Below are 57,671 nucleotides of genomic sequence, written 5' to 3' on the forward strand. Positions count from 1 at the left end.
GGCGCGCTGCCAGCCCGGCGCGCTGCCAGCCCGGCGCGCTGCCAGCCCGGCGCGCTGCCAGCCCGGCGCGCTGCCAGCCCGGCGCGCTGCCAGCCGGCCCGTCGCTCGCAGCCCCGGCCTGGGGGTCAGCCGCGCAGGCGTAGGCCGCGCGGGGTGGCCCGGAAGCCGGCGGCGGTCAGCGCGTCGCGCAGCGGCGAGGAGTGCACGGCCTCGCCGTCGGCCCGCTCGACGGACAACGCACCCAATGCCCCGGAGTGGACGGCGTCGGCGAGCGCCTTGCCGGCTGCGGCGAGCGTGTCGGTGTCGTCGCTGAAGGACAGCAGCGTCCGGCCGCCGCGTTCCACGTAGAGGACCAGGTCGCCGCCGACCTGCACCACCAGCGCACCCGCCTTGCGGCCGGCCCGGTGCCCGGTCGCCGGGGCGGCCCCGTCGCCGGAGTCGACGACGCGCTCCGGCCAGGGCAGCGCCGCGCCGTACGGGTTGGCCGGGTCGGTGGCGGCGAGCACGGTGGCTGGCGCACCCCGGCCCCGGGCACCCTCGGTCGGCTCGGCCAGTGCGCGCAACCGGTCCACCGCACCGGGCACCGCGAACTGCGCCGCGCCCAGCCCTTCGACGAAGTAACCCCGACGGGCTGCGCCGCGCTCCTCCAGTGCCGACAGCACCGGGTAGACCGCCGAGAACCCGCCGACCACCTGCTCGGCCATCACCGCACCGCGAGTGACCACCCCGTGCCGCTCCAGCAGCACGTCGGCGAGGGCGGCGGCACGCCGGGTCGGGTCGACGTCGCGCTCCGGCAGGCGCGACCAGCGACCCGCGACGGTTGGCGGGCCACCCCGAGTGGGCAGCGCCACCCGACCGGGACGCCGGTAACGGGTGCGCGGCGCGGATGGCCGCGAGCGGTGTGCACCACCGGCGCCCAGCACCGCACGCAGCGGGGCGAGCGTGTCGTTGGTGAGATGCCCAGCCCAGACCAGGTCCCAGATCACCCCGGTCAGCGCGGCGTCGTCGGTCGAGCCGACCCGGTCGGCCAGCGGCCGAAAGAACAGCGCCTGCCCGTCGTCGAGGGCGTCGAGCACCGCCTCGTGCAGCGGGGTGCGGGTCAACGCCTCGTCGGGCGGCGGGAGCAGCAGCGGTGCGGAGTCCGCGTACGCCAGGGTGACCCAGCCGTCGCCCCCGGAGATCGCCCCCGACCCCGCCCAGAGCACCTCTCCGCTTGCGCACAGCTCGTCGAGCTGGGCGGGGGAGTAGTCAGCGACCCGACCGGGCAGCACCAACCGCTCCAGAGCCGAGGCCGGCACCGCGACGCCCTGCAACTGCTCCACCGTCGCCGCGAGCGCCTCCACACCTCGGGCGGACGAGCCGACCTGCTGCCAGCGGGGCAGGAACGTGGCCAGCGCGCGAGGCGGCACCGGCTCGATCTCGCGGCGCAGCGCCGCGAGGGAGCGACGGCGCAGCATCCGCAGCACCTCGGCGTCGCACCACTGGGCACCGGCCGAATCCGGGGTGAACTCCCCGGAAACCACCCGCCCGGTGCCGCCGAGCCGGCGCAACGTCTGCTCGACGACGAACACGCCGAGCCCGAAGCGGGCCGCGCAGCTGGCAGCGGCGAACGGCCCATGGGTGCGGGCGTAACGGGCCACCAGGTCACCGAGCGGATCGGCCACCGGGGCGAGGTACGCCTCGGCCACCCCGACCGGCAGCGCGACACCGAGGGCATCGCGCAGCCGGGCGGCGTCCTCGACGCCCACCCAGCGTTGCTCGCCGGCGATCCGGACCCGCAGCACCCGGCGGGCGGCCTCCAGCTCGGTCAGCCAAGGCTCCGGCACACCCCGCTCGGTCAACTCGGCGTCGCTCAGGTCACCGAGCACCCGCAGCAGCTCGACGACGTCTTCGGCGTCGCGGGGCCGGCGCTGCTCGGTCAACCACCGCAGCTGGCGATCGGTCTCGGCTAGCACGGCCGGGTCGAGCAACTCGCGCAGGTCGACCCGGCCGAGCAACTCGCCGAGGAGCGTGGAATCCAGGGCGAGCGCGGCGGCGCGCCGCTCGGCGAGCGGGGCGTCGCCTTCGTAGAGGAACGCGCCGACATAGCCGAAGAGCAACGACCGGGCGAACGGGGACGGCGCGCTGGTCTCCACCTCGACCAGCCGTACCTTCCGACTGGCCAGGTCGCGCATCAGCCCGGCCAGCGCCGGCTGGTCGAAGACGTCCTGGAGACACTCCCGGGCGGCCTCCAGGGTGACCGGGAAGTCCGCGTACTCCCGGGCGACGTCGAGCAGCTGCGCGGCCCGTTGCCGCTGCTGCCAGAGTGGCTGGCGGCGGCGGGGGTCGCGGCGGGGCAGCAGCAATGATCGGGCGGCGCACTCCCGGAAGCGGGCGGCGAAGAGGGCAGAAGTGCCGACCGACTCCTCCACGAGCTGAGTGATCTCGTCCGGCTCGAAGACCACCACGTCGGCACCGGGTGGCTCGTCGGCGGTGTCCGGAAGTCGCACCACGATGCCGTCGTCGGAGGGCATCACCTGGGCGTCCACCCCGTACCGTTCGGCCAGCCGGCGGCCCACCGCGAGAGCCCACGGCCCGTTGACCCGGGCACCGAGGACGCTGTGCACCGCGAGTCGCCAGTCGCCCAACTCGTCGCGGAACCGCTCGACCACGATCGTGCGGTCGTCGGGCAGGGAGCGGGTGGCCTCCCGCTGCTCGCGCAGGTATGCCATCAGGTTGCCGGCGGCCCAGTCGTCCAGCCCACCGTCACGAAGCGCGGCCAGCGCCGCGTCGTCGCTCTGCCGCAGCAGGGTGCGCACCCGGGCGCCGATGGCCCGGCCCAGCTCCACCGGCCGGCCCAGCTGGTCGCCCTTCCAGAACGGCATGCGCGCGGCCTGGCCCGGGGCGGGCGAGACCAACACCCGGTCGGGAGTGATCTCCTCGATGCGCCAGGACGAGGAGCCGAGCAGGAAGACGTCGCCGACCCGGGACTCGTAGACCATCTCCTCGTCCAGCTCACCGACCCGGGCCGCCCGTTCGGCACCGGCCAGGAAGACCCCGAACAGCCCTCGGTCGGGGATGGTGCCGCCGCTGGTCACGGCGAGTCGCTGTGCGCCGGGACGGCCGGTGAGCAGGTCGGTGGCCCGGTCCCACACCAGTCGGGGGCGCAGCTCGGCGAAGGCGGTCGACGGGTAGCGGCCGGAGAGCATGTCCAACACGGCGTGCAGCGCCGAGTCGGGCAGCTCGGCGAAGGGCGCGGCCCGGCGGACCAGCACGGCCAGGTCGCCGAGCGGCCACGGCTCCAGCGCCACCATCGCAACGATCTGCTGGGCCAGCACATCCAGGGGGTTGCGCGCGTAGTGCAGCTCCTCGATCGCGCCGTCGGTCATCCGCTCGGCGACCACCGCGCAGGAGAGCAGGTCGCCGCGGTGCTTGGGGAAGACCACCCCACGGGAGACGGCACCCACCTGGTGCCCGGCCCGGCCGACCCGTTGCAGCCCGGCGGCCACGCTCGGCGGCGCCTCGATCTGCACCACCAGGTCGACCGCGCCCATGTCGATGCCCAGCTCCAGGCTGGAGGTGGCCACCACCGCCGGGAGCTGACCGGACTTGAGCGCCTCCTCGATGTGCTTGCGCCCCTCCCGGGAGACGCTGCCGTGGTGGGCGCGGGCTATCACTGGCGTCGCGCCGGTGGCCGCGCCGGACTGGGCCATCACCTCGGCCGGTGGCCGGTTGCGCACCGGACCGGCGGGGTCACCCCACCGCTGCGCGCCGGACCCGGGGCCGCCGTCGCCCGCCGGGTCGTCGCCTGCCGACAACCCCTCCGGTACGACGAAGGCGCCCTCGCCCGACGCGGAGGCCACCTCTTCGGCGGCCAACTCGTTGAGCCGGGCGCAGAGGCGCTCGGCACTGCGTCGCGAGTTGGTGAAGACGATTGTCGAGCGGTGCTGCCCGATGAGGTTGAAGACCCGCTCCTCCACGGCCGGCCAGATCGAGGCGCGGCGTGGCCCGGGGCCGCCGAGGTCGTCCTCCGGTGGCTGCTCCTGCTCGTCCAGGCGGGTCATGTCCTCCACCGGGACCTGCACGCTGACCTCGATGGTCTTCGTGCTGGCCGGCTGTACGACGTCGACCGGGCGGGCGCCGCCGAGGAACTGCGCGCAGGCGTCGATGGGTCGGACGGTGGCGGATAGGCCGATGCGCTGCGCCGGGGCGGGCAGCAACTCGTCGAGGCGTTCGAGGGAGAGGGCGAGGTGGGCGCCGCGTTTGCTGCCGGCCACCGCGTGCACCTCGTCGACGATCACCGTCTGGATGCCGCGCAGCGAATCGCGAGCTGCGGACGTGAGCAGCAGGAACAGCGACTCGGGCGTGGTGATGAGGATGTCCGGCGGGGTGCGGGCGAAGGCTCGTCGCTCGTCGGCTGGCGTGTCGCCGGTGCGCATGCCGACGGTGATGTCCGGCGGTGCGACGCCGAGCCGGGTCGCTGCCTGCCGGATCCCGGCCAGCGGGGCACGCAGGTTGCGCTCCACGTCGACGGCGAGGGCCTTGAGTGGGCTGACGTAGAGCACGCGGCACCGCTGACGGGCCTCGGCCGGTGCGGGCTCGCGGGCCAGCCGGTCGAGTGACCAGAGGAAGGCCGCGAGCGTCTTGCCGGAGCCGGTGGGCGCCACCACGAGGGCGCTGCGCCCGGCGGCGACCGAGCGCCAGGCGCCGGTCTGTGCGGCGGTGGGCGCGGCGAAGGCCGCCTCGAACCAGGCGCGGGTGGCCGGGCTGAAACCGGCGAGCACCGCGCCGGTGTCTGCGTCTGCCCCGGTCACCGGTCCATCGTGCCCCGCCGGTACGACAACCACGACCGACCTCACGACGGAATGTGCCGGACAAAAGCAAAAAGCGCCGGAAGTGCGCTTAATACGTTAAGTCTCACTTAACTGCTTGCTTCTAAGGAGCAACATAAAGTAACTTCACTGCCAACGCGAACCGGGGTGAGGGGATTTGATGGCCGGCGAGCAGCGCAACCTCGAAACGGGCACCGACGTGCTGATTCGCAAGGTTGACAGCCACCTTGCCGCGCTCCGCGGCGGCCTGCACGGCCCCGAGCTCGAGCTTGCCGAACGCCTCGCCCACTGCCTGCGGGAGCTGGTCCTGTGCACCGCCCAGGCCAGCGCAGCCGATCGCGGCCAGGTCCGCGTCGCCGTCCATTACTTCGTGCTGCGCCGCGAGAGCCGTGGCCGGTTGCTCTCGGTGCGGTCGCTGGCCGCCGCGGAGCGGGTGGTCGACCGGGTCGCGCGCCAATTGGGCCGCGTCGACCTGCTGGCCGAGCTGACACGCGACCGTCCAGCCCGAGACGACGCGCAGCCCATCAGCAACGCCCTGCTGCACTAACCCCCCCCACCCCCCCGGTTTCCCGCGTTGATCAAGAGGTTTGCGTCAGAAAGGCGGGCGCGGATGACGCAAACCTCTTGATCAACGGTCGGGGGTGGGGGGTGGGGGTGCGGGTGGGGGGTGGGGTGGGGTGGGGTGGGGGTGGGGTGAATTCCGGCAAAACCGCCCGGCGGGCAACGAACTGGCGTCTGATCGCTGCTAGGCGTCACCGCTGCACGGGCGTCGGCCACCTCGATCGGGAGCGCAGGTGCTGGTACTGCTCGTCCTCCACCTCGTGGCGGCCCTCGCTGCGCCCCTGCTCGTCCGATGGTGGGGTCCACGCGCGTGCTACCCGCTGGCGCTGGCACCGGCTGCCGCGTTCTGCTGGGCGCTGGCCCACACTTCGGCGGTCGACGGCGGCGGTGCGGTGGTCGAGACGTACCCGTGGATCCGGCAGTTGGGCCTGGACGTCGCGTTACGGCTCACCACCCTGTCCTGGCTGATGACCCTGCTGATCGGCGGCATCGGCGCGCTGGTGCTGGTCTACAGCGCCCGCTACTTCGACGCCGGATCGAATGGGCTCGGACAGTTCGCCGCGGTCCTGGTCGCCTTCGCCGGCGCGATGCTCGTCCTGGCCTTCGCGGACGACCTGCTGCTGCTCTACGTCGGTTGGGAGCTGACCACGATCTTCTCGTACCTGCTGATCGGGCACAGCACCGAGCGGCGCTCCAGTCGGTGGGCGGCGGCGCAGGCGTTGACCGTCACCACGCTCGGCGGGCTCGCCATGCTTGTCGGGTTCATCCTGCTGGGCGAGCACGCCGGCACCTACCGCTGGTCGGAGATCGCCGCCCAGCCGCTGCCCGGCGGCGGATACCTGGTGGTCGCCGTTCTGCTGATCCTGGCCGGCGCGCTGTCCAAGTCGGCGGTGCTGCCGTTCAGTTCCTGGCTGCCGGTCGCGATGGCGGCACCCACGCCGGTCAGCGCGTACCTGCACGCCGCCGCCATGGTCAAGGCCGGCGTCTACCTGGTCGGGCTGCTCGCGCCGGTGCTCGCCACGGTCGGCCCGTGGCGGCCGGTGGTGCAGATCGCCGGCGTGGCGACCATGCTGCTCGGCGGCTGGGCCGCGCTGCGGCAGACCGATCTGAAGCTGCTGCTGGCGTACGGGACGGTCAGTCAGCTCGGCCTGCTGTTCGCGGTGACCGGGTCGGGCACCCCGGACGCCGCCCTGGCCGGCACCGCGATGCTGCTGGCGCACGCCCTGTTCAAGGCGGCGTTGTTCCTGGTCGTCGGCATCATCGATCACGGGGCAGGCACCCGTGACCTGCATGAGTTGTCCGGGCTGCGGCACTGGTCCCGGCCTCTGTTCGTGGTCGCGGTGGTCGCGGCGGCGTCGATGGCAGGGGTGCCGCCGTTTGTCGGCTTCGTGTCCAAGGAAGCGGTGTTCGGGGCGTTCACCGACCAGCCGGTGCTCCTGACCGGGCTGGTCGCGGGGACGGTGCTCACCGTCGCGTACAGCGCCCGCTTCCTCTGGGGCGCGTTCGCCGACCGGCCGGGCGTGGCACCGGCCCAGCCGGGCCCGATCGCCGCGTCGCTGCTGATCCCGCCGGCGGTGCTCGCCGGGATCGGTCTGCTCGCCGGCCCGGCTGCGAGTGTGTTGGACCGCCTGCTGCGCCCGTACGCCGATCTGCTCGGCGGGGTCGACGCGCATCTGGCCCTCTGGTCCGGACCAACCCCGGCGCTTGGCCTGTCCGTGCTGGCGCTTGCCGGAGGCGGCCTGCTCTTCGCCGTGCGCGGGCCGCTCGCCCCGGTGCTGGCCCGGCTCCGTTCGCCGGTGGGCGGCAACCAGGGGTACGAGTGGGTCGTGGGCCGGTTCGACCGGCTGGCCGTCGAGGTCACCGGAGCGACTCAACGCGGCTCCCTGCCGCAGTATCTCGGCGTCATCCTGGTCACGCTGGTGTTGGTGCCCGGCGGGGCGATGCTGTCCGCGAGTCCGTGGCGGGCCCGGATCCCGCTCTGGGACAGCCTGCTGCAACCCGTGGTCGTGTTGGTCATCGCGGTGGCCGCGGTGCTGGCGGTCGGTGCCCGCCGTCGCCTGACCGCGATGCTGCTGGTGGGGATGACCGGCTACGGCACCGCGATGCTGTTCGTCCTGCATGGAGCGCCGGACCTGGCGCTCACCCAGTTCCTGGTGGAGACCGCGACGATCGCCGTCTTCGTGCTGGTGCTGCGTCGCCTGCCGGAGCGGTTCTCGGCCCGCCCGCTGCGCCGCAGCCGGTGGGCCCGCCGGGCGCTCGGGGTGGCGGTGGGTGTGGTCGCCGCAGGGCTGGCCCTCACCGCCGCCGGTGCCCGCCGGGCACCGGACATCTCCGCCGCCTTCCCGGATCTGGCGGTGGCCCAGGGGTACGGCCGCAACGTGGTCAACGTGACCCTTGTCGACCTTCGGGCCTGGGACACCATGGGCGAGTTGGCGGTGCTGGTGGTGGCGGCGACCGGGGTAGCCAGTCTGATCTTCGAGCGGTCCCGCACGGGGCCGCGACCGCGTCGACCCGAGTCGGACGCACGGGTGGACCGCACCCGGCGGCCGGTGTGGCTGCGTGGCGGGCCGACCCTCTACGAGGAGCGCCGCTCGATCGTGTTGGAGGTGGTCATCCGACTGATCTTCCACACCGTGGTGCTGTTCTCCCTGTTCCTGCTCTTCTCCGGGCACAACGCGCCGGGCGGCGGTTTCGCCGGCGGCCTGGTCGCGGGTCTCGCCCTGGTGGTCCGCTACCTGGCCGGCGGTCGATACGAGTTGACCGAGGCGGCCCCGATCGGCGCCGGGGCGATCCTCGGCGCCGGGCTGGCCGTGTCGGTGGGCAGCGGCGTGGTGGCGCTGCTGGTCGGTGGATCGGTGCTGGAGAGCGCCAAGGTCGACAGGTCCCTGCCGCTGGTCGGCGACACCCACCTGGTCACGTCGCTCTTCTTCGACATTGGCGTGTACCTGGTCGTGATCGGGCTGGTGCTGGACATCCTGCGCAGCCTCGGGGCCGAGGTGGACCGGCACATCGAGGCATCCGGGACGGCCACGGGTGGCCTGGCCGTCGACAAAGGAGAGCGGGCATGAGCGCGAGGAGTGAGTCGGTGTTGCGAGCCCCGCAGTCGCGAACAGAAGTGGCGCCGTGAGCGCGAGGAGTGAGCCGGTGTTGCGAGCCCCGCAGTCGCGAACAGGAGTGGCGCCGTGACGGCGAGCGGCGCCGGACCGACGATGGTGCTGGTGCTGGCCGTCGCGGTGCTGGTCGGTTGCGGGGTGATCCTGCTGTTGGAGCGCAGCCTGACCCGGATCCTGCTCGGGGTGATCCTGCTTGGCAACGGGGTCAACCTGTTGATCCTGCTGGGTGGGCGGCCCGGTGGGGCACCGATCGTCGGCACCGGCCCGGTCGAGCGGATGAGTGACCCGCTCCCGCAGGCGATGGTGTTGACCGCCATCGTGATCACCTTCGGGTTGACCGCGTTCCTGCTCGCGGTGGCGTACCGGAGTTGGTATCTGACCGGCGACGACGAGGTGCCCGACGACCTGGAGGACCGGCAGATCATCCGCCGGGCCGTGCGTAACGAGGTGGGCACCGTGGACCTCGGTGGGGAGGGCCCGAACGGTGATCCGGAGCAGGTCGATCCGGAGCCCGCCCGCCGTCGGCTGCGACGGGGGGACGAGGCGTGCTGAGCACGTTGGTGCCGCTGCCGGTGGTGGTGCCGCTGCTCGGTGCGGCGCTGACCCTGCTGCTGGCCAGGCGGCCCCGGCTCCAACGGACCATCAGCGTGCTCTGCCTGAGCGGCACCCTCACCGTGGCGGTGCTGCTGCTGGTGCAGGCGTACCGGCACGGGCCGGTGGTCGTGGCCGTCGGGGCGTGGCCGGCACCGGTCGGCATCGTGCTGGTCGCCGATCAACTCGCCGCGCTGATGGTGGTGGTCTCGTCGGCGGTCACCCTGTGCGTGCTGCTGTACTCGATCGGGCAGGGCCGCAGCGAGACGAGCGAGACCACGCCGGTGGTCATCTTCCACCCGACGTACCTGGTGCTCACCGCGGGCGTCACAAACGCGTTCCTGGCTGGTGACCTGTTCAACCTCTTCGTCGGCTTCGAGATCCTGTTGGCCGCCAGCTTCGTGCTGATCACCCTGGGCGGCACGGAGACCCGGATCCGGACCGGGTCGACGTACGTGGTGGTCAGCATCCTCTCCTCGATGGTCTTCCTGGCAGCGGTGGGCCTGGTGTACGCGGCCACCGGCACGCTCAACCTGGCACAGTTGGCCCACCGTCTCGACGAGTTGCCGAACGGTGTCCGACTGGCCCTGGAGCTGATGTTGCTCCTGGCCTTTGCGATCAAGGCGGCGGTCTTTCCACTGTCGGCGTGGCTACCGGACAGCTATCCCACCGCGCCGGCCCCGGTCACCGCCGTCTTCGCGGGTCTGCTCACCAAGGTCGGCGTCTACGCGATCATCCGCACCGAGACGTTGCTGTTCCCTGGTGGACAAGCCGACGTGCTGCTGATGGTCGTCGCCGGGCTGACCATGGTGATCGGCATCCTCGGCGCGGTGGCCCAGTCCGATCTGAAGCGGCTCTTCTCGTTCACCCTGGTCAGCCACATCGGCTACATGATTTTCGGCGTGGCGTTGAGCACCGCCGCCGGGCTCTCCGGCGCGATCTTCTACGTGGTGCACCACATCACCATCCAGACCACGCTGTTCCTCGTCGCCGGCCTGGTCGAGGAGCGCGCCGGCAGCACCGACCTGCGCCGCATCGGCGGGCTGGCCCGGGTGGCGCCGCTGCTCGGTGTCCTGTTCTTCGTCCCGGCCATGAACCTCGCCGGGGTGCCGCCGTTCTCCGGTTTCCTCGGCAAGCTCGGCCTGCTCCAGGCCGGGGTGGCGGCCGGCGGGCCGCTGCCCTGGGTGCTGGTCGCGGCTGGCACGCTGACCAGCCTGCTCACCCTCTACGTGGCGTCTCGGGTGTGGAACCTCGCCTTCTGGCGAGCACCCCGGCTGGCGACGAATGCGCCGGCCGTCCGCCTGCCGAAGCTGATGGTCGGGGCCACGGTGGCCCTGGTCGCCTTCGGGTTGGCGCTGACCGTGCTGGCCGGCCCGCTCTTCGACGTCACCGCCGACGCAGCCGCCGATCTGCGGCTGCGTACCCCGTATGTCCGTGCCGTGCTGCCGGGCGGCGTGCCGTGACGGGCCCGCCCGGGACGGCCCGGGACGCTCCTGTGCCGGTGCGGTCGGGTCGCGGCCGGCTCGGGCGGCGGCGGGACCAGACGGTGGCGCTCGGGTGGCTGGTGGTGGTCTGGATCCTGCTCTGGGGCGACATCAACTGGGCCAACCTGGCCGGTGGCCTGCTGGTGGGCGGCGCGGTGTTGCTCTTCTTTCCGCTGCCGGCGGTCAGCTTCGGTGGCCGGCTCCGGCCCGGGGCGTTGCTGGTGTTCGCGGCGCGCTTCGGGGTGGAGTTGGTCAGCGCGAGCCTGCACATCGCCCGGATCGCCGTGCAGCCCGGCTACCGGCCACGCGGGGCGATCATCGCGGTCCAGTTGCGAGTGTCCACCGACCTGAACCTGGCGCTCACCGCCGAGGCCGTCTCTTTGGTGCCGGGCACGCTGATCCTTGAGGTGGACCGGGACTCCGGAACCCTCTACCTGCACGTGCTGGACACCCACCGGCCGACGGACCTGGACGTGGCCCGGGAACGCACCCTCAGCGTCGAGCGGCGAATCGTTCGTGCGGTGGGCTCCACGGCTGAACTGCGCCGCCTTGAGACCGACCAATCCGAGAGGGGAACCCGCCCGTGACGTTCCTGGCCGTCGTCCTCACCGTTCTGCTGTCGGTGACCGCGCTCCTCGCGCTGGCCCGCCTCTACCGTGGCCCGTCTCTGGTGGACCGGGTGATCGCCGCGGACATGCTGCTCGCCACCATGATCGGCGCGGTGGGCGCCGAGGCGGCGGTCAACCGCCATGCCACCACGCTTCCCGTGCTGGTGGTGCTCTCCCTGCTCGGCTTCGTGGGCTCGGTGTCGCTGGTCCGTTTCGCTGTCCGGGAGCAGCAGTGATCGCCACCATCGCGGACTGGCTTGGCGCCGGTTGCCTGGTCGCCGGCGCGCTGCTCGGCCTGGCCGCCGGGGTCGGCGTGCTGCGCTTCCCGGACGCGCTCTCCCGGATGCACGCGGCCACCAAGCCGCAGGTGCTCGGGGTGCTCCTGCTGCTGCTGGGCATCGCGTTGCGGCTGCGGTCCCCGGCGGATCTGGGCATGATCCTGCTGGTGGCGGTCTTCCAGTTGGCGACGGCGCCGGTCGCGGCCCAGATGATCGGGCGGGCCGCGTACCGCTCGGGGCGGCTCGACCGGAGCCTGCTCGACGCCGATGAGCTGGCTGAACGCGGGTCGGGTGGTGGATCGGCCGGACCGGCGTGACGACCTGGGCGACGGCGGGCGAATCGGACGATCCGCTCCTTCGGCCCACCCCCAGCGGAGTCCCAGCCAGCGCCGATAAAATAGCGGCATGATCGACTCTTCTGCCCAGGAGGGCAGCAGTAGCCAGCCGGGTCGTGCCCGGCATATCCCCGTACCGACGACCCCGGGAGCCCTGAGCGACCCGTGTTGATCGTCGTTGGTCTCCTTCTGATCATCGTTCTCACTGCCGCCACCGGTTACTTCGTGGCGCAGGAGTTCGGCTATGTCGCTGTCGACCGGGGCAAGCTGCGCCAGCTTGCCGATGACGGCGATCAGGCCGCCGCCCGGGCACTGACCGTCACCAGCCGGCTCTCCTTCATGCTCTCCGGCGCCCAACTCGGCATCACCGTCACCGCCCTGCTCGTCGGTTACGTCGCCGAGCCGTACCTCGGTGGTGGGCTCGCCGACCTGTTCGGCGTGGCCGGCGTCAGCGAGGCCGTCAGCCTGCCGCTGTCGGTGGCGTTGGCCCTGGTCATCGCCACCGTCGTGCAGATGGTCCTCGGCGAGCTCGCCCCGAAGAATCTGGCCATCGCGCGGGCCGAGCAACTCGCCCGGGCGCTGAGCCGATCCACCCTGATCTACCTGGCCGTCGCCGGGCCACTGATCCGGCTCTTCGACCGGGCATCGGTGCGTCTGCTACGCCGGATCGGCATCGAGCCGATCGAGGAACTACCCAGCGGCGCCACTCCAGCGGACCTGGAACAGATCATCGCCGAGTCCCGCGAGGAGGGCAGCCTCGACGTCGAGATGTCCACGCTGCTCGACCGAGGTCTGGACTTCCGCGAGCTGACCGCCGGAGAGGCCATGGTGCCCCGGGTCGACGTGCACACCGTACGGGCCCACGAGCCGGTCAGCCGGGTCGTCGAGCTGCTGGACACCGGCCACTCCCGCTTCCCGGTGCGCGGGGCGGAGGGCGTCGACGACCTGCTCGGCGTCGTCGGCATCGCCGACGTGCTCGGCGTACCCCCGAAGGAGCGGGCGACCACGCCGGTGAGCGCGGTGGCCGGGCCGCCGCTGCTCGTACCGGAGACGTTGCCCCTGCCCACGGTGCTCGACCGCCTGCGGTCCGGGCACCGGCAGATGGCGTGCGTGGTCGACGAGTACGGCGGCTTCGCCGGCGTGATCACGCTGGAGGACATCGCCGAGGAGTTGGTGGGCCCGATCCGGGACGAGGACGACCCGCCGGACCGGGCGCCGGCCCGGCAGGACGACGGCTCCTGGGTGGTGCCGGCCCGCTGGCGGATCGACGAGGTCGCCGACAGCACCGGCATCGCGCTGCCCGAGGCCCCGGAGTACGACACCCTGTCCGGGTTGGTGATGCGGGAGCTGGGCCGGGTGCCGGAGGTCGGTGACCGGCTGGTGATCAGCCTGCTCCCCGAGGGCGCGGACGGTGAGGACAACGAGTCCGAACCGAGGGCGTTGGTCGAGGTGCTGGCCGTGGACCGGCATGTGGCCGACTCGGTACGGCTGCAGTTGACCAAACCGGGGGTGAGCGCGTGAGCCCCGGGATCGCACTGTTCAGTTCGGTGATCCTGCTGGCGCTGAACGGGTTCTTCGTGGCCGCCGAGTTCGCTCTGGTGGCCAGCAAGAGGTACCGCCTCGAGCAGGCGGCAGCCGGAGGCGGTCGGGCGGCCCGGGCCGCGCTGGACGGCGTCCGCGAGCTGGGGCTGATGTTGGCCGGCGCGCAGCTCGGCATCACACTGTGCACCCTGGGTCTCGGCGCGCTGGCCGAACCGGCGATCGAGCACCTGCTCAGCCCGCTGCTGCACGCGGTGGGTTTGCCGGACGCGGCCAGCCACCTGATCGCACTGGTCTTCGCCCTCGGGGTGGTCACGTTCCTGCACCTGGTGGTGGGGGAGATGGCGCCGAAGTCGTGGGCGATCACCGACGCGGAGCGTTCGGCGACGTTGCTCGCGCTGCCGTTCCGCGCCTTCGCCCGGGTGTCCCGGCCGGTGCTCTCCGCGCTCAACGCACTGGCCAACGCGATCCTGCGGCTGTGCGGGGTGAACCAGCAGGATCAGCTCGCCCAGGTGCACGGCCCGGACGAGCTGCGGATCCTGCTGGAGCAGTCTCGTGAGCACGGGCTGCTCGGCGCCGAGCAGCACCAGTTGCTGACCAGCATGCTGGAGTTGCAGGGCACGTCCGTGGCGCAGGTGATGGAACCGTTCGCCACCATGGTCACCGTCCGTCGGGGCGACCCGGCCGAGCGGATCGAAGAGATCAGCCGGGACAGCGGCCGGTCCCGGCTGGCGGTGCTGGACGAGGCGGGTGAGGTCTGCGGCCTGGTGCACGTCCGGGAGGCGGTGCGGGTCGTCACCGCCGGCCGTGTCGCCACGGCCGGGGCACTGATGACGCCCGCGTTCACCCTGCCCGCGACGTCCACGGTCACCGAGGCGGTGGCCGCGATGCGGGCCCGGCAGTCGCAGCTCGCGTTGGTGCGCAACGGCGGTGGCCCGTCGCGGCCGATCGGCTTCGTGGCACTGGAGGACCTCCTGGAGGAGGTCATCGGCGAGTTCGACGACGAGACCGACACGGTGCCGCGCGGGCGGCGGTTGCGCTGAGCTGCCGACCCGGCCGCGCTGCTCGGTGCGGCCGGGTCAGTGTGGCGGCGCTGCTGGGTGTGGCGGCCGGGGCAGCGTCGTAGCGCTGCTCGGTGCGGCCGGGTCAGGGCCGTGGGCTTGAGGTCACCTCGACGGGGTAGGCGCGGCTGGTGCGGGGCCGCCGGGGCCTCGCCCCGGAGAGGGGCGCGCGATGCGGCTGACGGGGGTGTCCCGGGAGTCCGGCTTGACTGGGCTCTCCGTGCAGACCACGCTCCCCAACCCGAGCACTCGGCCGGGCCTGCGCCTGCCCGGGCGGGTGACGCTCGCAGCCGGGCCGGAGGACGTGCTGGTGCGGCACATCCGGCTCGGCCTCGTCACCACGGTCGAGCCGGACGACCCGGCTGCCGCCCGGCGACTCGTGCAGTTCCACCAACTGCCGATCGCCGGCCGGTTCGTCGTGCCGGCCGGTCGGCGGCGGGCGGTCGACTTCGCGTTGCCGCTGCCGTGGGAGACACCGGTGACCATCTTTGGCGGGGTGCCGCTGCTGAGCCTGCGGATGGGTCTGCGTACCGAGGTGTCCGTCGACCCCGACCTTGACCAGGGGGCCATGGTGCCGGTGTTCGTGCACCCGATCCCCACCCAGCAGCACGTGCTGGCGGCGCTGGCCACGCTGGGTTTCATGATCCGTCAGTCCGGGCTACAGGAGGGCGGGCTGCCCGGGGTGGAGCACGCCCTGCCACTGCACCAGCGCTGGGGCTACTGGGTGGGGCCGCTCTACGCCGGCCCGATCACCGAGCTGGAGGTGATCTTCGTGACCAACTCGGCGGGCCTGGAGGCGATCCTCTGGATGGATCGTCGGCTGGCGCTCGCCGGGATCACCCACCAGAGCATCAGCCGGTTCCGGATCTGGCACGCGGACGCTGACCGGCGGGACTGGGTCGCCACCGTGGACGGCTGGATACGCCAGGCGATCAACCGACACGCGGCCGCTGCCGCGCACGCCGACTGGTCCGCGCAGATCGCGGGGTCCGCCCACGTCAGCCGCCACCCCGACGAGCCGATCCAGCCCGGCTATGGCCTCGGCGGCACCGCAGGCAGCGCCGGGGTAGGAGGCGGCGGCTCCGGCGGAGACGGCACCTAACCTGCCCGCCCCCGCCCTCGCCCCGCCATGCCCTCGCCCCGCCCTGCCCGCCCCGCCCTCGCTCCGCCCTGCCCGCCCCGCCCTCGCGATCTTGCACTTTCTGTCGCGACAAATTACTTCAAAGCGGGCATTCCGACGACCGAAAGTGCAAGATCGCGGGGTACGGGGCGGCGCGGGGCGGCGCGGGGCGCGGGGCGGCGCGGGGCGGCGCGGGGCGGCGCGGGGCGGCGCGGGGCGGCGCGGGGTGTGGGGTGCGGGGAGGGGGTTAGCCGGCGGTGGCTGTGGCTAGCTTGAGGCTGAAGGCGAGGAAGAGGGCGGCAACGGCGGTGGTGCCACCGGCAGCCAGGCGGCGACGTTGGCGGAACTGGGCGGCCAGGAAGGTGCCTGCGAAGATCAACGCGGTCAGGTAGAGCGCGCTGGTCACCTGGGCGATCAGCCCGAGCAGTAGGAACGACAGCGCCGGCCAGGCGTAGTCGGGATCGACGAACTGAATGAAGAACGAGATGAAGAACAGGATCGCCTTCGGATTCAGCAAGCTGATCACCAGCGCCTTGCGGAACGGGCTGCGCATCGCCGCCGGTTCCGCTGCGTCGATGAGCCGCGGCGTGCTCGGGTCGTTGCGGTCGCGCCAGCGCCGCGCGGCGCCGAGCAGCATGGTCACCCCGACATAGCCGAGGTACGCGGCACCGGCGTACTTGATCACCAGGAACAGCGGCGGGTACGCCTTGAGCAGTGACGCCACTCCGGCGGCGGAGAGGAACATCAGCACACCGTCGCCGACGAACACCCCACCCGCGGCCCGATAGCCGACCCGGACGCCCCGTTTGGCGGCAGTCGAGAGCACGAAGAGCGAGTTTGGTCCAGGCAGCAGGATGATGGCCACGGTGCCCAGCACGTACGTCCAGATGTCGGTGATCCCCAGCACGCCCGCCATCATCACGCCACCGGTGCCGTCTGGCGAAGCCTTTCTCGCAGCCTGACCTGTGCGTTCGGCCACTCGTCGACGGTCATCGCGTACTGCACGGTGTCGCGCCAGGAGCCGTCCGGGCGTTGCCGGTGCATCCGGAGCACCCCTTCCCGGGTCGCGCCGAGCCGTTCGATGGCGGCCTGCGAGCGAGCGTTCCGGATGTCGGTGTGCCACACCACCCGCACCGCGCCCAGCTCGTCGAAGGCCCGGCTGAGCAGCAGCAGCTTCGCCTCGGTGTTGATTCCGGTACGCCACCAGGGCCGCCCGAGGAAGGTGTGCCCGATCCCCACCGACCGCCGCTGCGGGTCGATCTCGTAGTAGGAGGTGCTGCCGACCACCGCCCCGGTCGCCACGCACCGCTGCACCCAGGCCACCCGCTCGCCACGGTGTTGGGCGGCCAGGGCGGTGCGGACGACCTCGGCGGTGCCGGCGGGCGCGGTGGGCGGCGGGACGCTGAGGTGCCGCCACACCTCCGCGTCCGCCGTGGCGGCGTGCAACTCGTCGGCGTGCGCCAACTCCAGCGGCTCCAGCCGGACGTGCTCGCCGTGCAGCGACACCGGTTCGTGCCAGGGCGTGCGGGCCGTTCGCAGGTACGCCGGCAGCGGCGCGGTGACCCCGGCGTCCGGCTCGGGTTGCCCGGCGGTCAGCCGCAGCGGCAGCACACCGGCCCAGTGCGGCAGGTGCAGGTCGGCCTCGTCCTCGCGGACCCCACCGGTGCGGGCCCGGACGGACACTTCGCGCAGTGGCAGCGCCAGCACGGCCGTCTCGGCTAGTTCGCGTCGGCTGGGTGGGCGGGTGTCCGTGCTGCGTCCCGCGCCGACCTTCTCGACCAGCGCGGTGAGCATGGCGAGCTTCTCCTGCTCGTCGGTGACCAGTCGGGCGGTGCCGAGGGCGACGACGGAGCGGTAGTTGGCGCTGTGGTGGAACTGGGAGCGGGCGTAGACCAGCCCGTCGAGCAGGGTCACCGCGACGCAGACCGGCAGCCCGTCACCCCGGGCGGCGAGCAGCGGCCGGCTGCCGGTGGAGCCGTGCAGGTAGAGCGTGTCGCCGATGCGGACGTGCAGGGTGGGCAGCACCCGTGGCTGGCCGTCGACGGTGAAGCCGAGCGCACAGTCGTACGCCTCGTCGAGCACCGCGTGGGCAGCGGCCCGGTCGTAACTCATCTTGTCGCGAGAACGGCTGGGTGTGGTCCGGGCGGTGGGTGGGTACATGCTCGCCCCTTTGTTCTAGTACAATCTCTTGTTTGTGTCAGCACACTATCAGCTCACCGGTACGACGGCCGTCGAGATTTCGGCCAGCATCGAGTCGTCTATCCGTTCCGGCGCCCTGCAACCGGGGGCCGCCCTGCCGCCCGTGCGGGCACTCGCCGCCGAGCTGGGCGTCAGCCCCGCCACCGTCGCCCGCGCCTACCAGGAGCTGCGCCAGCGCGGCCTGCTCGCCACGGCCGGCCGGCACGGCACCCGGGTACGCCCCCGCCCCCCGGTGGCTGCCCGCCGCTCCGCGTTGCGTCCCCCGCCGTTGCCGGGCGCCCGAGACCTGTCCCGGGGCGAGCCCGACCCCCGGCTGCTTCCCCCGCTCGGCCGGCACCTGGCGACGCTCGCCGCCGACACCGGCCCGTCGATCGGCTACTCCGACGCCGGGGTGCTGCCCGAGCTGGCCGAGGCGGCCCGCGCCCGGCTGAGTGCCGACGGCGTACCGGCGGGGGAGCTGACCCTGACCGGCGGCGCGCTGGACGGCATCGAGCGGCTGCTCGGCGCACACCTGCGCCCCGGCGACGCGGTGGCCGTGGAGGACCCAGGCTGGGCCAACCTGCTCGACCTGGTCGCCGCGCTGGGGCTGCGCCCGATCGGCGTACCGCTGGACGACGAGGGGCCGCTGGTGGCCGGGGTCGCCGCCGCGCTCGCCGCCGGAGCGCGAGCGCTGGTGGTCACCAGCCGGGCGCAGAACCCGACCGGCGCCGCCGTCTCGGCCGCCCGTGCCGAGGAGCTGCGCGCGTTGCTCGCCGGTCGGCGGGACCTGCTGTTGATCGAGGACGACCACGCTGCCGAGCTGGCCCGCGTACCCCTGCATCCGCTGGCTGGGGCGACCGAGAGCTGGGCCTTCGTCCGCTCGGTGAGCAAGCCCTTCGGCCCGGACCTGCGGCTGGCGGTGCTGGTGGGCGACGAGACCACGGTGGCCCGGGTGACCGGCCGTACGCGGGTCGGCGCCGGCTGGATCTCCACCGTGCTGCAGCGGCTCGTCCTGGCGCTCTGGCAGGATCCGGAGGTCGCCGAGCTGGTGCAGCGGGCGGCGCAGAGCTACGAGCAGCGGCGCGACGGGCTGCTGGCCGCGCTGACCGAGCATGGCCTGACCGCGCACGGCCGCAGCGGCATCAACATCTGGCTGCCCGTGGAGGACGAGACCAGCACGGTCACCGCGCTGCGCGATGCCGGCTGGGCAGTGGCCCCCGGCGCCCTCTACCGGATCGCCGCGCCGCCCGCCCTCCGCATCACCGTCAGCTCGCTGAACACAGAGGACCTGGCCCCCCTGGCGGCCGCGCTAGCCCAAGCCGAAAACCCCACCCCACCCCAAGGCTTCCCCACCTAACAGCCCCACCCACCCCACCCCACCCCTGCCCCGCCCCCACCCCGCCCCACCCCACCCCACCCCACCCCACCCCACCCCTGCCCCGCCCCCACCCCGCCCCGCCCCACCCCGCCCCACCCCACCCCGCCCCGCCCCACCCCCGCGATCTTGCACTTTGTGTCGCTGATATGCCCGCTATGGCTTAGATGTCGGGACAGAAAGTGCAAGATCGCGAGGTTCGGGGCGGACGGGATGGGTATGCGGGCGCCGGAGGTGGGGATCATGGCTTCAGGTGGATCGCGTAAGGGTGTCTGGATCGCGGTGGCGGTGGCGATCATCATCATCATCATTGTGCTGATCGCGATTGCTTCTGGCGGGGATGGTGGCGGTAACGGGTACTGACGCGAGTAGGCGTCTGCCACCGCGCCGGGGCGTACCCGGCAGTGAGCATCGAACAGGTATATAACAGTCGGTATGGCCGAGCAGACCGGGAGCGCCGTAGGCGCCCAGCGGTTCATTCCGCCCGATGCCGACACCATCGACGACCTGCGCACCGCAGCCGGCGGCTGTCGGGGCTGCGAGCTGTACCGGGACGCCTCGCAGACGGTCTTCGGCCGGGGCGACGAGAGTGCCCGGGTGGTGCTGGTCGGCGAGCAGCCCGGCGACATGGAAGACCAAAAAGGGTTGCCCTTCGTCGGCCCCGCCGGACGGCTGCTGCGCCGCGCGGTGGACGACGCCGGGCTGGACCCGGGCGCCCTCTATCTCACGAACACCGTCAAGCACTTCCGGTTCGAGGCGCGCGGCAAGCGACGCATCCACCAGACCCCGGACCAGGTGCACATCACCGCCTGCCGGCCCTGGTTGGTCGCCGAGTTCGCCCGGCTGCGTCCGGAGATCGTGGTGGTCCTCGGCGCGACCGCCGCCAAGGCGCTGCTCGGCCCGTCCTTCCGGGTCACCCGGCAGCGGGGCGAGCTGCTGCTCTGGCCGGAGTCGGCCCAGCACCCGGAGGACTTCCAGCGGGTGCCGGTGGACAACGCCGGGCAGCGGGCCGACGCGCCGACGGCCCGGCTGCTGGCCACCATTCATCCGTCCGCGGTGCTGCGCGCCGACGACCAGGACAAGGCGTACGAAGGGCTGGTCACCGACCTCGCCGTCGTCACCCGCGCCCTCGCCGGGTAGGTAGGTGCCGGCCTCGGCCGCCCGTCGTGGGCACTCCCTGGGTGCCGAACCCGGTCGGAAATTGCCGCTGCGATCGGGCGGCTAGGCGATACCTGCCGGAAACGGCAATGCGTGATCCGCGTAACAGGTCCTCTGCAGACTCACACGGGTCGATCTTGTAGGGGAGGCCGTTGTGAGCAATCAGACGCAGTCGATGGTCAGCCGGCGTGGGTTCCTGCGTGCGGTCGGAGTCAGCGGTGGTGCCGGCGCGATGCTCGCCACGATGGGTGCCATGGGCCTCGCTCCCAGCGCCGCCGCGTCCGTGACCCCGGCATTCCGGGCGCCCGAGCGCTCCGACTTCACCCTGTCCGGGCGGTCGGGCTCCAAGGTGGTCGTTCTCGGCGGCGGCATCGCGGGGCTCACCACCGCGTACGAGTTGGGTAAGGCGGGCTATGACTGCACGATCCTGGAGGCGCGGCACCGCGTCGGTGGGCGGAACCTGACCATCCGGGGCGGCGATGTCGAGACCGACCTCGATGGACGCACCCAGCGGGCCAGCTTCTCCGATGGGGTCTACTTCAATGCCGGGCCGGGTCGCATCGCACAGTGGATGGTCACCATGGACTACTGCCGGGAACTCGGCGTACCCATCGAGGTCTTCACCAACCAGAACGCCGACGCCTGGATCTACAACGAGTCCGCCGGGATGACCGAGCCGGTCCGGTACCGCACCGCCAAGGCCGACGTGTACGGCTACGTCTCGGAACTGCTCGCGAAGGCCACCGACCAGGGTGCGCTTGACGCTCGGCTCACCGCCGAGGACCGTGACCGGCTGCTGTCGTTCCTGCAGAGCTTCGGCGCGATCGGTGGGCGGGCCAGCGACTGGGCCTACACCGGCACCAACCGTCGCGGCTTCTCCGGGTTTCCCGGTGCGGGCAACGACGTGGGGACCCTGCTCGGCGCGCCGCCGCCGCTCTCCGACGTCTTCGCAAGCAACGTCGGCCGGTACTTCTCGTTCGAGTTCGGCTACGACCAGGCCATGCTGATGTTCCAGCCGGTCGGCGGGATGGACCAGATCCCCCGAGCCCTGGCCAAGGCGGTGGGCCCGCATCGGATCCGACTCAACGCCGAGGTGACCGCGGTGACCGACCGGGGCAGCCGGGTCGAGGTGACCTACCGGCAGGGTGGCCGGCAGTCGCAGATCACCGCCGATTACTGCGTGGCGGCGCTGCCGCCGCACCTGATGGCCCGCGTACCGCACAATCTCGGCACGGCGGTGACCGCCGCACTGGCCGACTTCCCGGTCACCGCCTCCGGAAAGATCGGCCTGGAATATCGCAGCCGCTGGTGGGAGACCGACCAGCGGATCTACGGCGGCATCACCGAGACCGACCTGGACCTGTCGCACATCTGGTACCCGTCCTACGGCTTCCACGGCAAGCGCGGCCTGGTCGTCGGCTACTACAACACCGGGGCGAACGCCAGGGCGTACAGCGGGCTGGTGCCGGAGCAGCGCAGAGAGCGCGCGATCAGCCAGGGTGTGAAGATCCACGGCGACAAGTACCGCAGTGAGTTGGTCACCTCGTACTCCCAGGCCTGGGACCGGACCCGCTACATCGAGGGCGCTTGGACCTCGCCCCGGTACGGCACACCCGGATACAACCTGCTGTTGCAGCCGGCGGGGCGGGTCTACTTCGCCGGTGACTGGCTGAGCCACGAGGTGGCCTGGCAGCACGGTGCGTTCGTAGCAGCCCGTTCGGCGGTCTCCGCACTGCACCAGCGGGTCATGGCCGGCTGACCGACCCCGGCCCGCGCAACTTCGGGGAAAGTGCTGCTTCCCGGCGCGCTGAGACAGCAGTTTCACCGAAGTTGCGAGGATCTTGCGGCGGCGGCGGCGGCGGCGGCGGCGGGCGGCGGGTTGGCTGTCAGCGAAACTCACTGCCGCTTGCCGTCGCGGGTGCGCGAGGATGGGTCATCCCCATCCCTGAGGAGCGCAGATGGCCACCGACCTGACCGCGCCGCGTACCGCCGCCCGGCCCGACGTCGCGTCGATCCAGCGCCGCACCCTGCGGCTGCTCTTCACCACCCAGATCATCGGTGGTATCGGCGTGACCATCGGCATCTCCGTGGGTGCGCTGCTCGCCGCGCGGATCGCCGGCACGGCGGTGGCCGGCGTGGCACAGAGCGCCGGAGTGGTCGGTGCGGCGCTGCTCGCCGTACCGGTCACCCGGATCATAGCGCGGCACGGGCGGCGACCGGGTCTGGTGCTGGCGTACGCGGTCGGTGCCGTCGGCGGCGTGCTTGTGGTGCTGGCCGCGGCCACCCGCTGGGTGCCGCTGCTCTTCCTCGGCATGCTGCTCTTCGGTGGGGGCACCGCCGCTAACCTGCAGGCCCGCTACACGGCGGTGGATCTCGCCGAGCCGGGCCGACGGGGGCGGCAGCTCTCCCTGATCGTCTGGGCGACCACCATCGGTGCGGTGGCCGCCCCGAACTTCGCCGCGCTGGCCGACCGGGTCACCACCGGCTGGGGGCTGCCCGCGCTGGCGGGCCCGTTCGCGTTCAGCTCAGTCGCGTTCGTGCTGGCTGCCGTCGTACTCCTCTGGTTGCTCCGGCCCGACCCGTTGCTCACCGCGCGGCGGCTCGCGGCGGCCAGTGCCCCGGCTGCGGACCGGCCGCTGGTCGCCGCCGCGCCGGAGACCGCCGTGGCGGCCGAGGCCCCGGCGGAGGGTGGCCCGGCCCGCGGTGGTGCGGCACCCGCCGCCGCGCCGGTCAAGGTGCGCGCGCCGCGCGGCGCCGGGATGCGTGCGGCCTGGTCGGTGGTACGCGGGCGACCCGCAGCCCGGCTCGGCATCGCCGCCGTGGCGGTGGGTCACCTGGTGATGGTGGCGGTGATGGCGATGACCCCGGTCCGGCTCGGTGAGTCGCACGCCGACGCCGACGTGTTGCGGCTGGTCGGCATCGTGCTGAGTCTGCACATCGCCGGCATGTACGCGTTCTCCCCGGTGGTCGGCTGGCTCACCGACCGGCTCGGCCGGCGGGCGGTGATCCTCGGTGGGGTCGGGTTGCTGCTGGCCGCCTGCGCGGTCGCCGGCACCGCCGGGCACCACACACCCCGGCTCTCGGTGGGTCTGGTCCTGCTCGGGCTGGGCTGGTCGGGGACGATGGTGGCCGGCTCGACGCTGCTGTCCGAGTCGGTGTCGGCCGACGTGCGGCCGGGCGTCCAGGGGCTGTCCGATCTGATCATGGGTTTGGCCGGGGCCGGCGCCGCTGTGATCAGTGGGTTTGTCATGCAGTTCGCGAGTTATCCCGTGCTCAACCTGCTCGCGGCGGTCGCCGTGGTGCCCCTGGTGGCGCTAGCGTTGCGCCCGGTGCCGACCAGGGCACCGGACGAGGAGGGCTGATCACTGTGCGGCTGACCGACTTCTGGACGCGCCTGGACGAGGCGTTCGGGCCCGGCTACGCGGCCAGCATCGCCCGCGATCAGGTGCTGTCGCAGCTCGGCGGACGGACCATCGAGCAAGCACTGGCGTCGGGGGAGCAGACGCACGTCGTGTGGAGGGCGGTCTGTGCCGCGTACCCCGATCGAGTGCCTGCTCGACTACGCTGAGCAGCCTTTTCGTCGCTTCCGCGTGTCGTTTGTCGAGTCGTACACCTGTTCGGCTATTGTCCACAGCGGGGTGCTCGTCCACAGCTCGCGGCCCGTCGGCTGGTTTTCTGTCGGACCCAGCGCCTAGCGTGTCCGCGTGACGCGAAGCTCAGCAAAGACGCCGGCGAAGGCAGGGGTGGCAACCATGGCAGCAGGGCCTGACCGGGAGAAGGCACTCGACCTTGCTCTCGCTCAGATTGACAAGCAATTCGGCAAGGGCTCGGTGATGCGACTGGGTGACCGGCCGGTCATCCAGACCGCGATCATTCCGACCGGCTCCATCGCCCTTGACGTGGCGCTGGGCATTGGCGGCCTGCCGCGCGGCCGGGTGGTCGAGATCTACGGTCCCGAGTCCAGCGGTAAGACCACGGTGGCACTGCACGCGGTGGCCAACGCCCAGCGCAACGGCGGCATCGCTGCCTTCATCGACGCCGAGCACGCGCTCGACCCGGAGTACGCGAAGGCTCTCGGCGTCGACACCGACGCGATGCTGGTCTCTCAGCCGGACACCGGCGAGCAGGCGCTGGAAATCGCGGACATGCTGATCCGCTCCGGCGCTCTGGACATCATCGTGATCGACTCGGTGGCGGCCCTGGTGCCGCGCGCCGAGATCGAGGGCGAGATGGGCGACAGCCACGTGGGCCTCCAGGCCCGGCTGATGAGCCAGGCACTGCGGAAGATCACCGGTGTGCTCAGCAACACCGGCACCACGGCGATCTTCATCAACCAGCTGCGGGAAAAGATCGGTGTCATGTTCGGCAGCCCGGAGACCACGACCGGTGGTCGGGCGCTGAAGTTCTACGCCTCGGTCCGGCTCGACGTGCGACGCATCGAGAGCCTCAAGGACGGCACCGACGTGGTCGGTAACCGCACCCGGGTCAAGGTTGTGAAGAACAAGGTCGCCGCACCGTTCAAGCAGGCCGAGTTCGACATCATGTACGGCAAGGGCATCTCGCGTGAGGGCTCGCTGATCGACGTCGGCGTGGAGCAGGCGATCATCCGCAAGTCCGGTGCGTGGTACACGTACGACGGTGACCAGCTCGGCCAGGGCAAGGAGAAGGCCCGGGAGTTCCTGAAGGAAAACCCGGACGTGGCCGCCGAGATCGAAAAGAAGATCCTGGAGAAGCTCGGCGTCGGGGTCGGCGCGAGTGACGCCGCCGGTGGCCCGGAGCTGCCGCCGGTCGACTTCTGACCGGTCGCTGACCCATGGCAGGACGACGCGCTCGTACGGGGCGGGGCTGGGATGCCAGTCCGCCTCGTACGGGCGACGCCAGCGAACCGCCCCGCCCACGCCGGGGCGGTCGGGGCCGGTCCGAGGAGGCCGGTGCCGCCGAGTCCCCGGCACCGCCTCGCGACGAGTCGGAGGTGGCCCGCGAGATCTGCCTGCGCCAGCTTGCCGTCCGGCCACGCACCCGCGCCGAGCTGGCCGGGGCGTTGGCCAAACGGGGCATCTCCGAGGAGGTTTCGGCTGAGGTGCTCGACCGGTACGACGAGGTCGGCATCATCGACGACGCGGCGTTCGCCCGGGCCTGGGTGTCCAGCCGGCACGCGGGGCGTGGCCTGGCTCGCCGGGCGCTCGCCAACGAGCTGCGCCGAAAGGGCGTCGACGGCGAGGTGGCCACCGAGGCGCTGGGTGAGCTGGACGAGGAGACCGAGGCAGACACCGCTCGTGGTCTCGTGGAGCGCAAGCTCCGCACTGCCCGAGGTGAGCCGGATGCGATCTTCCGCCGGCTGGTGGGCATGTTGGCCCGCAAGGGCTACCCGCCAGGCGTGGCGATCCGGGCAGTAAAGGACGCGCTGGCCGCGCAGAGCGCCGAGGCAGCCGAGTTCGCCGAGCAGATAGACGCCGACGCGCTCGCCGACGCCGAGGGTGAATTGGACCGCGACAACCGCTCGTCGGGGTGAGCAGCGGCGTGCGCAATCACCACGCGCAATCACCACGCGCTCCCGTCGAGGACGGGCGGCCCTTCCTCCGCGATCTTGCATTTACTGTCGCGACATAAGCGGGCATTGCGCGCATAACGCCGACCGAAACTGCAAGATCGGCGCTGGCGGGGCGGTGCGGCACGGTGCGGTGCGGTTCGGGTGGGGGGCCGTTCGCGGGCGTTGGGGTCGTAGTCGTCACAAAGTCGGCTCCGCGCATGGTGTCGCCGTCGCTGAACAGGTACGACATCCCGATCCGGGCTGGCGGCTCGCCGTGTTTGTCCGCCGGTGTCCGGCACCTCATCAGCTTTCGGTGACGGTACAACTTCGCTCCGTTCGGGGGGTTTGATCATGAGTCCTTGACCTGAGCACCCCCGGCGACCTAGCCTCGCCATACAGGCTCACATTGCCCGACCAGCGCAGGCTAAGCGCACAACATAGATCGCGTAACAGAACAGCATCACTTTGGCCGACTCCCGGCCTATGGCGGCAGATCCGGACAGGCCGGTCCGGAACGCCGCGACAACTGCACCCGGTCGCCGACGTTGCCTGCGGGCACCGCCGGTGGAGAGAGCTACCCATGGCCAGCCGCTCCGGTCGGGCGTCCACAGCCGCAGGAGTGTGCCCCCGGCACGGTCGCTGCGGTCTCGACGTTAGGGGAGGCGGCCATGGCGGGGCGGCGGCACAGGTTCACCGGTAGACCCGACGGGGTCCCGGCATGAACGCCTTCGACGTCGTGCTCCTCGCGGCAGTCCTCGTCCTCGCCGTGGTGGTGATCGGGGCCGTGCTGGTCGGCATCCGGACACTGCGCCGGGTGGGCGTCGCGCCGGCTCCGGAGGATCCCGCCTTCATCGCCGAGAAGGACCGCCAGGAGCAGTCGCTGGCCGCCCTGCGCAGCGCGGCCGACGAGGCGAACAGCACGATCGACGTGGCGAAGTCCGCGGCTGCGGCGGCCCGTACCGAGGCAGCGGCGGCGAAGGCCGAGGCGAAGGCCGCCCGTGCCGAGGCGCGTCGGGTGCTCGACGACGCCCGCGCCGAGGCGGACACCGTGCTGGAGCGCGCCCACAACCAGGCCGAGGCGGACGCCGAGCAGTTGCGGACGACGGCCCGGCGCAGCGGCGAGCGGGAGGTCGCGGTGCTCGCCGCCACCACCCGGGAGCAGGCCGCGGAGGTGGAGCGGCGGGCGGCCCGGATGGACGAGCGGGAGCGGATGCACACCGAGGAGGTGGAGCGGTTCGCCGAGCGGGAGCGGCAGCTCACCGAGGCACGTGCGGCTCTCGCGGCCCGGGAGTCCGCGCTCGCCCAGCGGGAGGCCGAGCTCACCGAGTCGGAGGAGCTGCGTCGCCGGGAGTTGGAGCGGGTCGCCGGGCTCACCGCCGACGCGGCGAGGCTGGAGCTGGTCGAGGCGATCGAGACGTCCGCCAAGCGTGAGGCGGCGCTGCTGGTACGCGACATCGAGTCCGACGCGCGCAACACCGCCGAGCAGCGGGCCCGACACATCGTGGTGGACGCGATCCAGCGGGTCGCCAGCGAGCAGACCGCGGAGAGCGTGGTCAGCGTCCTGCACCTGCCCGGTGACGAGATGAAGGGGCGGATCATCGGCCGGGAGGGGCGCAACATCCGCGCCTTCGAGTCGGTGACCGGTGTCAACCTGATCATCGACGACACCCCCGAGGCGGTGCTGCTCTCCTGTTTCGACCCGGTCCGCCGCGAGGTGGGTCGGTTGACCCTGGAGAAGCTGGTCCTGGACGGGCGGATCCACCCGCACCGGATCGAGGAGGTCTACGACCTGGCCCGGCAGGAGGTGGAGGAGCTCTGCCTCCGGGCCGCCGAGGACGCCCTGGTCGAGGTCGGCATCACCGAGATCCACCCGGAGTTGGTGGCTCTGCTCGGCCGCCTGCGCTACCGCACCTCGTACGGGCAGAACGTGCTCAAGCACCTGGTCGAGACCGCGCACATCGCCGGCATCATGGCCGCCGAACTGCGGCTGGACGTGCCCATCATCAAGCGGTCGGCGTTCCTGCACGACATCGGCAAGGCACTCACCCACGAGGTGGAGGGCAGCCACGCCATCATCGGCGCGGACCTGGCCCGCAAGTACGGCGAGCACGAGGACGTGGTGCACGCCATCGAGGCACACCACAACGAGGTGCCGCCGCAGACCATCGAGGCTGTGCTCACGCAGGCCTCCGACGCCTGCTCCGGCGGTCGGCCGGGCGCGCGTCGGGAAAGCCTGGAGGCGTACGTCAAGCGCCTGGAGCGGATCGAGGAGATCGCGGCCAGCAAGCTCGGCGTGGACAAGGTCTTCGCCATGCAGGCCGGCCGGGAAATTCGAGTGATGGTCAAGCCGGACGACGTGGACGACATCGGGGCGGCCGTGCTGGCCCGAGATGTGGCCAAGCAGATCGAGGAGGAGCTGACCTACCCGGGTCAGATTCGAGTCACCGTGGTCCGCGAGTCCCGGGTCACCGAGATCGCCCGCTGAGCCGACTCACCTGCCTGGCTTGGCGGCGGGCGGATCGCACGGCCAGTGCCGTGCAAGTCACTCCGAGGGCCAGACAAAGGAACACGATCGGGTTGACGTACGCGGGCACCAGGTCATCGGTGAGATTGTGCCCCTGTGTGCGGTGAACGTGGAGAGGGCCGCCCCGAATCGTTCGGGGCGGCCCTCTCTGGTCGGTGCGACGTGGCTCAGAGGCCGCCGCCGCCCCCGCCCTCGGCCTGGGACATCAGTGCTGCGGGCGGCGGATTCTGTGCCGGGGTGCCCGCGGTCTTGCGGCCTCTGGCGAGCCGCCGCTGCACGTACTGGGCGAGCTTCGACAGCGAGTAGTTCACCACGATGAAGAGCACGGCGATCACGACGTAGACCTGGATCGGGTTGCTCAGCGCGCCGATGATCTGCTTGCCGATGTTCAGGGTCTCCTCGTAGCTGATGATGAAACCCAGCGAGGTGTCCTTGAGCACCACGACCAACTGGCTGATCAGTGCCGGCAGCATGATCCGGAAGGCCTGCGGCAGCAGGATCATCCGGGTGGTCTGTCCCGGGGAGAGCCCGATGGCGGAGGCGGCCTCCGCCTGGCCGCCCGGCAGCCCCTCCATGCCGGAGCGGAGGATCTCGCCGATCACCACCGAGTTGTAGATGGTGAGGCCGATGACCAGATACCAGAGGTTGTCGAGGTAGAGGCCGAACTCGGGGAAGCCGCGGGCCACGAAGAAGATGGTGATCACGACGGGCAGGCCGCGGAACACCTCGACGCACACTCGGGTGACCGCCGACAGCAGCGCGCTCAGCCCGCGCAGCAGGTACGCCACCGGCGTCGCCGCACCGGTGAACCGCCGTCGGATCAGGCTCTTGAGCTGGATCCGCAGCACGGCGAGCAGCGTGCCGATCACCAGCGAGGAGACGACGGCCAGGGCTGCCGCGATCAGGGTGTTCTTGAAGCCCAGGCCGATGCGGTCCCACACCTGGGAGAAGTTCTCGTTGGAGGGGTCGATCAACGGCCCCCACAGCTCCATCGAGAACTGGCCATTCTCGTCCAAGGGCCGGTAGATCAGGAAGTACGCCCCGACGAGCACGACGAGACCGGCGACGACGCTGCTGATCAGCGTGATCCGCCGCTGACGCGGCCCGGGTACGTCGTAGAGGACGCTGGTTTGCTGACTCATCGGGCCACCGCCTGTCGCTTCTCGATCCGGTCCAGCAGGGCACCGAGCGGCACCGTCATGATCAGGTAGCCGATCGAAATGCCGATGGCGACCGGGGCGAAGGCGTAGCCCTCGGCTGAGGTGAGCTGGTCGGCGGTCTGTGACAGGTCACCGACCACTCCGAAGAAGCCGACCAGCGCCGAGTTCTTGATCATTGCGATGATCACCGAGCCGAGCGGCACGATCGAGGCCTTCCACGACTGCGGCAGCACCACGTAGCGCAGGTTCTGTCCGAAGGTCAGACCCAGCGACCGCGCGGCCTCGGCCTGGCCGGGGGACACCGCGTTCACTCCGGATCGCAGCGCCTCGCAGACGAACGCGGCGGTGTAGAGCACCAGGGCGATCAGCGCGAACCGGAAGTACGGCAGGTCCGTGCCGAGTCGGGTGAACAACGAGTCGATCACCGGGACGCGGAGGAAGTCCGCGTTGGAGCCGAGTGCCGGCAGACCGAACGCGGCGAAGAACATCACCACGGTCAGCGGCATGTTGCGGAAGACGTTCACGTAAGCGGTGCCGAGCGCGCGCAGCGGCGGCACCGGCGAGATGCGGAGCACCGCCACGAGGCCGCCCAGGATCAGGGCGCCGATCGCGGCAAGTATGCAGATCTGGAGGGTGAGCCAGAAACCACCCGCAAAGACGTCGAACTTGTCGATGAGCACGTTCACGGGTCGGTGTTCCTCCCCACCCTCCAGATCGAAGGGTCAGTAACGGTTGATGGTGGGCGCCGCGCCAAGTTCCGCGCCGAACTTGCCGGCGGTGTCGTCCCAGGCCTTCTTCCAGCTGCCGTCGGCGACCGCCTTGTCCAGCGTGTCGTTGATGAAGCTGCGGAAGTCGGCGTCCTCCTTCTTCACCCCGATGCCGTACGGCTCCTTGGTGAAGTTGCTGCCGGCCAGCTTGAAGGAGGCCTCGTCCTTGGCGATGTAGCCGAGCAGGATCACGTTGTCCGTGGTCACGGCGTCGACCTGGCCACTCTTGAGGGCGTCCCGGCACTTGTCGTAGGTGTCGAAGGGCACCAGCTGGGTGGCGACGTCCTTGACGTACTTCTTGATCTCCTCGAACGGCGTCGAGCCGGTGACCGAGCAGACCTTCTTGGTGCCGTCCTTGAACGAGTCCGGACCGGTGATGGAGCTGTCGTCCTTCTTGACCATGATGTTCTGGCCGGCCTCGTAGTACGGGCCTGCGAAGGCGATCCGCTCCTTGCGCTTGTCGTTGATCGTGTAGGTCGCGGCGACCAGGTCGACCGTGCCGTTGACGATCACGTCCTCGCGGACCTTCGAGGGGGCCTCCACCCACTCGATCTTGTCCGCGGAGATGCCCAGCTCCTTGACGATGATCTTGGCGATCTCGACGTCGAAGCCCTCCGGCTTGCCGGACAGGCCCTTCAGGCCGAAGCCAGGCTGGTCGAACTTGGTGCCGACCTTGATCTTCTGGGCCTTGTTCAGCTTCTCCATGGTGCTGCCGGCGGCGAAGGACTTGCTGCCAGCGGCGCTGCCCTCCCCGCCGTCGTCGCCACCACAAGCGGTGAGGCCGAGCGCCAGAGCGGCAACCGCGGCGACTGCCGCAACGCGCTTGATACGCATACTCTTCTCCTTTTTCAACGGAGCCCACCGAGTACGGCGCGCTCCACTACGGACGCCTAGTGCGTGAGGATCTTGGAGAGGAAGTCCCGGGCTCGCTCGCTGCGCGGGTTGGCGAAGAACTCCGCAGGCGGGGCATCCTCGACCAACTGCCCGTCGGCCATGAAGATGACCCGGTTCGCGGCGTGCCGCGCGAAGCCCATCTCGTGGGTAACCACGACCATCGTCATGCCGTCGCTGGCCAGCGAGGTCATCACGTCGAGCACCTCGCCGACCATCTCCGGGTCCAGTGCGCTGGTGGGCTCGTCGAAGAGCATCGCCTTGGGCTGCATGGCGAGCGCCCGGGCGATGGCCACCCGCTGCTGCTGACCGCCGGAGAGTTGGGCCGGGAACTTGTCGGCCTGGTTGGCGATGCCGACCCGGTCGAGCAGGGCCAGGCCGCGCTCGCGGGCAGCGGCCGGCTTCTCCTTGCGGACCTTGATCGGGCCGAGGGTGACGTTCTCCAAGATGGTCTTGTGTGCGAAGAGGTTGAAGGACTGGAAGACCATGCCCACCTCGCTGCGCAGCTTCGCGAGGGGCTTGCCCTCGGCGGGCAGCGGCTGGCCGTCGAAGGTGATGGTGCCCGAGTTGATCGGTTCCAGTCGGTTGATGGCGCGGCACAGCGTCGATTTGCCGGAGCCGGACGGGCCGATGACCACGACCACCTCGCCCCGGCCCACCGACAGTGAGACGTCGTCCAGCACGTGCAGCGGCCCGAACCACTTGTTGACCGAGTCCAGCACGATGAGCGGTTCGCCCGTCGTCACGTCGTCCACCGTCCCCTGTCGTCTAACCGGTCGGGGTCGGATGACCCCCGGTGCGGCAACTCTAGGCGGCCTGATGTGGCGGAATGCAACTCGGCGGGTCACGGAGCGGTAACACCGATCATGATCGTCGTCGGGCGTCCGATTCCGGTCACTGTGCGAGCCGGGACGGTGGCGATCGTGGTGCATTGACGAGATCATGGGGGGATGACCGAACCGGTACGCCTGACCCGTTACGCCCGCGGCGGTGGCTGCGCCTGCAAGATCCCGCCGGGCGAGCTGGAGATCATGGTGGCGGGTCTCGGCCCGGCCACCGGCACCGCGGAGTTGTTGGTCGGGTTGGACCACGGCGACGACGCGGCGGTGGTGCGTCTGGATGAGCGGACCGGCCTGGTCAGCACCGCCGACTTCTTCACGCCGGTGGTCGACGACGCGTACGACTGGGGTCGGATCGCCGCGGCCAACGCGTTGTCCGACGTGTACGCGATGGGCGGCACCCCGCTGGTGGCGCTCAACCTGCTCTGCTGGCCGCGCGACGTGCTCCCGATGGAGTTGGCCGGTGAGGTCCTGCGCGGCGGCCAGGACGTGGCCCGGGAGGCTGGCTGTCATCTGGCTGGCGGGCACAGCGTGGACGACGAGGGCCCGAAGTATGGCCTCGCCGTCACCGGCACCGTCCGACCGGAAGAGTTGATCACCCTCGACGCCGGGCGGGCCGGGGTGCCGTTGTCGCTGACGAAGCCGCTCGGTGTGGGTGTGCTGAACACCCGGCACAAGGCCACCGGTGAGAGCTTCCCGGAGGCGGTGGCCACGATGAGCGCCCTCAACTCCGATGCCGCTCGCGCGGCGGTCGCCGCCGGCATCCGCTGCGGCACTGACGTGACCGGGTTCGGGCTGCTCGGGCACGCCTCGAAGTTGGCCCGGGCGAGCCAGCTCACGGTGGCCATCGACACGGCCCGGGTGCCGTTCCTGGCCGGTGCGGCCGAGGCGCTGCGCGACGGGTACGTCAGCGGCGGCAGCCGGCGCAACCTGCAGTGGGTCACGCCCTGGACCGATTTCGGAGCTGCGGGCGAGGACGAGCGGTTGCTGCTGGCCGACGCACAGACCTCCGGTGGCCTGCTGGTCGCCGGCGAGGTGCCCGGCGCGCCCGTGGTGGGTGAGCTGTTGCCCCGCAGCGAGCACCTGGTCGTGTTGCGCTGACCGGTCGGAGGGCACGCGCGAACGTGAGGACACGCGGCGGCGGTGGTGCGGTTGGCGCACCATAGCCGATAAACTGTCACCTTCCCGCTACTCCGAGCAACGCTGCTCAGGGAAATTTTGCCCGGAATGGTCACAGACCGGTAACTTGCCCCCGGCTGGGGTCAAATGCCCCCCACCATCGTGTGTAAGGCCCGATCCGGAGGCCGGTGGGACGAACGCAGCGAGGAGGCGGAATGACCGAGCTGTGGAACTGGAGAATCGACGGGGTACGACCCGTGGAGGTCTACCCGGCGCTGGCCGAGGCGCTTGGTCGGGTGGTGATGCCGCTGGCGGTGGCCGACCCGGCCCGGCTACCGGCGTACGCCGTGGTGTGTGACGTCTGGCAGGCGCCGGGCGAGTTCGCGACGGTCGTGGATTGCTACGGGGTGCCCGAGCGGCTCCCCGAGCACGCGAGCATCGCCGCGCTCGCTCGACTGCTGGGCCGCAACTGCCTGTTGCGCGACGACACGCTCGACGCGGGCCGGCACCTGCTCGTCGCCCCGGACGGCACGGTCCGGCCGGTGCACTTCGACGTGCGGGACACCGACGACGGTGAGGTGCTCAGCAAGCGGCGGCTCTGCACCCTGGGCGACCCGGGTTGTCGGGGCTGGTCGCAGTGCCACCGCTCGCGGTGGGCACCCGACACCGTCGCCCCGGCGCTCGCCGCGGCCTGACCCTGCACGGGTCAGGCCCGGCCAGCGCCGCGCTGGTGGGTCGAGCCCTGCCGGCGATCAGCTGGACGCGGCGGCGGCCTGCCGGTCCGGGGTGCCCGATCCGGCGCCCCGCACCACCAGTTGATCGAGCAGGTCGCGCGTCGCCTGGGCCACGGCGACCACCGCGGCGTCGAACGCGGCGGCGTTGTGTGCGGCGGGCGCCCGGAAACCGGAGATCTTCCGGACGTACTGCAACGCTGCCGCCTCGACGTCCGCGTCGGTCACCTGCGGGGTGAACGGTTCACGCAGCGTCTTGATGCTCCGACACATGGGCGCTCCTCCTCTGCCGGCACCTGGGCTGCCACCCATGATGCCGGCGACTGTACCGAGGGTGACGCTGGGTCGATATTCGTCTATCCCGGTCGCGGGCCAGAGTTTTTCGAGCAGTTGCCGCCGCTCGCGCTCCCGCGCCCCGGAGACTCATTGTGGCCCATGCCCCACCCGCGCATCGTCGGCGGCGAGCCCAAGCCCCCGAAATCGCCCAGAACACATCCTTGCTGTGCGGCGTACTGCCCGTCGTGGGTGCCCGCCCTGGGCCGCCGGGTCGCTGCCGGTCGGTTGGGGTCGCCAAGCGGGCCGCTACCCTGGTAGCCCGAGGGGAAGGGGCACCAACAGGGTGGCTAGGACCTACAACGTCGTCACGTACGGCTGCCAGATGAACGTGCACGATTCCGAGCGCATCTCCGGCCTGCTTGAGCAGGCGGGATACGAGCGTGCACCCGCTGGCGACGACACCCCGGACATCGTCGTCTTCAACACCTGCGCGGTGCGGGAAAATGCCGACAACCGGCTCTACGGCAACCTCGGTCGTCTGCGCCCGGTGAAGGACAAGCACCCCGGGATGCAGATCGCGGTCGGTGGCTGCCTGGCCCAGAAGGACCGGGGTGAAATCGTTCGCAAGGCGCCCTGGGTGGACGTGGTCTTCGGCACCCACAACATCGGTGCGCTGCCGGTGCTGCTGGAGCGGGCCCGGCACAACGCCGCCGCCGAGGTGGAGATCCTGGAGTCCCTCGACGTCTTCCCCTCCACGCTGCCCACCCGCCGCGAGTCCACGTACGCCGGGTGGGTGTCGATCTCGGTGGGCTGCAACAACACCTGCACGTTCTGCATCGTGCCCGCGCTGCGCGGCAAGGAGAAGGACCGCCGGCCCGGCGACATTCTCTCCGAGGTGCGCGCCCTGGTCGACGAGGGCGTGCTGGAGGTGACCCTGCTCGGGCAGAACGTCAACTCCTACGGCGTGGAGTTCGGAGACCGCTACGCGTTCGGCAAGCTGCTGCGGGCGTGTGGTGACATCGACGGGTTGGAGCGGGTCCGGTTCACCAGCCCGCACCCGAAGGACTTCACCGACGACGTGATCGCCGCGATGGCCGAGACACCGAATGTGTGTCACTCGCTGCACATGCCGTTGCAGTCCGGCTCCGACGACGTGCTCCGGGCGATGCGCCGGTCCTACCGCTCCGAGCGCTACCTGGGGATCATCGAGAAGGTCCGGGCAGCGATGCCCGACGCGGCGATCACCACCGACATCATCGTCGGCTTCCCCGGCGAGACCGAGGCCGACTTCCAGCGCACCCTGGACGTGGTCCGTGAGGCCCGGTTCTCCTCGGCCTTCACGTTCCAGTATTCGAAGCGCCCCGGCACCCCCGCCGCGACGATGGACGGCCAGCTGCCCAAGCAGGTTGTGCAGGAGCGCTACGAGCGGCTGGTCGCATGCGTCGAGGAGATCACCTGGGCCGAGAACAAGCGGCTGGTGGGGGAGACCCTCGAGGTGCTGGTGGCGGTCGGCGAGGGCCGTAAGGACGAGCGGACCGGCCGGATGTCCGGTCGGGCCCGCGACGGTCGGTTGGTGCACTTCGCGACCGAGGCCCCCGGCGTGGAGTCGATCGCCGGCCAGATCCGGCCGGGGGACATCGTGCACACCACGATCACGTACGCCGCGCCGCATCACCTCAACGCCGACGGGGCGCCGGTGGCGCACCGACGGACCCGGGCCGGCGACGCGGCCGAGGCGGGACGCTCCCCGCGTACCCCCGGGGTGTTGCTGGGTCTGCCGACGATCGGTGCGCCGCCGGTCGCGCCGACGCCCACTGCCGGCTGCGCCACCCACTGACGAGCAGGGACGGGCCCCTTGTCGTCGCGCGACGACAAGGGGCCGCTGCGGTCAGACGGTGATCCGGCCAGCGCCGGCACCGGCCGTCACGATGGACTTGACGTTGCTCGCGGTGTCCAACTGGTAGGAGTACGGGATGCCGGCCACGCTGCCGCCGGTCTGGCCCGTGGGCGAGTTGACGAAGTGGTTGTTGCGGGCGACCAGGCTGCCGGGCCCGGAGTCACCCTCACCACGGTGGTACGGGTCGTCGACGTTCTCGAAGTAGTTGCCCTCGACGAGCACGCCGGCGTTCTTGGTGGACGCGACGCCGTAGCCACCGTTGGCGCGGTAGTAGTTGTTGTACACGTGCACCGGGTTGCCGAAGCGCACCCGCGGGTTGCGCTGGTTGCTGCCGTCGAACCAGTTGTGGTGGTAGCTCACCCGCAGGTGACCGACGTCCTGGCTGGCGTTGTCGTCGCTGTGGCCGAGCAGCATGGTCTTGTCGTGGCTGAAGACCCGGTTCCACGACACGGTGACGAAGTCCGAGCCGCGCTTGACGTCGACCGCGCCGTCGTACCCGTTGCTGAAGCTGTTGTGGTCGATCCAGATGTTGGTGGCCGACTCCTGCACGTTGATCGCGTCGTCGTTCCAGTCCCGGAAGTTCAGGTTCCGGATGATGACGTTGCGGTCACCGTTGATGTTGAGACCGCAGCCGGCGATGGTCGCGCCGGAGTTGCCGAGGATGGTCTTGTTGGACCGGACCCGCAGCATGCCCGAGCAGGAGATGGTCCCGGACACCCGGATCACCGCGGCGCCGGTGGCGTTGAGGGCGCTGGTCAGTGCCGAGGCGTTGGTGACGGTGGTCGTCGCGGCGTTGCCGCCCCCGGTGGTGCCGCCGTTCTGGGTGGCCCAACCGACCAGACCGGTCTGCGGCGGGTTGTTCGTCGGGGGCGGCGTGGACGGCGGTGGGGTGCTGGGCGGTGGCGTGCTCGGCAGCGGCGGCGTGGTCGGGGTGGTGGCACCGGTGCAGGCGACGTTGTTCAGGGTGAAGCTGGCCGGGCCGTCCTGTGCGCATGCTGCTTCCTTTCGATGAGGCGGACGGACCGTCGCGACGCCCATGCCCGTGGGCGGCGAATGTCGGCCGGGACCAGTGGTCCTCGGGCCCGCCAGTGCAGGTACGTGAAGGAAAGCGGCTCCCGCGCTCGCGCCCACCTGTGTAGAGGCAAGCGCTTTCCTGATGAAAGCATAGAAGAATCTGGATGTAAATGGCCGGGACGGCCGACGCGGTGAGCACCGGCCGTCCCGGCAGCTCAGCAGCTGACGCCGTTGAGCTTCACCGCTCCTGGCGCACTGGCGGTGCCGTTGGCGGTGAAGCCGACGGTGATCGACCCACCCGCCGGCAGGGACGGGGCATGCCCCGGGGCGGCGGCGGTGACCGTCGTGCCGGACTGGGTGACGGTGGCGTTCCAGCCACTGCCCAGCGTCACTCCGGACGGCCAACTCCAGGTGACCGACCACGGGTTCACCGCAGCCGACCCGGTGTTCTTTACGGTCACCTCGCCCTGGAAGCCGCCGGGCCAGGCGTTGACCTGCCGGTAGCTGGCGGTGCAGGCACCGGTAGGCGGCGTCGTCGGCCCGCTGGTCGGTCCGCCAGTGGTCGGTCCGCCGGTCGGTCCGCCACCGGACGGCGCGATCAGGTACGGCTGGAGGATCGCCTGCTTGGTGGTGTTGATGCTGGTCCAGTCATCCAGCGCGATGCCCCCGGTGTCACCCGAGTTGGGGTTCCACGACCAGTAGGTGAAGGACATCCCGCTGACCCCGGTGCCGGTGTACGCCATCAACCTCTCCAGCCACACCCGGTCCTTCGGGTCGGCCAGGGTGCTGCCGAACTCGCCCATCATGATCGGCGCGATGTTCTGCTTGTAGAGGTAACCCCAGTACTTGTCCCAGATGGCCGGCATGTTCGCCGGGTAGTCCGGAGCATCGAACCAGGTCTGCCGGTAGACCGAGGTGGCGTACTCGTGCGGCGAGTAGACCAACCGGTTGGCCACGCTCAGCCGTACCGGGAACTGGCCGGCCTTCGACAGGTTCCCTCCCCACCAACCGCAGTCCTCGTCGTTGCTCGGGTCGTTGTCCCAGACGTTGGAGAGGCCGCCGCTGGGGCAGCTCACCCCCTCGACGAAGATCAGCCAGTTGGGCTGGACTCCGAGGATGGCGTTCCCGGCCCGCTCGGCGGCGAGCCGCCAGTCCCGGGTGGTGTCGCCGCAGCCCCAGCACGCGCCGGTAGCCGCCGGGTTGGTCCCCTCAGCATGCGGCTCGTTGTGCAGGTCGGCACCGATCACCGTGGGGTTGCCCGCGTACCGCTGGGCGAGCATCTTCCAGTCGTTGATCCAGGTCGCCTCGGAGACCGTCGAGGTGTACCACAGCGGCGACTGTCCGGCCGCCGTCGGCCGGTGCCGGTCCAGGATGATTCGCATCCCCTTGCTGCCGGCGTAGCCGATCACCTTGTCCAGGATCTGCAACGGGGAGAGCCCAACCAGGTCCGGGTTGACGAAGTCGTTGACCCCGCTGGCGGTCGCACCCGGCTTCAACGCGTCGTTCGAGTACGGCACGCGCAGCGTGTTGTAACCCAGCCGGGCCATCGTGTCGAGCTGCCCCCGCCACGGGTTGTTCGACCACAGCCCGTGGAAGGTCTTGTTGTCGGTCTCCATGCCGAACCAGTTGATGCCGGTCAGCCGGACCGCGGCGCCAGTGCTGTCCACGATCTGGTTGCCATTGGTGCGCAAATAGCCGGTACCGGTGCCAGCGGCCACGGCCGGGCTGGTGCTGACGGCGGCGGCGAAGAACACGCCGGCCGCAACGGTGGCGAGCGCGGTCAGTGCGCCGCCGAGTGCGGTGGGACGGAACATGCGAGCTCCATTTCGGAGGTCCGGCGCCGCCCGATGACGTCGCCGGCAGGCGGCCGTCCGCACGTCACGGCCCCACAGGGGTACGCGGACAGTGCGCGACGGTCCATGTCACACGGACGTGGTCACTCGCGTAACGCACACCGACGATCCCCGACGACGTCGTACCGCCGTCAGCGCCCTCGCGCCGGTGCCCGACCTGGCTCCCGCCGCTCATTCTGATCAGCGGTTCTCAATGCGTCAACCAGCCGTCCGGCTGGCCCCGCCCCCCTCATGTCCCGCAGCCCCCGCCCCCCTCGTGTCCCGCCCCGCCCCCCGCCTCCTCGTGTCCCGCCCCGCCCCGCCCGCCCTGCCCCCTCAAGCCGGCAAGATCCGCGCAACATCCCTGAAACTGCTGCCTCCCGCGCATCTGAGGCAGCAACTTCAGGGATGTTGCGCGGATCTTGGCGCGGCACGGGGTGCGGGCGTGCGAGGCGTGCGGGCGTGCGAGGCGTGCGGGCGTGCGGGGTGCGGGCGTGCGGGGTGTGGGCGTGCGAGGCGTGCGGGGTGTGGGCGTGCGGGGTGTGGCGGGCGGGGCGCAGACGTGCGGGGTGTGGCGGGCGGGGCGCAGACGTGCGGGAGCCCCCGGTCCCTCGCGGGGACCGGGGGCTCCCGGACGACGTCAGCTCAGCCGGCCTGCTCGGCGAGCTGGAGGAACTGCCGCTTGGCAGCGAGTGCCTGCTCGGCGTCCTTGATCCGGCGCGCGTCCCCGGCGCTCTGCGCCCGGGCCAGCCGTTCCTCGGCTTCCGCAACCTGCGCCCGCATCTGGGCGAGCAGCGGGTTGTCCTCCTTGGTGGTGCGGCGCCACGCCGAGTCCATCACCTCGCGGACCTTGTCGTCGATGACGCGTAGCCGGCGGTCCAGCCCGGCGGCTGCCTCGCGGGGCACCCGACCGGCCTCGTGCCACTGTGCCTGGATCTCCCGCAGCTTGGCCTGGGCGCCCTTCGGGTCGGCGTCGATGTCCAACGCCTCCGCCTGGGCGAGGAGGGACTGCTTGCGCTCCAGGTTGCCGCGCTGCTCGTTGTCCCGTGCGGAGAAGACCTCACTGCGCCGGCTGAAGAAGGCGTCCTGCGCGCCCCGGAATCGTTCCCAGAGCTTCTGCTCGGCCTCCTTGGAGGCGCGCGGCGCGGCCTTCCACTGCGTCATCAGGTCCTTGAGCTGGTTGGCGGTGGCGGCCCAGTCGGTGGATTCCTGAAGCTTCTCCGCTTCGGCGACCAGCTCCTCCTTGGCCGTCTGCGCCTGCTTGCGCTGGGAGTCCAGGGAGGCGAAGTGGGCGCCTCGACGCCGGGTGAAACCGTCCCGGGCGGCGGCGAACCGCTTCCACAGCTCACCGTCGGCCTTCTTGTCGACCCCACGGACGGTCTTCCACTCGTCGAGGATCTCCTTGAGCCGGTCCCCGGCGGTCTTCCATCCGGTGGACTCGGCCGCGAGCTTCTCGGCCTCTTCGACCAGCGCGGTCTTGCGGGCCAGTGCCTCGCCGCGAGCGGCGTCCCGGGCCGCGCGAGCTTCGCCGGCCTTCTCCTCGGCGAGGGTGGCCAGCTTGTCCAGGCGAGCGGCCAGCGCGTCGATGTCGCCGACCACGTTGGCCTCGGGCAGCGTGGTACGAATCCGCCGGATCGTGCTCAGCGAGTGCCCGGCATCCGCCGCACCCGACTTGAGACGCGCTTCGGTCAGGTCCACCTCGGTCACCAGATCGGCGAAGCGGCGTGCGAAGTGTGCCAGGCCTTCCTCCGGTGCCCCCGCCTGCCAGGATCCGACCACCCGCTCGCCCTCGGTGGTCTTGACGTACACGGTGCCGTCCGCGTCCACCCGTCCGAAGGCAGTCCAGTCGCTCATGTGCCCATCCTCGTTCTCCCGGCGTCGAGGGAAGGATCCCCCGTCGCCGCCACGGCGCAGCCAAGTTGCTTCCGGCATTGTCACAGGTCCGACCCGGTCCGCGTCGAGCGCCTATCGCCGACCGTGACCATACGGTGTCCTAGGGGCCGAATGACCGGATCGGCGCGGAGACGCTCCGGGGATTCCCGCTACGGTGAATAGGTGCCCTTGGTCGTCGCTGCCGTCTGCCCGCATCCGCCCCTGCTCGTGCCCGAGGTGGCCGGCTCCACGGCCCCGGAGCTGGACGATCTTCGGGCGGCCTGTGATACCGCCGTACGCCGGTTACTGGCCGCCGACCCGGACACTGTGCTGCTGCTCGGCACCGGCCCGGTGACCGGCCCGATCGGCACCCCGGCGACGGGCTCCCTGCAACCCTGGGGTGTCGACCTGGACGTGCCGTTGGTCTCCGGTCAGCCCGACCGCGGTGCGGTGCTGCCGTTGAGCCTGACCATCGGGGCGTGGTTGCTGGCCCGGCACGAGACGCCGGCGCCGGTGACCGCCGTGCAGGTGGCCGCCGACGCCGGGCCGGCCGAGCTGGCCGCGCTCGCTGAGGAGGTCAACGCCGCGGGTGACCGGGTGGCGGTGCTGGTTCTCGGGGACGGGTCGGCCTGCCGGGGGGAGAGGGCCCCGGGGTACGACGACCCGCGCGCCCGCCCGTACGACCAGCGGGTTGCCGCGGCGCTGGCCGATGCGGACCTGGACGTCCTGCTCGACCTCGACCCGGTGGTGTCGGCGGAGCTGAAGGCCGCCGGCCGTGCGCCCTGGCAGGTGCTCGCCGGCGCGGCCCGTTCGGCTGGCGGCGGGTGGCGGGGCGAGCTGCTGCACGACTCGGCACCCTTCGGCGTCGCCTACTTCGTGGCGTCCTGGGAGCGGGTGTGACCAGCGACGGGCCTGGCACGGTCGTCGCGGTGGTCGGCCCGACCGCGGCGGGTAAGTCGGCGCTGAGCATCGCGTTGGCGCACGCCCTCGACGGGGAGGTGGTCAACGCCGACTCGATGCAGCTCTACCGGGGCATGGACATCGGGACCGCCAAGCTGACCCCCGCCGAGCGGGACGGGGTGCCGCACCACCTGCTGGACATCTGGGAGGTCACCGAGCCGGCGAGCGTCGCGGAGTACCAGCGGCTGGCCCGCGCGGCGGTGGACGACATCCTGTCCCGGGGGCGGGTGCCACTGTTGGTCGGCGGGTCGGGGCTGTATGTGCGGGCAGTGCTGGAGCGTTTCGAGTTCCCCGGCACCGATGCGGTGCTGCGCGAGCGGCTGGAGCGGGAGTTGGCCGAGGTCGGCCCGGCACCGCTGTACGCGCGGCTGCGCGCCGCCGACCCGGTCGCCGCCGAGGGCATCCTTCCCGGCAACGGGCGGCGGATCGTCCGGGCCCTGGAGGTGATCGAGCTCACCGGAGCACCGTTCACCGCGTCTCTGCCGCAGCCCACGCCGTACTACCCGTCGGTGCAGCTTGGCGTCGACCTGGACACGGGGCTGCTGGATGAGCGGATCGCGCTGAGGGTCGACCGGATGTGGGCCGATGGTCTGGTGCCGGAGACCCGCGAGTTGGTCGGGCGTGGGCTGGCCGGCGGGCGGACGGCGAGCAGGGCGCTCGGCTACCAGCAGGTGCTGCGGCTGTTCGCCGGTGAGCTGACCGAGTCGCAGGCGCACGACGAGACGGTCCGGGCCACCCGACGGTTCGTCCGCAAGCAGCGGTCCTGGTTCCGGCGCGACCCGCGGATCCACTGGCTGGACTCGGCCGCACCGGACCTGATCGGGGCCGCCCTGCGCCTGGTGCCGGCTGCTGCGCGATGATGGGGGCGTGGAGTTCACCAAGGGCCACGGCACCGGCAACGACTTCGTTCTCCTTCCCGATCCGGACGGTCAGCTCGACCTGACCCCGGAGCTGGTCGCGGCGCTCTGCGACCGGCGACGCGGCATCGGCGCGGACGGCGTACTGCGGGTGGTCCGCGCGGCAAAGCATCCGGAGGGCGCCGGGCTGGCCGGCGAGGCCGAGTGGTTCATGGATTACTGGAACGCCGACGGCTCGTTCGCCGAGATGTGCGGCAACGGTGCCCGGGTCTTCGTGCGCTACCTGCTCGACACCGGGTTGGCGACGCCCGCCGGAGCGGCGCTGCCGGTGGCCACCCGGGCCGGCGTCGTGCGCGCGCTTGTCGAGGACGGCATGGTGTCCGTCGAGATGCGCCGCCCCCGGCTGTACGACAGCTCCACCGCCACCCTCGGCGGGCTGACCCTGCCCGGCACCGCCGTGGACGTTGGCAACCCGCACCTGGTCTGCGTCCTACCGCCCGGCGTGGAGTTGTCCGCGCTGGACCTGGCCACCGCGCCCGGCTTCGATCCGACGGTCTTCCCGGCGGGGGTGAACGTGGAGTTCATCGTGGCGGGTGACCCGGTCGACGGAGCCGATGGGCACGCCCTGATGCGGGTGTACGAGCGCGGCAGCGCCGAGACCCTGTCCTGCGGCACCGGTGCCTGCGCGGTGGGCGCTGTGGCCCTGCGCGACGTCGGCCGGGACACCGGCGTGATCGCCGTAGACGTCCTCGGCGGTCGCGTAACGGTCACCGTCACCGAGACCTCCTGCTGGCTGTCCGGCCCCGCCGTCCTGGTAGCCACAGGCGAGGTAAACCTTCCCACCCTGCCCGCCGCCGTCTGACGCTGAGCTGATCCGCACGCTCGGGCTGCCGTCGGTCGTTGCGGCCCCTTTGCTCTGCTTCACCCCAGGCAACACCCGGTGTCCGACTATCGGACACTCGCCGTTGCCTGGGTTGAAGCAGAGCAAAGCGGGGGAGACGACCCAGCCGGGGGCCGCCTCTCCCGCTCCCGGCGTCACACGGCCGGACTACTCGTCAGGGCGTCGCGCTGGCGTTGGCTGCGATCTCGGGGAGGTCTGCCGGGCCGGGGTCGGCGGCCGGGAGCGGGCTGGGGTTGTGCGCGGCGGCGCGGACGGCGGCGGCGACCGCCGGGGCGACCCGGGAGTCGAAGACGCTCGGCACGATCACCGTCGGGTTGATCTTGTCTTCGCCGACGACGTCGGCGATCGCCCGGGCAGCGGCGATCGCCATCTCCTCGGTGAACTCCTCGGCGTGCGCGTCCAGCATGCCGCGGAACACCCCGGGGAAGGCGAGCACGTTGTTGATCTGGTTCGGCTGGTCCGAGCGGCCGGTGGCGACCACGGCGGCGTGCTTGCGCGCCTCCCGCGGGTCGACCTCCGGGTCCGGGTTGGCGAGCGCGAAGACGATCGCGTCCTTGGCCATCCCGGCGATGTCGTCGCCGGTGAGCAGGTTCGGCGCGCTCACACCGATGAACACGTCGGCACCCCGGATCGCACCCGGCAGGTCACCCGAGTAGTTCTCCTTGTTGGTGTTCTCCGCCAGCCACTGCCACGCCGAGTTGAGCCCGGTCAGCCCGCGGTGCAGGGCACCCTGCCGGTCGTACGCGATGATGTCGCCGACGCCCTGACGCAGCAGCAGCTTCATGATCGCGGTGCCGGCCGCACCGGCTCCGGAGACCACCACCCGGACGTCCCCGAGCTGCTTGCCCACTACCCGCAGCGCGTTGGTCAGCGCGGCCAGCACGCAGATCGCGGTGCCGTGCTGGTCGTCGTGGAAGACCGGGATGTCCAGCGCCTCGCGCAGCCGGGCCTCGATCTCGAAGCAGCGCGGCGCGGCGATGTCCTCCAGGTTGATCCCGCCGTACGCCGGCGCGATCGCCTTCACGATCTGCACGATCTCGTCGGTGTCCTGGGTGTCCAGCACCACCGGCCAGGCGTCCACCCCGCCGAAGCGCTTGAACAGCGCCGCCTTGCCCTCCATCACCGGCAGCGACGCGGCCGGGCCCAGGTTGCCCAGGCCGAGCACCGCCGAACCGTCGCTGACCACCGCGACGGTGTTGCGCTTGATGGTCAGTCGCCGGGCGTCCGCCGGGTTCTCGGCGATCGCCATGCAGACCCGGGCCACCCCCGGGGTGTACGCCCGGGACAGCTCGTCGCGGTTACGCAGCGCGACCTTCGAGGTCACCTCGATCTTGCCGCCGAGGTGCAGGAGGAACGTCCGGTCCGACACCTTTCGCACGTCCACGCCGTCCAGTGCGGTCAGCGCGTCGACCACCTGGTCGGCGTGGCTGGCGTCGGCGGTGTCGCAGGTCAGGTCGACGATCACATGGGTCGGGTCCGAGTCCACCACGTCCAGCGCCGTGACGATCGCCCCGGCTTCGCCCACCGAGGTGGTGAGCCGGCCGATCGAGGAGGCGTCCGCGGTCACGGCGATCCGGATGGTGATAGAAAATCCGGCGCTCGGCAGTCGGGTGATGGCCACGGGATCCCTCCGTCACGGCTGTGCGGCCGGTCGGCCGCCGCCCGCATTTCTACCGGGTTGTCGTAGCCCACCAGCATTCGCCCCCGCTTTTGGTCACCTTGAGCATGGGCATATAGCAGGTGCGTTCAGCGTTGTGTCATGTCAGGATTACGTCCTACTTATCAAAACGGACAGGAGAACCGCTTGCGAGACCAGGAGAGCTTCGTCCCCGTCGAGGACGAGCTCGACGACATCACCACCGGCGAGATGGAGCTGTCGGAGCGGCAGTCCCTCCGACGCGTCCCGGGCCTGTCAACCGAGCTCACCGACGTCACCGAGGTGGAATACCGGCAGCTGCGGCTGGAGCGGGTCGTCCTGGTGGGTGTCTGGACCGAGGGCACGGTGACCGACGCCGAAAATTCGCTGACCGAGCTTGCCGCGCTGGCCGAGACCGCCGGCTCGCAGGTGCTCGAAGGGCTCATCCAGCGCCGCACCCGACCCGACCCGGCCACCTACATTGGCCGAGGCAAGGTCGATGACCTCAGCGCGGTGGTGCTCGCCACCGGTGCCGACACGGTCATCTGCGACGGTGAGTTGTCCCCGTCGCAGCTGCGCAACCTGGAGCAGCGCACCAAGGTCAAGGTTGTCGACCGGACCGCGCTGATCCTCGACATCTTCGCCCAGCACGCCAAGAGCAAGGAAGGTAAGGCGCAGGTCGAGCTGGCTCAGCTCCAATACCTGCTGCCCCGACTACGCGGTTGGGGCGAGACGCTCTCCCGGCAGACCGGTGGTTCCGGCCGCGGTGGCGGCGCCGGCGGCGGTGTGGGTGTCCGTGGTCCCGGTGAGACCAAGCTGGAGACCGATCGGCGGCGTATTCGCCACCGCATCTCCCGGCTGCGTCGCGAGATCAAGGACATGAAGACGGTACGCGTGACCAAGCGCGCCCGCCGTTCCCGCAACGCCGTCCCCGCGATCGCCATCGCCGGCTACACAAACGCCGGCAAGTCCAGCCTGCTCAACCGCCTGACCGGCGCGGGCGTGCTTGTGGAGAACGCGTTGTTCGCCACGTTGGACCCGACCACCCGTAAGGCGACCGCCTCGGACGGCCGGATCTACACCCTCTCCGACACGGTCGGCTTCGTCCGGCACCTGCCGCACCAGATCGTCGAGGCATTCCGCTCGACGCTGGAGGAGGTCGCGGAGGCGGATCTGGTGGTGCACGTCGTCGACGGCACCCACCCGGATCCGGAGGAGCAGGTCCGGGCGGTCCACGCGGTGCTCGCCGAGGTCAGCGCCGACCGGCTCCCCGAGTTGCTGGTGGTCAACAAGACCGACGCGGCCGACGAGGACACGCTGCTGCGGCTCAAGCGGCTCTGGCCGGACGCGATCTTCGTGTCCGCGTACTCCGGGCGGGGCATCGACGGGCTGCGTGCGGCGATCGAGGAGCGGCTGCCGCGCCCGGCCGTGGAGGTCCGGGCCGTGCTGCCGTACGACCGCGGTGACCTGGTGGCCCGGGTGCACAGCACAGGCGAGGTGCTCAGCACGTCGCACCTGCCGGAGGGCACCATGCTGCACGTGCGCGTCGGCGCGGAGCTCGCTGCGGAGTTGGCACCGTTCGACGTCGAGCGGCAGGGTCAGGCGGCTGGCAGCCGATCCTGAGCGACCACGGCGTCATCCATCGGAAACGCGTGGCATGCGACACTGGCCGAATGCGCCGCGTTGTTTCCTCGGTCACGGTTGCCCTCGGCCTGTTTGGGGCAACCGTGGCGCTCGCCGGAGTCGCCGCCGCGGCTCCCGCCCCCGGGTTGTCCGTGCTCCCCGCCGTCGCTGCCGGCCAGAAGCGGTGCGCGATCATCGACGAGCGGCTGCGGGAGCTGGCCGGCCTGGTCGCGACCAAGAGTGGCTACATCGTCATCAACGATGACACCGAGGTCGCGGCGCGCGAGCGGGTCTTCTTCCTCGACAGCAAATGCAAGATCTCGAAGGATCCGGTCAAGTACCCGGGGCAGGGCCCGACCGACACCGAGGATCTGGCCCTCTCCAAGGATGGCGCCACCCTCTGGATCGCGGACACCGGTAACGCCACCACCGCGAAGGAGCGCCGCACGCGCGTCGCGCTCTGGTCGATGCCGGTCACCGGTGCGAAGCAGCCGACGTTGCACCGGCTCTCCTACCCTGAGGCCAAACCGCACGACGCCGAGGCGTTGCTCATTGGCGACGACGGCAAGCCGCTGATCATCACGAAGGTGACGAGCGGCAAAGCCGAGATCTACACCCCGACGGCGGCTCTGAAGAACGGCGACACCGATCCGGTACCGATGCGTAAGGTCGGCGAGATCGCGCTGCCGAAGACGCAGACGGAGAACCCGCTCAACACGTTCGGGCGGATCGCCATCACCGGCGCGTCCCGTTCGCCGGACGGTTCCCGGGTGGTTCTGCGCACCTACGCGGATGCTTTCGAGTTCGACGTGAGCGGCGGTGACATCGTCGGCGCGCTCACCACCGGCAAGCCCCGGGTGACGGCACTGGCCGACCCGTTCGGCGAGGCCATCAGCTACTCCTCGGACGGCAAGACGTTCCTCACCGTCTCCGACGCGGGCCAGTTGACCGATGACGAGTCCCTCGACATCCTCAGCTATACGCCGTCCAGCTCGACCGCGGTGCCAGTGGCTCCGGCCGGTGCCGCCAAGCCGGCCGCCTCGAAGTCCTGGACCTCCGGGCTGGGCCTCGACGAGATCATGTACCTGGTCGGCGCGGTCGGGGTGCTCGGCCTGCTGCTGGTCGGCGCCGGCGTCATCGGCATCGTCCGGGCGCGTCGCCGGCCGCCGGCCGCCGATGCGGCCGAGACGTCCAACCCGGATGGCGAGCCGTTCGGCCCGCGCGCAGGCCGTGCCTTCGACGATTCCCCGGCACCTGGTGACCGTAAGGGTGGTGTCTACGGTGGCGGCGCCCCGGCGGGCAGCGCGACCTACGGCGCTGGCGCGGGTCGCGGTGGCCCGGCCCCGGCGGGTGGTGCCGTGTACGGCGGCGGCCGGCCGGCAGTCGCCGACGGTGGCTACGGTGCGCCACAGTCAGGCGGCGGTCCCGGTGGCGGCGTGTACGGCGGCGGACGTCCTCCAGCCGGTGGTGGCGGTCGCCCTCAGGGTGGTGGTGGTCGCCCTCAGGGTGGTGGTCGTCCTCAGGGTGGTGGCGCCGGTCGTCCTCCAGCCGGTGGTGGCGGTCGTCCCCCGGTCGGTGGCGGCGGTCGTCCGCAGGGCACCGGCGGTCGTCCTGGCGGCGGCGTGTACGGCGGTGACGGCGGTCAGCCCGGCCCCGGTCGTGCGGAGCCGCCTCGGCGCGGTGAGCAGGAGCCCGACTACCGGGGCCAGCGGCCCGGCCGTCGGCGTGACGACGACGCGCCCATCGACCCGTACGGGCAGTACCCGGGCGGTCGCGGCCACCGGGGCGACCGCTACTGACGGGCGTTGGGGGCGCTCATCCGCCCCCTGGGACAACCAGTGTGGGTGAGCGCCCGCGGGCACTCACCCACCGACCGGTCAGATTCGGCGCAGCACCGCCACGACGCGGCCCATGATGGTGGCGTCGTCACCGGGGATCGGGTCGAAGGCCGGGTTCTGTGGCATCAGCCAGACGTGCCCGTCACGTCGCCGGTAGGTCTTGACGGTCGCCTCGCCGTCGAGCATGGCGGCCACGATCTCGCCCGAGTCGGCGGTCGGCTGCTGCCGAACGACCACCCAGTCGCCGTCGCAGATCGCCGCGTCGAGCATCGAGTCGCCCTTGACCTGGAGCATGAAGACCTCGCCCTCGCCCACCAGCTCGCGGGGCAGCGGGAAGATGTCTTCCACGGCCTGCTCGGCGAGGATCGGCCCACCGGCGGCGATCCGACCGAGCATCGGCACGTACGCCGGGGTCGGCCGTTGTGCCCGGGACAGCTCGTCGTCGATGGCCTCGCTGGGGGCGCGGACATCCACCGCGCGCGGCCGGTTGGGGTCGCGGCGCAGGAAGCCCTTCTTTTCCAGCTCCTTGAGCTGGTAGGCGACGCTGGACGGCGACACCAGGCCGACAGCCTCGCCGATCTCCCGGACGCTCGGCGGGTAGCCGTGCCGCTCCACCCAGGTGCGAATGAACTCAAGGATGCGACGCTGGCGGGCGGTCAGGTCGACCGTCGCCGGGTCGGGGAAGGCGCTGACCACCGGGGTGACCGGGCGCACGGCGGGCTGGCCCGTCCGGCTGCGCGCGGCACTGCGGCGTCGGGTGGCTGGCGGGCCCGCGTCGGTGATCTGCTGCGGGCTCTTCGGCCGGCTGGCCCGGTCCTCGGTCACGTCCGTCCTCCCTGGTCGGCGCTGGGTGCCTCGTCGGCTCGTGGTGCGTGCGGTGGTGCCACGTTGTTCATGACCGTATAGGTGAGATCGGTCATTTTCAAACATCTGTACGACCTCTCACTGGCGTGTCGGGGCGAAAAGCCGCGTTGTCGGCTGATTTCCGGACCACTTCGGCCTGCTGGGCGGTAACCCGGGCGGGGTCTCGGCGTTGGGTCTTCGGGCGTGCTGGTGGGGGCGGATGACCGGATGGTCCGTGACGCGCCGGACACGCCGTCCAACTTGACCCGGCTTCCCCAGCGACATACGGTCGACCCCTAGATGTAGTAGTGACACGGGCGTAAGTTGCCCACAGGTTGGGTCCGACTACCGACCGCACTCCCGTAACGTCGATCACGGCGGGCGTCATCCGAGGATGGCACCGTCGCGGTGAGTCGTGCCCAGGGGTGCCCGGTGCGGTCGCAGTCGATCATTTGCAAGGAGGTGCGCGATGCGGTGTCCGTACTGCCGGCACGCTGACTCCCGGGTGGTCGACTCGCGGGAGGCCGACGACGGCCAGCTCATCCGACGGCGGCGATCCTGCCCGGAGTGCGGCAAGCGGTTCACCACCGTCGAGGAGGCGGTCCTCGCAGTCGTGAAGCGCAGCGGGGTGACCGAGCCGTTCAGCCGTACGAAGATCATCGGCGGGGTGCGTAAGGCGTGCCAGGGCCGGCCGGTCGACGAGGACTCGATCGCGTTGCTGGCTCAGAAGGTCGAGGAGACGGTGCGGGCCAAGGGTGCGGCCGAGATCCCCAGCCACGATGTGGGGCTGGCGATCCTGGGCCCGCTGCAGGGCCTGGACGAGGTGGCGTACCTGCGGTTCGCCAGCGTCTACCGGTCCTTCGACTCGCTCGCCGACTTCGAGCAGGAGATTGAGACATTGCGGGCCGCCGCCCATGCCCGCGAGGGCGCGGCGGGGGTCGGGGCGGCGGGGCCCGCCGGTCGTACCAACTGAGATTTTTGTTTTTTGAGGGGGCGGATGAGATGCCGGGGGATGGTGTGACGACAAGCAGGTCACGAAGCAAGGCCAACGCGAGCGCTGGGCTGAAGATCGAGCGAGTGTGGACGACCGAGGGTGTCCACCCGTACGACGAGGTCACCTGGGAGCGCCGCGACGTCGTGATGACGAACTGGCGGGACGGCTCGATCAACTTCGAGCAGCGTGGGGTCGAGTTCCCGCAGTCGTGGAGCGTGAACGCGGCCAACATCGTCACCACGAAGTACTTCCGGGGCGCGGTGGGGACCCCGGAGCGGGAGTGGTCGCTCAAGCAGTTGATCGACCGGGTGGTCACCACCTACCGCACCGCGGGTGAGGAGTACGGCTACTTCGCCAGCCCGGCGGACGCCGAGATCTTCGGGCACGAGCTGACCTGGATGCTGCTGCACCAGGTGTTCAGCTTCAACTCGCCGGTCTGGTTCAACGTCGGCACGCCGTCGCCGCAGCAGGTCAGCGCCTGCTTCATCCTGGCCGTCGACGACTCGATGGACTCGATCCTCGACTGGTACAAGGAGGAGGGGCTGATCTTCAAGGGCGGCTCCGGGTCCGGGGTCAACCTTTCGCGGATCCGTTCCTCCCGTGAGTTGCTCTCCTCCGGCGGCACCGCCTCCGGCCCGGTCAGCTTCATGCGCGGCGCGGACGCCTCTGCCGGCACCATCAAGTCCGGTGGGGCGACCCGCCGCGCGGCCAAGATGGTCATCATCGACGTCGACCACCCGGACATCGAGGAGTTCGTGGTCACGAAGGCGCGCGAGGAGCACAAGATCCGCGCGCTGCGCGACGCCGGGTTCGACATGGACCTTGGCGGCTCCGACATCGTCAGCGTGCAGTACCAGAACGCCAACAACTCGGTCCGGGTCTCGGACGAGTTCATGTCGGCGGTGGAGACCGGCGGCGGCTTCGACCTGCGCGGTCGGCTGGACGGCGCGGTGATCGACACCGTCGACGCCAAGAAGCTGTTCCGCACCATCTCCCAGGCTGCCTGGGAGTGCGCCGACCCGGGCCTGCAGTACGACGACACGATCAACGACTGGCACACCTGCCCGGAGACCGGGCGGATCACCGCGTCGAACCCGTGCTCGGAGTACCTGCACCTGGACAACTCCTCGTGCAACCTGGCCTCGCTCAACCTGATGAAGTTCCTCCGCGCCGACGGTGGCTTCGAGGTGGAGAAGTTCGTCAAGTCCGTCGAGTTCGTCATCACCGCGATGGACATCTCGATCTGCTTCGCGGACTTCCCGACCGAGAAGATCGGCGAGACCTCCCGCGCCTACCGGCAGCTCGGCATCGGCTACGCCAACCTCGGCGCCCTGCTGATGGCCACCGGCCTGCCGTACGACTCGGAGCAGGGCCGCTCGGTCGCCGCGTCGATCACGTCCCTGATGACCGGCACCGCCTACCGCCGCTCGGCTGAGCTGGCTGGCGTCGTCGGCGCGTACGACGGCTACGCCCGCAACGCCGAGCCGCACAAGCGGGTCATGCGTAAGCACGCCGCAGCCAACGACGAGATCAAGCCGACCAGCCCGGTGGCCACCGCGATCGTCCGCGAGGCGACCAAGCAGTGGACCCAGGGCAACAAGATCGGTGACAAGTTCGGTTGGCGCAACGCGCAGGCGAGCGTCCTCGCGCCGACCGGCACGATCGGCTTCATGATGGACTGCGACACGACCGGCGTGGAGCCGGACCTGGCGCTTGTCAAGTTCAAGAAGCTGGTCGGCGGCGGCTCGATGCAGATCGTCAACCAGACGGTTCCGCGCGCCCTGCGCAGCCTCGGCTACCCCGAGGAGCAGGTCGAGGCGATCGTCGAGCACATCGCCGACCACGGCCACGTGGTGGACGCCCCGGGCCTCAAGCCGGAGCACTACCCGGTCTTCGACTGCGCCATGGGGGAGCGGACGATCGCCCCGATGGGGCACGTGCGGATGATGGCGGCGATCCAGCCGTTCGTCTCCGGTGCCATCTCCAAGACGGTCAACATGCCGGAGGCAGCCACCGTCGAGGACGTCGAGAAGATCTACTTCGAGGGCTGGAAGCTCGGCCTCAAGGCGCTGGCGATCTACCGGGACAACTGCAAGGTCGGCCAGCCGCTCTCGGTGGCCAAGTCCAACAAGGCCACCGAGCCGGCCGCCGTCGAGACCGCGCCGGCCGCCCCGGCCGCGGTGGAGAAGGTCATCGAGTACCGGCCGGTGCGTAAGCGCCTGCCGAAGAAGCGCCCGTCCGAGACGGTCAGCTTCTCCGTCGGCGGCGCCGAGGGCTACCTGACCGCGTCGTCCTACCCGGATGACGGCCTCGGTGAGGTCTTCCTCAAGATGTCCAAGCAGGGCTCGACCCTGGCCGGGGTGATGGACGCCTTCTCGGTGGCCATCAGCATCGGCCTGCAGTACGGCGTGCCGCTGGAGACGTTCGTCAGCAAGTTCACCAACATGCGCTTCGAGCCGGCCGGTATGACCGACGACCCGGACGTGCGGATGGCGGCCTCGGTGATGGACTACATCTTCCGTCGCCTGGCGCTGGACTTCCTGCCGTACGAGCGCCGTGCCGAGCTGGGCATCTTCACCGCGTCCGAGCGGGCCGCCCAACTGCGGGCCGAGGCCGACGCGGAAGCTGCCGCGGTCACTGGTGTGGAGCTCACCGCGATGGCGTCCTCGGCACCGGTGGAGACCCCGGCCAAGCCGGAGGCCGTCGCGCAGCCGGCCCAGGAGATGGCCGACGTGGCCGCCGCCAAGCCGGCTCCGAGCGTGGGTTCCAGCACCGAGTTGCTGGAGGCCGTGATCGGCAAGGCCGCCGACGCACCGCTCTGCTTCACCTGCGGTACGAAGATGCGCCCGGCCGGTAGCTGCTACGTCTGCGAGGGCTGCGGCTCCACCAGCGGCTGCAGCTGACGTAACGCGAAACGCGGGCGCTGCCCCGGCTTCCCTCGTGGGAGTCGGGGCAGCGCCTTATCCAGGTGTTCGTGTTGTTGCCCTGATCATGCCGAGGCCGGCGGCATACCTGCGGCGGTGACCGGGCTACTGGCTCGCGCGTTCGGCGGCGCGTACGGCGTTGCGGAACAGCATCGCGACGGTGGTCGGACCGACCCCGCCAACCCGGGGCGTGATGGCGCCGGCGACCTCGGCGCACGCTTCGTCCACGTCCGGTAGGAGACGCCGCCCTTCGTACCGGACGCCGGCACCGATGACGACGGCGCCGGGCTTGACGTGCTCAGGCTGAACGATCCGGGGTACGCCGGCGGCGGCGACGAGGATGTCGGCGCGGCGGGTGTAGCGGGCCCAGTCGGGCACGCCAGTGTGTACGACGGTGACGGCGGCGTTGGCGGTCGGGCGCTTCTGGGCGAGCAGCATCGCCAGGGGTCGGCCAAGGGTGGCACCCCGGCCGAGGATGACGACCTCACGACCGGCGACCGGGATCTCGTAGTGCGCCAGGAGGGCTTCGATGCCGGCGGGAGTGCACGGCAGCGGGCCGGGCAGGCCGACGGCGAGACGCCCCATGTTCAGCGGATGCATGCCGTCGACGTCCTTGTCCGGGTCGATGGTCTGCAGCGCCGCGTCGTAGTCCAGATGCCCCGGAACGGGGTACTGCACGAGCAGTCCGTGCACGGCGGGATCGGCGTTGAATCGGGCAATGGACCGGTGTAGGTCGGCCTGGGCGGCGGTGGCAGGCAGATGCACGTGCGGCGACGCGAACCCGAGCGCGGCGGCCTGACGCTGCTTGATGGCGATGTAACCGGCGCTGGCGTCGTCGTCGCCGACGAGGATGGTGGCGAGGCTCGGTGTGATCCCGCGGCTGCGTAGGCGGGCGGCTGCGGCGGCGGTCTCGGCCAGGACGGCCTCGGCGACGGGTGCACCCGGCAGGAGTCGGGCTGGGCCCGACGGGGTGTGGTGTTCTACGGATTTGCTGGTCGTGGTCATGACGGTCCCTCGACGCAGGCGCCCAGGCGGTCGACGCCCGCGAGAGGCTCCCCGATGGTTGCACCATCCCCGTGCCGCCAGTCGCCGGTGGTTCGATAATGCCGCATGACCAGGGCGACTGCCCACCTGGACCAGCAGAGCCCTTGAGTGCCGGGCAGACCCGCACCGGGGGCATGGTGCCGTTCGTCGATATACCTCAGAGTCATATTAATGACTCTGAGGTATATCGCTCGTCGGCATTGGTGCCGTCGACGGAGCCGGGCGGGCGGGCGCGCCCACCCGCTACCCGCGCCGCGTGCGTCAGGCGGAGAGTTCCGCCCGGATCAGCGCGGCCAACTCGACGGGCTGAGAAAGGAACGGCGAGTGCGAGGAGTTCATCCGCAACACCCGCTCGGCCCGCTTGGCCATGAGCTCCTGGGCGAAGGGCGGAAGAGCGTTGTCGGCCTCACAGATGATGTAGGTGCTGGGAATGGTGCGCCACGCCGCCTCGGTCAGCGGCTGCTGCGTCGAGGCCCAGGACTGGAGTCCGAGTCGTGCAATGGCCTGTTCCGCGATCTCCGGATCGACGTCGCCGTAGAAGACCTCTCGGGGCTGCGATGGCTCGATGTGACCCTTGCCCTTCAGGTCCGTCCGCTCGTGCACCTCCCACCACGGCGGAGCAACGCCACCGGCGGTGGAGAAGAGCGAATCGCCGACGTCCGGCTGAAAAGCAGCGAGATAAACAATTCGGCGTACGTTGTCCGCGGCAGCGAGCGCCTCCGTGACCGGGGCACCACCGTAGGAGTGGGCGACGACCACGACCGGGCCGTCGATGGCGGCGACGGCGGCCTTGACCACGGCCGCGTCGTCGTAGAGGTCCCCGAGGGCAGCGGGGTCGTTGCCGCTACTGGGTAGCGCAACGGTGTGGATCTCGATATCCGGGAACTGCTCGACGAGCGACTGCCAGGCCCAGGGCCCGTGCCAGGCGCCGTGTACGAGAAGAAGCGACGGAATGCTGTTCAAGATAATGTTCCTGCCCGCATGGATTCAAATGATCGGATCTGGAGTGCGTTGCCGCCACGCGCCGTCGCGTATCAGCGCAGCGCCCATCCCGACCGGCGACAGCGGAAATATATGCCGCTACTTTCGGGTAGCAAGGTGCGGTCGACTATGAGCCGAGCCACAAGCCCGGCGTCGACGGTGCAGCCGTGACTAACACCACGTAGCCCGGTTTCCGTGCTGCATCCATGCACGTATACATAGCGATTTCTTTATTGCTGAACGCGGCGGGAAAAACAAACTCGTTTCTCGTGCCAATGCGGATGTATGTGATTCCCGGCGCCGACGGCCGGGCCAGCTGCCCTGAGCGGTGCTGGGCACGCCCAGCCTCGACCGGTCAGCTCGGACCGGTCAGGGCTGGGCGAACAGGGGCCCGTAGTTCGAGCGGAACATCTGCTCGCCGAGGCGGCGCATCACCAGGTCGCGCAGCGTGGGCGGGAGCCCGGTGGCCTTGTCGCGGCGATGGGTCTGGCTGAGCACCCAGTTCGTACGCGGGCGGCGCCGCGCCTCGTACCCGCGCAGGGCCTCGGCGATGGACCCGGCGGTGGCCAACGACGAAGCGAGCACGACCGCGTCCTCCAGGGCCATCGCCGCGCCCTGGGCCATGTTCGGCGAGGTGGCGTGGGCGGCGTCGCCGATCAGCAGCACCGGCCCCCGGGACCACGAGTCGAGCACGACCTCCTGGTTGGGCCCGGCGTGCAGGGTGCTGTCGTCGTGGTCGAGGGCCTTGAGCATGACGCCGACCGGGTCGGTGTACGTCGCGCCCAGCTCCTCACGCCAGCCCGGCCGGTCGACCACCGGGCCGTCGTTGTAGTAGCAGTACGTCTGCTCGGCGCTGATCGGGATCGTGAGGAACTGCCGACCGCGCCCCAACTGCACCGACCAGACCGGCTCGTCGTCGATGCGGGGAGCGACCCACCGGTACGCGTATTGGCCGAGGTCGCGGGCCGCCTGACCGTCGAAGGTGAGCCGGCGGACCGTCGAGTTCACCCCGTCGGCGCCGATCACCAGGTCGTACCGTTGCGTACTGCCATCGTCGAACTCGACGGCGACCAGGTCGCCCTCTTCGGCGAGCGCGACCGGCTGGCGGCCCCAGCGGATCGGCGCGTCGCCGACACCGGCGAGCAGCGCCCGGTGCAACTGCGCCCGGGGCAGCGACACACACGGGCCGACGCCCTGCCACAGCGCGGTCACGTCGATGTCGAAGAGGCGACGGCCGCGCTGGTTGGCGCTGCGCTGCCGCGTGATCTCCACGGCGACGTCGGCGACCGGCTCCCGCAGACCGAGTACGTCGAGCATGCGGGTCGCGTTGCCGGTGAGGTAGATGCCAGTGCCGGAGTCGGTCGGCCCGGGTGCCCGCTCGACCACGTCGACCGTCGCGCCCCAACCCCGCAACGCGGCCACCGTCGCCAATCCCGCGACACCACCGCCAACGATCAGTACCCGAACACCTTCACCCTGCACGACACGTACCTCTCCGTTGACCTCTGCCGGTCGGCTGAGCTGCTGCTCAACGTTCCGGCCGCCGCAGCACTCTACGAGGCGGGTGAGGCGACGCACGTCAACGGGGGCTGAAATGCCGTGAAACGGCTGCGACGATGAGGGGCATGACAACCGCCGAGGCATACGTCAGGTTCGGTAGCCGCGAGGTGCGCGGGTTGTCGCCCACGTACGAGCGCCTGTCGCACGCTGTGGCCCACGACGACGCCCTGCTCGCCCTGCTCGGCACGCTTCCACCCGCCAAACGACAGCCGAACCTGCTGTTCGGCGTCGTCCGCTGGCTCGGCGGCCCGGTCGACGACCCGGTCGCCTTCCTCGACTACACGGTGACGCACTGGCCCGCCGTTGAGGCGCAGCTGCGCACCCGGGCCACCCAGACGAACGAGAGCGGCCGCTGCGCAGCCCTGCTGCCGGTGCTCGCCGCTCTGCCGCAGCCCCTTGCCCTGCTGGAGGTCGGTGCGTCTGCCGGGCTCTGCCTCTATCCCGACCGGTACGCGTACCGCTACGGCGAGCATCAGGTCGGGTCCGGCGAGCCGGTCCTGGAGTGCGCGGCAAGCGGGTTGGTGCCGCCGACGCGCGTACCCCAGGTGGTGTGGCGGGCCGGCCTCGACCTCAACCCGCTCGACGTGACCGACCCCGACGATGTGTCCTGGCTGGACGCGCTGATCTGGCCGGAGCACGCGCACCGGCGGGCCCGGCTTCGTGCCGCGGCGGCGGTCGCGGCGGCGGACCCGCCGCTGCTTGTCCGCGGTGACCTCGTGGACGACCTGCCGGCGCTGGCCACTCAGGCACCAGCCGGCGCGACGCTTGTGGTCTTTCACACGTCGGTGCTCTACCAGGTGCCCGCCCCGCGCCGGGAGGCGTTCGTTCGGCTGGTCGGTGACCTGC

Annotated in this window: 46 protein-coding genes and 1 riboswitch (1 of these 47 only partly in view); of the genes, 30 read left to right on the top strand and 16 right to left on the bottom strand. The window is 71.0% G+C overall.

The window, feature by feature from the left end:
* Window positions 1-125: 125 nt before the first annotated feature.
* A complete protein-coding gene (locus ACLQ28_RS11875; protein WP_425686290.1) occupies window positions 126-4,793 on the bottom strand; it encodes an Lhr family helicase in 4,668 nt (1,555 codons plus the stop codon).
* A 178-nt stretch (window positions 4,794-4,971) separates the two neighbouring features.
* Here ACLQ28_RS11875 and ACLQ28_RS11880 point away from each other — a divergent pair, with 178 nt between their 5' ends.
* From ACLQ28_RS11880 to ACLQ28_RS11925, 10 genes are all read left to right on the top strand, one after another.
* Complete coding sequence (locus ACLQ28_RS11880; protein WP_425686291.1) at window positions 4,972-5,358, top strand: hypothetical protein; 387 nt, start codon at window positions 4,972-4,974, stop codon at window positions 5,356-5,358.
* A 247-nt stretch (window positions 5,359-5,605) separates the two neighbouring features.
* Window positions 5,606-8,440, top strand: a complete 2,835-nt coding sequence (locus tag ACLQ28_RS11885; protein ID WP_425686292.1) for a Na+/H+ antiporter subunit A — start codon at window positions 5,606-5,608, stop codon at window positions 8,438-8,440.
* A 114-nt stretch (window positions 8,441-8,554) separates the two neighbouring features.
* A complete protein-coding gene (locus tag ACLQ28_RS11890; protein WP_425686293.1) occupies window positions 8,555-9,037 on the top strand; it encodes a Na(+)/H(+) antiporter subunit C in 483 nt (160 codons plus the stop codon).
* Window positions 9,034-10,539: a Na+/H+ antiporter subunit D gene (locus ACLQ28_RS11895; protein ID WP_425686549.1), complete on the top strand. Its 1,506-nt coding sequence runs from the start codon at window positions 9,034-9,036 to the stop codon at window positions 10,537-10,539. Before ACLQ28_RS11890 ends, ACLQ28_RS11895 begins: the two co-directional genes overlap by 4 nt.
* Window positions 10,540-10,577: 38 nt before the next feature.
* Window positions 10,578-11,147: a Na+/H+ antiporter subunit E gene (locus tag ACLQ28_RS11900; RefSeq protein ID WP_425686294.1), complete on the top strand. Its 570-nt coding sequence runs from the start codon at window positions 10,578-10,580 to the stop codon at window positions 11,145-11,147.
* On the top strand, window positions 11,144-11,404 hold the full coding sequence (locus ACLQ28_RS11905) for a monovalent cation/H+ antiporter complex subunit F (protein ID WP_425686295.1): 261 nt from the start codon (window positions 11,144-11,146) through the stop codon (window positions 11,402-11,404). The genes ACLQ28_RS11900 and ACLQ28_RS11905 overlap by 4 nt, the downstream gene beginning before the upstream one ends.
* On the top strand, window positions 11,404-11,763 hold the full coding sequence (gene mnhG / locus ACLQ28_RS11910) for a monovalent cation/H(+) antiporter subunit G (protein ID WP_425686550.1): 360 nt from the start codon (window positions 11,404-11,406) through the stop codon (window positions 11,761-11,763). Before ACLQ28_RS11905 ends, mnhG begins: the two co-directional genes overlap by 1 nt.
* Before the next feature lie 183 nt (window positions 11,764-11,946).
* Window positions 11,947-13,302 carry a hemolysin family protein gene (locus ACLQ28_RS11915; protein WP_425686296.1) on the top strand — a complete coding sequence of 452 codons (1,356 nt, stop codon included), beginning with the start codon at window positions 11,947-11,949 and terminating at the stop codon, window positions 13,300-13,302.
* Entirely contained in the window at window positions 13,299-14,363 is a 1,065-nt protein-coding gene (locus ACLQ28_RS11920) for a hemolysin family protein (protein ID WP_425686297.1), read from the top strand. The genes ACLQ28_RS11915 and ACLQ28_RS11920 overlap by 4 nt, the downstream gene beginning before the upstream one ends.
* 190 nt (window positions 14,364-14,553) lie before the next feature.
* Window positions 14,554-15,483 (top strand): sporulation protein, encoded by a 930-nt coding sequence (locus ACLQ28_RS11925; RefSeq protein WP_425686298.1) that lies wholly within the window; start codon window positions 14,554-14,556, stop codon window positions 15,481-15,483.
* A gap of 265 nt (window positions 15,484-15,748) precedes the next feature.
* On the opposite strand, the gene leuE is transcribed toward ACLQ28_RS11925, so the two are convergent.
* Both leuE and ACLQ28_RS11935 read right to left on the bottom strand, forming a co-directional pair.
* On the bottom strand, window positions 15,749-16,420 hold the full coding sequence (gene leuE, locus ACLQ28_RS11930) for a leucine efflux protein LeuE (protein WP_425686299.1): 672 nt from the start codon (window positions 16,418-16,420) through the stop codon (window positions 15,749-15,751).
* The gene (locus ACLQ28_RS11935; RefSeq protein WP_425686300.1) at window positions 16,420-17,661 is read right to left on the bottom strand and encodes a bifunctional pyridoxamine 5'-phosphate oxidase family protein/GNAT family N-acetyltransferase; all 1,242 of its coding nucleotides are present in this window, start codon (window positions 17,659-17,661) and stop codon (window positions 16,420-16,422) included. Before ACLQ28_RS11935 ends, leuE begins: the two co-directional genes overlap by 1 nt.
* 34 nt (window positions 17,662-17,695) lie before the next feature.
* Here ACLQ28_RS11935 and ACLQ28_RS11940 point away from each other — a divergent pair, with 34 nt between their 5' ends.
* The 8 genes from ACLQ28_RS11940 (at window position 17,696) to rny (ending at window position 28,227) form a co-directional block, all read left to right on the top strand.
* Window positions 17,696-19,036 (top strand): aminotransferase class I/II-fold pyridoxal phosphate-dependent enzyme, encoded by a 1,341-nt coding sequence (locus ACLQ28_RS11940; RefSeq protein WP_425686301.1) that lies wholly within the window; start codon window positions 17,696-17,698, stop codon window positions 19,034-19,036.
* A gap of 453 nt (window positions 19,037-19,489) precedes the next feature.
* Window positions 19,490-20,194 carry a UdgX family uracil-DNA binding protein gene (locus tag ACLQ28_RS11945; RefSeq protein WP_425686302.1) on the top strand — a complete coding sequence of 235 codons (705 nt, stop codon included), beginning with the start codon at window positions 19,490-19,492 and terminating at the stop codon, window positions 20,192-20,194.
* Between the two features lie 172 nt (window positions 20,195-20,366).
* Window positions 20,367-21,971: an FAD-dependent oxidoreductase gene (locus ACLQ28_RS11950; RefSeq protein WP_425686303.1), complete on the top strand. Its 1,605-nt coding sequence runs from the start codon at window positions 20,367-20,369 to the stop codon at window positions 21,969-21,971.
* A gap of 199 nt (window positions 21,972-22,170) precedes the next feature.
* Window positions 22,171-23,574 carry an MFS transporter gene (locus ACLQ28_RS11955; RefSeq protein WP_425686304.1) on the top strand — a complete coding sequence of 468 codons (1,404 nt, stop codon included), beginning with the start codon at window positions 22,171-22,173 and terminating at the stop codon, window positions 23,572-23,574.
* A 5-nt stretch (window positions 23,575-23,579) separates the two neighbouring features.
* On the top strand, window positions 23,580-23,780 hold the full coding sequence (locus tag ACLQ28_RS11960) for a DUF3046 domain-containing protein (RefSeq protein WP_030489422.1): 201 nt from the start codon (window positions 23,580-23,582) through the stop codon (window positions 23,778-23,780).
* Window positions 23,781-23,964: 184 nt separating this feature from the next.
* On the top strand, window positions 23,965-25,011 hold the full coding sequence (gene recA / locus ACLQ28_RS11965; RefSeq protein WP_110563317.1) for a recombinase RecA: 1,047 nt from the start codon (window positions 23,965-23,967) through the stop codon (window positions 25,009-25,011).
* Between the two features lie 14 nt (window positions 25,012-25,025).
* Window positions 25,026-25,724 (top strand): regulatory protein RecX, encoded by a 699-nt coding sequence (locus ACLQ28_RS11970; RefSeq protein WP_425686305.1) that lies wholly within the window; start codon window positions 25,026-25,028, stop codon window positions 25,722-25,724.
* A 736-nt stretch (window positions 25,725-26,460) separates the two neighbouring features.
* The gene (gene rny / locus ACLQ28_RS11975; RefSeq protein ID WP_425686306.1) at window positions 26,461-28,227 is read left to right on the top strand and encodes a ribonuclease Y; all 1,767 of its coding nucleotides are present in this window, start codon (window positions 26,461-26,463) and stop codon (window positions 28,225-28,227) included.
* Between the two features lie 206 nt (window positions 28,228-28,433).
* Here the strand turns inward: rny and ACLQ28_RS11980 are convergent, their stop codons facing one another.
* Genes ACLQ28_RS11980 through ACLQ28_RS11995 form a run of 4 tightly spaced genes read right to left on the bottom strand, consistent with a single transcriptional unit; the run spans window position 28,434 to window position 31,839 of the window.
* On the bottom strand, window positions 28,434-29,408 hold the full coding sequence (locus tag ACLQ28_RS11980; RefSeq protein ID WP_425686307.1) for an amino acid ABC transporter permease: 975 nt from the start codon (window positions 29,406-29,408) through the stop codon (window positions 28,434-28,436).
* Window positions 29,405-30,112, bottom strand: a complete 708-nt coding sequence (locus ACLQ28_RS11985) for an amino acid ABC transporter permease (RefSeq protein WP_425686308.1) — start codon at window positions 30,110-30,112, stop codon at window positions 29,405-29,407. The genes ACLQ28_RS11980 and ACLQ28_RS11985 overlap by 4 nt, the downstream gene beginning before the upstream one ends.
* 36 nt (window positions 30,113-30,148) lie before the next feature.
* Window positions 30,149-31,027 carry a glutamate ABC transporter substrate-binding protein gene (locus tag ACLQ28_RS11990; protein ID WP_425686309.1) on the bottom strand — a complete coding sequence of 293 codons (879 nt, stop codon included), beginning with the start codon at window positions 31,025-31,027 and terminating at the stop codon, window positions 30,149-30,151.
* A 56-nt stretch (window positions 31,028-31,083) separates the two neighbouring features.
* Window positions 31,084-31,839: an amino acid ABC transporter ATP-binding protein gene (locus ACLQ28_RS11995; protein WP_110563325.1), complete on the bottom strand. Its 756-nt coding sequence runs from the start codon at window positions 31,837-31,839 to the stop codon at window positions 31,084-31,086.
* A 195-nt stretch (window positions 31,840-32,034) separates the two neighbouring features.
* Between ACLQ28_RS11995 and selD the strand changes: the two genes are divergently transcribed.
* Entirely contained in the window at window positions 32,035-33,024 is a 990-nt protein-coding gene (gene selD / locus ACLQ28_RS12000; RefSeq protein WP_425686310.1) for a selenide, water dikinase SelD, read from the top strand.
* 233 nt (window positions 33,025-33,257) lie between these two features.
* On the top strand, window positions 33,258-33,737 hold the full coding sequence (locus ACLQ28_RS12005; protein ID WP_425686311.1) for a hypothetical protein: 480 nt from the start codon (window positions 33,258-33,260) through the stop codon (window positions 33,735-33,737).
* 57 nt (window positions 33,738-33,794) lie between these two features.
* On the opposite strand, the gene ACLQ28_RS12010 is transcribed toward ACLQ28_RS12005, so the two are convergent.
* Complete coding sequence (locus ACLQ28_RS12010; RefSeq protein WP_425686312.1) at window positions 33,795-34,046, bottom strand: DUF2277 family protein; 252 nt, start codon at window positions 34,044-34,046, stop codon at window positions 33,795-33,797.
* 346 nt (window positions 34,047-34,392) lie between these two features.
* Between ACLQ28_RS12010 and miaB the strand changes: the two genes are divergently transcribed.
* Window positions 34,393-35,886 carry a tRNA (N6-isopentenyl adenosine(37)-C2)-methylthiotransferase MiaB gene (miaB, locus tag ACLQ28_RS12015; RefSeq protein WP_425686313.1) on the top strand — a complete coding sequence of 498 codons (1,494 nt, stop codon included), beginning with the start codon at window positions 34,393-34,395 and terminating at the stop codon, window positions 35,884-35,886.
* 51 nt (window positions 35,887-35,937) lie between these two features.
* Here miaB and ACLQ28_RS12020 read toward each other — a convergent pair whose 3' ends face one another.
* The gene (locus ACLQ28_RS12020) at window positions 35,938-36,663 is read right to left on the bottom strand and encodes a pectate lyase family protein (RefSeq protein ID WP_425686314.1); all 726 of its coding nucleotides are present in this window, start codon (window positions 36,661-36,663) and stop codon (window positions 35,938-35,940) included.
* Here ACLQ28_RS12020 and ACLQ28_RS12025 point away from each other — a divergent pair.
* Complete coding sequence (locus ACLQ28_RS12025; protein WP_425686315.1) at window positions 36,635-36,958, top strand: hypothetical protein; 324 nt, start codon at window positions 36,635-36,637, stop codon at window positions 36,956-36,958. The genes ACLQ28_RS12020 and ACLQ28_RS12025 overlap by 29 nt on opposite strands.
* Window positions 36,959-37,175: 217 nt before the next feature.
* On the opposite strand, the gene ACLQ28_RS12030 is transcribed toward ACLQ28_RS12025, so the two are convergent.
* Both ACLQ28_RS12030 and ACLQ28_RS12035 read right to left on the bottom strand, forming a co-directional pair.
* Window positions 37,176-38,774, bottom strand: coding sequence for a cellulase family glycosylhydrolase (locus ACLQ28_RS12030; protein WP_425686316.1), 1,599 nt, complete (start codon window positions 38,772-38,774; stop codon window positions 37,176-37,178).
* Between the two features lie 663 nt (window positions 38,775-39,437).
* Window positions 39,438-40,646 carry a DUF349 domain-containing protein gene (locus ACLQ28_RS12035; RefSeq protein WP_425686317.1) on the bottom strand — a complete coding sequence of 403 codons (1,209 nt, stop codon included), beginning with the start codon at window positions 40,644-40,646 and terminating at the stop codon, window positions 39,438-39,440.
* A 201-nt stretch (window positions 40,647-40,847) separates the two neighbouring features.
* Here ACLQ28_RS12035 and ACLQ28_RS12040 point away from each other — a divergent pair, with 201 nt between their 5' ends.
* Genes ACLQ28_RS12040 through dapF form a run of 3 tightly spaced genes read left to right on the top strand, consistent with a single transcriptional unit; the run spans window position 40,848 to window position 43,343 of the window.
* The gene (locus ACLQ28_RS12040; protein WP_425686318.1) at window positions 40,848-41,564 is read left to right on the top strand and encodes a class III extradiol dioxygenase subunit B-like domain-containing protein; all 717 of its coding nucleotides are present in this window, start codon (window positions 40,848-40,850) and stop codon (window positions 41,562-41,564) included.
* On the top strand, window positions 41,549-42,484 hold the full coding sequence (gene miaA, locus ACLQ28_RS12045; protein WP_425686551.1) for a tRNA (adenosine(37)-N6)-dimethylallyltransferase MiaA: 936 nt from the start codon (window positions 41,549-41,551) through the stop codon (window positions 42,482-42,484). The genes ACLQ28_RS12040 and miaA overlap by 16 nt, the downstream gene beginning before the upstream one ends.
* Before the next feature lie 7 nt (window positions 42,485-42,491).
* Entirely contained in the window at window positions 42,492-43,343 is an 852-nt protein-coding gene (gene dapF, locus ACLQ28_RS12050) for a diaminopimelate epimerase (protein WP_425686319.1), read from the top strand.
* 193 nt (window positions 43,344-43,536) lie between these two features.
* On the opposite strand, the gene ACLQ28_RS12055 is transcribed toward dapF, so the two are convergent.
* The gene (locus tag ACLQ28_RS12055) at window positions 43,537-45,003 is read right to left on the bottom strand and encodes an NAD-dependent malic enzyme (RefSeq protein ID WP_425686320.1); all 1,467 of its coding nucleotides are present in this window, start codon (window positions 45,001-45,003) and stop codon (window positions 43,537-43,539) included.
* 183 nt (window positions 45,004-45,186) lie between these two features.
* On the opposite strand from ACLQ28_RS12055, the gene hflX reads away from it, so the two are divergent.
* Together hflX and ACLQ28_RS12065 are read left to right on the top strand one after the other, a co-directional pair.
* Window positions 45,187-46,641, top strand: coding sequence for a GTPase HflX (gene hflX, locus ACLQ28_RS12060; RefSeq protein ID WP_425686321.1), 1,455 nt, complete (start codon window positions 45,187-45,189; stop codon window positions 46,639-46,641).
* A 50-nt stretch (window positions 46,642-46,691) separates the two neighbouring features.
* A complete protein-coding gene (locus ACLQ28_RS12065) occupies window positions 46,692-48,440 on the top strand; it encodes a hypothetical protein (RefSeq protein WP_425686322.1) in 1,749 nt (582 codons plus the stop codon).
* A 78-nt stretch (window positions 48,441-48,518) separates the two neighbouring features.
* On the opposite strand, the gene lexA is transcribed toward ACLQ28_RS12065, so the two are convergent.
* Window positions 48,519-49,304, bottom strand: a complete 786-nt coding sequence (gene lexA, locus ACLQ28_RS12070) for a transcriptional repressor LexA (RefSeq protein ID WP_110563337.1) — start codon at window positions 49,302-49,304, stop codon at window positions 48,519-48,521.
* A 487-nt stretch (window positions 49,305-49,791) separates the two neighbouring features.
* Here lexA and nrdR point away from each other — a divergent pair, with 487 nt between their 5' ends.
* Together nrdR and ACLQ28_RS12080 are read left to right on the top strand one after the other, a co-directional pair.
* Entirely contained in the window at window positions 49,792-50,295 is a 504-nt protein-coding gene (gene nrdR, locus ACLQ28_RS12075) for a transcriptional regulator NrdR (RefSeq protein WP_425686323.1), read from the top strand.
* A 29-nt stretch (window positions 50,296-50,324) separates the two neighbouring features.
* Window positions 50,325-53,219, top strand: coding sequence for a vitamin B12-dependent ribonucleotide reductase (locus ACLQ28_RS12080; RefSeq protein WP_425686324.1), 2,895 nt, complete (start codon window positions 50,325-50,327; stop codon window positions 53,217-53,219).
* A gap of 126 nt (window positions 53,220-53,345) precedes the next feature.
* Here the strand turns inward: ACLQ28_RS12080 and ACLQ28_RS12085 are convergent, their stop codons facing one another.
* The 3 genes from ACLQ28_RS12085 to ACLQ28_RS12095 form a co-directional block, all read right to left on the bottom strand.
* Complete coding sequence (locus tag ACLQ28_RS12085; RefSeq protein ID WP_425686325.1) at window positions 53,346-54,245, bottom strand: bifunctional 5,10-methylenetetrahydrofolate dehydrogenase/5,10-methenyltetrahydrofolate cyclohydrolase; 900 nt, start codon at window positions 54,243-54,245, stop codon at window positions 53,346-53,348.
* 13 nt (window positions 54,246-54,258) lie between these two features.
* A riboswitch (ZMP/ZTP riboswitch) is annotated at window positions 54,259-54,340 on the bottom strand.
* A 205-nt stretch (window positions 54,341-54,545) separates the two neighbouring features.
* Complete coding sequence (locus ACLQ28_RS12090; RefSeq protein ID WP_425686326.1) at window positions 54,546-55,247, bottom strand: alpha/beta hydrolase; 702 nt, start codon at window positions 55,245-55,247, stop codon at window positions 54,546-54,548.
* A gap of 387 nt (window positions 55,248-55,634) precedes the next feature.
* Window positions 55,635-56,747, bottom strand: coding sequence for an FAD-dependent monooxygenase (locus ACLQ28_RS12095; RefSeq protein ID WP_425686327.1), 1,113 nt, complete (start codon window positions 56,745-56,747; stop codon window positions 55,635-55,637).
* 143 nt (window positions 56,748-56,890) lie between these two features.
* On the opposite strand from ACLQ28_RS12095, the gene ACLQ28_RS12100 reads away from it, so the two are divergent.
* Window positions 56,891-57,671 carry the 5' portion of a DUF2332 domain-containing protein gene (locus tag ACLQ28_RS12100; RefSeq protein ID WP_425686328.1) on the top strand. It continues 155 nt past the right edge of the window, so the window shows 781 of its 936 coding nt (coding positions 1-781); it begins with the start codon at window positions 56,891-56,893; its stop codon lies off the right edge, out of view.

Source organism: Micromonospora sp. DT201, assembly GCF_049841575.1.
GTDB lineage: Bacteria > Actinomycetota > Actinomycetes > Mycobacteriales > Micromonosporaceae > Micromonospora.

Excerpts from the sequence above, each read along its gene's own strand:
- ACLQ28_RS11880 (WP_425686291.1), top strand. The coding sequence starts at position 4,972 with ATGGCCGGCGAGCAGCGCAACCTCGAAACGGGCACCGACGTGCTGATT.
- ACLQ28_RS11925 (WP_425686298.1), top strand. The coding sequence starts at position 14,554 with ATGCGGCTGACGGGGGTGTCCCGGGAGTCCGGCTTGACTGGGCTCTCC.
- leuE (WP_425686299.1), bottom strand. The coding sequence starts at position 16,420 with ATGATGGCGGGCGTGCTGGGGATCACCGACATCTGGACGTACGTGCTG.
- ACLQ28_RS11935 (WP_425686300.1), bottom strand. The coding sequence starts at position 17,661 with ATGTACCCACCCACCGCCCGGACCACACCCAGCCGTTCTCGCGACAAG.
- ACLQ28_RS11945 (WP_425686302.1), top strand. The coding sequence starts at position 19,490 with ATGGCCGAGCAGACCGGGAGCGCCGTAGGCGCCCAGCGGTTCATTCCG.
- ACLQ28_RS11955 (WP_425686304.1), top strand. The coding sequence starts at position 22,171 with ATGGCCACCGACCTGACCGCGCCGCGTACCGCCGCCCGGCCCGACGTC.
- recA (WP_110563317.1), top strand. The coding sequence starts at position 23,965 with ATGGCAGCAGGGCCTGACCGGGAGAAGGCACTCGACCTTGCTCTCGCT.
- ACLQ28_RS11970 (WP_425686305.1), top strand. The coding sequence starts at position 25,026 with ATGGCAGGACGACGCGCTCGTACGGGGCGGGGCTGGGATGCCAGTCCG.
- rny (WP_425686306.1), top strand. The coding sequence starts at position 26,461 with ATGAACGCCTTCGACGTCGTGCTCCTCGCGGCAGTCCTCGTCCTCGCC.
- ACLQ28_RS11980 (WP_425686307.1), bottom strand. The coding sequence starts at position 29,408 with ATGAGTCAGCAAACCAGCGTCCTCTACGACGTACCCGGGCCGCGTCAG.
- ACLQ28_RS11990 (WP_425686309.1), bottom strand. The coding sequence starts at position 31,027 with ATGCGTATCAAGCGCGTTGCGGCAGTCGCCGCGGTTGCCGCTCTGGCG.
- selD (WP_425686310.1), top strand. The coding sequence starts at position 32,035 with ATGACCGAACCGGTACGCCTGACCCGTTACGCCCGCGGCGGTGGCTGC.
- ACLQ28_RS12005 (WP_425686311.1), top strand. The coding sequence starts at position 33,258 with ATGACCGAGCTGTGGAACTGGAGAATCGACGGGGTACGACCCGTGGAG.
- ACLQ28_RS12010 (WP_425686312.1), bottom strand. The coding sequence starts at position 34,046 with ATGTGTCGGAGCATCAAGACGCTGCGTGAACCGTTCACCCCGCAGGTG.
- ACLQ28_RS12025 (WP_425686315.1), top strand. The coding sequence starts at position 36,635 with ATGCCCGAGCAGGAGATGGTCCCGGACACCCGGATCACCGCGGCGCCG.
- ACLQ28_RS12030 (WP_425686316.1), bottom strand. The coding sequence starts at position 38,774 with ATGTTCCGTCCCACCGCACTCGGCGGCGCACTGACCGCGCTCGCCACC.
- ACLQ28_RS12035 (WP_425686317.1), bottom strand. The coding sequence starts at position 40,646 with ATGAGCGACTGGACTGCCTTCGGACGGGTGGACGCGGACGGCACCGTG.
- ACLQ28_RS12065 (WP_425686322.1), top strand. The coding sequence starts at position 46,692 with ATGCGCCGCGTTGTTTCCTCGGTCACGGTTGCCCTCGGCCTGTTTGGG.
- nrdR (WP_425686323.1), top strand. The coding sequence starts at position 49,792 with ATGCGGTGTCCGTACTGCCGGCACGCTGACTCCCGGGTGGTCGACTCG.
- ACLQ28_RS12080 (WP_425686324.1), top strand. The coding sequence starts at position 50,325 with ATGCCGGGGGATGGTGTGACGACAAGCAGGTCACGAAGCAAGGCCAAC.
- ACLQ28_RS12085 (WP_425686325.1), bottom strand. The coding sequence starts at position 54,245 with ATGACCACGACCAGCAAATCCGTAGAACACCACACCCCGTCGGGCCCA.